This is a genomic window from Trinickia sp. (assembly GCF_057351765.1).
The window spans coordinates 1-55,600 of record NZ_JBMRBK010000037.1; the positions used below are offsets into that span (position 1 = coordinate 1).

Consider the following 55,600-nt stretch of genomic DNA (forward strand, 5'->3'; position numbering starts at 1 on the left):
GGCAGCGCGAGCTGGCTGGCCACCACACGCTTGTTGCCCGTCGCGAGGTCGATCCTCGCAAGGTCGCCCGCGGCAGATTCGGTGACGTAGAGTGCGCCGTCGCGGCCGAGCGTCATTTGCGCCGGTCCCGCCAGCCCCGTGGCCACGATCTTGCGCGTGGCGAACCCCGCACCGCTCGCCTGCGTGATATTGCCGGTGGCGAACTCGGCGACGAGCACGCTGCCGTCCGCGAGCGGCAGCGCAGCGTAGGGCGTCTGCCAGCCGGTCGTCGTGGCGAGCGTCGTGTTGCTCGCGCGATCGAGCACCTGCACGGTGCCGGTGATCCACGAGGCCAAAACGACCAGCTTATCGGAGAGGCCGAGGGCGAACGGGTATTGCAACGTAGAGCCGGCGGCCCACATGCGCATCACGTCTGTCACGGCGCCGCTGGCCAAATCGACCTTGCGGTAGCTGAAAATATCGGCAAGCCACATGTTGCCGCCCGACACCTTGATGCCGGCGGGCACCGCAACCACCCCGCCGGTCAGCAGCCTCGACGAACCGCTCGCCATATCGACAGCCGTGATCGAGTTGTCAGCGAAGTTGGAGACGTAGATCGTGCCGTCAGACGCAAGCACGAGGTTATCCAGCGAGGGCTTCAGCGTCTTGAACACCGTCTTGCGGCCGGTTACCGGATCGACCTTGCTGAGTTCCCCGGTTGCCGCGTCGACGACCCAGAGGTTGCCCGAGGCATCGAGTTTGACGGCGCTGGGCGCGTTGAATTCGGCGTTGATCACGCTGAGCGCGCCGTTCGCCGGGTCGATTCTCACGACGCTGTGCTTGAACCACAGCGGGCCGTAGATCATGCCGTCGGCACCGACCTGAAAGCCGTCCAAGCCGCCGAGGTCCTTCGCGATGAGCCGAGGCGGATGGGCGCCCGTCACGTCGATTTCCCAGAGAGCGTCACCGGCGAAGACCTGGCTGACATAGAGCTTGCCCGTCTTTGGGTCGAAAGCGACGGCATTGATGCCCGGCAAATCGCTGGCCACCACCTGTATCGGCGCACGTGCACCCGCGCGATAGTGCACGACGCCCACCAGATAGCTGGTCCAGGCCATCTGGCCTTGCGGGCCGATGGCCATGTCGTCGGCCTGCCCATCGGGACTACCGATGAACACCTTTGCGTCGCCGGTGGTGCGGTCGACTTGCCAGATCGAATTGCCGATGATCGTGCACGCGAGCAGGCGGCCATGCTCGTCGATTGCCAAGCCATGCACACCCGAGAAATGCGACGGCGCGACAATTGCCTCTGGGACGCGCCAACCATTGGGTTGGGAAGGTTGCGCAGAGGCGCATAAGCTCGCCAGCAGGGAGCAAGCGGTCAAGAAGCGGGCAACGGCACGGTTCATGGTGGGTCTTTCGCGAAGGACGCTGCGTCGAGTGGGGCGGGACGCGTTCCATGATCCGGACAACGCGCCTGGCGGGCTTGAATCGGCGTGCCGTGTTTGACTCTGCGTGCTCTTATTTTTTATTTAATGGCTGTAAACTGGCTTGCACTATGCAATTCGCATTGCCGTGTCCAGGGGCACCGCACGATGGTGCTGCCGGCTCGTTGTTACGAAGGCGCAACTTTCGCAAACTACTGTCATCGACGAAATGGACCCGCGCGAAAGATTACATACCTCTTACATCGGTGTGCGAGACACGCCGACGCTGTTCGTGACGACGTTGCAGAAGTCGACGATGTTCCTCAACAGGGAACGATGCGACGTAGCCAACCACGGTCTCACTCCGGACTATCCGCTGGAGGACGCATTCGCCGTTTATCTGATGCTGGAAGCGATGCCCAGTTGGGACCTGTGGTGCGACGGCAAGCCTCGACCGGTGGTGGATCATCGAGCCGGGGAAGTCGCGATATACAACCTCGATCAGTTGTGGCGGGCCAACATGCGGGCGACATTCGATTGCCTGCATATTCATATCGCACGCGCAGCGTTCGACGAAATCGCATGGGAAGCGGGCACTCAGCGGATCAACGATCTTGTTTGCCCTCCTCACGAGAACACCTTCGATCCGGTGATTTTTTCCTTGGGGACGAGCTTGCTTCCGGCGCTCGAGCACCAGGAACGCGCGAGCCAATTGTTTGTCGAGCACGTCTCATATGCGCTGAATCTGCATATTGCCGTCACGTACGGGAAAATGCAGCTTCGGTTCGCCAGAGTGAACGGTGGTCTCGCTCCTTGGCAGATGCGGCGCGCCACCGACTACCTGATCGAGCGCCTCGATGGACAGGTCTCATTGCTTGAACTTGCCAATTATTGCGGTCTTTCGCGTAGCCATTTTTCGCGTTCATTCAAGCGGTCGACGGGATATGCTCCGCATCAATGGTTGGCGCGCAAACGAGTCGACCGGGCGAAGGATTTGCTGGCCAACACCACGCTGGCTCTTTCCGAGATCGCGATCCGGTGCGGTTACGCTGATCAGAGCCATTTCAGCCGTGCGTTCAGCGCGCAGACCTCAGTCACGCCGACCCAGTTCCGACGGGCCCGTTCATCGAAGCGCATCGATGCCGGCTTCGAGATGTCGGCGTCATCCGAAGGCTGATTGCGGACCGGCTCGACGTAGACGGGACCGCCGGCTGGCGTCGGCGTCAGCGCTGACCGTGCGCAAGCCCTGCGCGAGCGGACGAACCCGCTTACTGGCTATAATCGGCCGGGCCTTGCGTGGGCCTCGTGGGCCGATGCCGCGGCGGCCGCCGCCTGGCGCCGCTTCATTTTTTGGAAATCATGGATTCCTTTTTCAAGTACCACGTATTTTTCTGCGTCAACCGGCGCGAGCCCGGCGCCGATCGCCCAAGCTGCGCGAACTGCAACTCCGAGGCGATGCAGGCCTATGCGAAAAAGCGCGTGAAAGAACTGGGGCTCGCCGGCCCCGGCAACGTCCGGATCAACAAAGCCGGATGCCTCGATCGCTGCGAACTGGGGCCGACCGTCGTCGTGTATCCCGAGGGCACCTGGTACACGTATGTCGACGAATCGGATATCGATGAGATCGTCGAGTCGCACCTCCAACACGGCACGATTGTCGAGCGGCTCAAGATCGATTGACGGAACCACGCGCGCCATGAATGCCCAAACGAAAAAATTTCTGATCGACGGGCCCGTCGGCAAGATCGAAGTTGCCGTCGATATGCCCGCCGATGCGCCGCGCGGCATGGCGCTCGTTGCCCATCCGCATCCGCTGTTCGGCGGCACGATGGACAACAAGGTCGCCGTGACGCTCGCGCGCACCCTGGTGCAACTGGGCTATGTCGTCTACCGGTCGAACTTTCGCGGCGTGGGCGCCACGCAGGGGGAGCACGACAACGGCGTCGGCGAGCGCGACGATTTGATGGCGGTCCTCGAGCATATGCGCGCCGACCCCACGCACGGCACGCTGCCGCTCGTGCTGGCCGGATTCTCGTTCGGCACGGTCGTGCTCTCGCATGTGGCGGCGCGGCTGCGCGATGCCGGCGTCGCCATCGAGCGGATCGTGTTCGTCGGCACGGCCGCGAGCCGCTGGGACGTTGCGCCCGTGCCGGAAAACACGCTCGTCATTCATAGCGAGTTGGACGAAACCGTACCGATCGGCTCCGTTTTCGAGTGGGCACGGCCGCAGGAGCTGCCCGTGGTGGTCGTTCCGGGCGGCGAACATTTCCTGCATCGCAAGCTGCATATCCTCAAGCGGATCGTGACCGACGCGTGGCGGTAGCCGGTGCGGGCGCCGGTGCAGTACCGCTCATCGGCGTTTCGGGGCCACAGGTACGCGGAAAATGCAAATCGACGCGATTGCGCCGCGTATAATGGGCGCAATTTTTTTGCACGAGCGTCGCCGCGCGACGGGCGTTCCACCGCTCGGCGATCCGGCGCTCGAGCGCCGAACCGAACGCGCCACCGCCTGTCCAACGCTCGCTTTGCGCCGGGCGGCGCGGCCGCCACGCTGACTTCTCTCGCACGAACTGAATCCTATGCGCTCTTCCTTCTTCGGCATGCCGTCCATTGCCTCGTCTTTCGTTTGCCCTTCGATCGTCCGCACGCTGCCTGCGACACTGGCATCCGCCGCCGCGTTGGCGGCTGCATGCTATGCGCCGGGCGCCGCGGCGCAAGTGCCGCCGCCGGCCGTGACGGCGCGTTCGTGGGTGCTCATCGACGCCACGAGCAACCAGGTTCTTGCCTCGGGCAATGCGAACGAACGCGTCGAGCCGGCTTCGCTCACGAAGCTGATGACGGCTTATCTCGTCTTCGAGGCCCTGCACACGAAGAAGATTTCGATGGATCAGGTCGTGACGCCGAGCCTTGCCGTGCGGCGCGTGCGCAACGACGAATCGCGCATGTTCATCGAAGCCGAAAAGCCGGTGACCGTGCACGATCTCGTCTACGGAATGATCGTGCAATCGGGTAACGATGCCGCGATCGCGCTGGCGGAACTCGTCGGCGGGACGGAAGGGCATTTCGTCGAAATGATGAATGCCGAAGCGAAGAAGCTCGGCATGACCGGCACGCACTATGCCGACGTCAACGGCATGCCCGACCCGCAGCACTACACGACGGCGGCCGATCTGGCGACGCTTTCCGCGCATCTGATTCGTGACTATCCCGAGTACTACTCGATCTTCGCGGTCAAGGAATTCACCTATAACAAGATCAAGCAGCCGAACCGCAATCGTCTGCTGTGGCTCGATCCGAGCGTCGACGGTCTGAAGACGGGTCACACGCAGGCGGCGGGCTACTGCCTGATCGCGTCGGCGAAGCGCTCGTTGCCTGGCGTGCCCGATGCATCGCGCCGTCTCGTCAGCGTCATGATGGGCGAGCAAAAGGAACACGAGCGCGTACAGGACAGCATGAAAATGCTGAACTATGGCTATAGCGCTTATGACGTGGTCCGGCTCGTGAAGGCGAATCAGGTGGTGCAGACGCCGCGCGTGTACAAGGGCGCGGCCAACAGCGTGCCCGTCGGCGTGAAGAGCGACCAGTACATCACCGTGCCGCGCGGCATGGGCGACAAGGTCAAGCAGCAGGTGACGCTGAATGCGCCGCTCGTCGCGCCGATCGCCGAGGGGCAGCCGCTCGGAACGGTGCAGATCGTCGGAGATGGCAAGACGCTGACCCAGTTCCCCATCGTGGCGCTTCAGCCGGTGCCGGCTGCCGGCATCGGTGGGCGTATCTGGGACTCGTTGATGCTGATGTTCAGCAAGAAGTGACGTGGAGCCACGCGAAATGAGCCCGGTCAATGAATCGTTGTTCGAGTTTCCATGCGACTTTCCGATCAAGGTGATGGGGAAGTCCCACCCCGATTTCGCGGAAACGATCGTGACCGTCGTGCGCGATTTCGATCCGACCTTCGAGGCGTCCCGCATCGAAATGCGGGCGTCGAGCGGCGGCAACTACATCGGCTTGACGGTGACCGTGCGCGCCACGAGCCGCGAGCAGCTCGACGACATCTATCGCGCGCTCACCGGGCACCCTATGGTGTCGGTCGTGCTCTGAGCCTTGCGCACTTTCGCGATACCGCCGACATCCATAGAATCTAGCCGGTCGCAGGCGAAATCAGCGCACTGTCCGCCGCCTGCGCGCCAGCCGCGCCCCTGCAAGCCTTCACGTATAACGCCCGGAAGCGCTCCACCTCCTCGAATATCCATGTGTGGAAGGCCTGCACCCGCGCGGTTGCGATGAGAGACGGCGGGCATACGAAGTAATAGCTAGCGGTGCTCGGCGCATCGATGTCGAAAAGGCGCACGAGCCGTCCAGCCGCGAGCTCGTGCGTGGCGATCGACCGGCGCACGAGTCCAACGCCCTGGCCGTCGATGACCGCCTGCAGCAAATTCGACGAATCCTGATAGAGCACGCCCCGCCGCGGTTCGCTGATATTGCCGAGCCCCGCGACATCGAACCAAGGGCGCCAAAGCTCGTCGTCCGACCGCAAGAGCCGCGCGTCCACCAGATCGGCCGGCGTCTTCGGCAGCGCCCCACCGTTGTAAGACGGCGCGCACACGGGAAAGAACACTTCATCCAGCAGCGGCTCGACATATAGATCCGGATAGTGTCCGCTGCCGTAGCGGATCGCGAGATCGACGTCGTCGCGCGTGAAATCGGTGAGGGCATTGGTCGATAGCAGCTCGACGTCGATTTGCGGGTTGCGTTCGATGAAGCTGCCGATGCGCGGGGTGATCCATCGTGCGGAGAACGACGAAGCCGATGAGACGATGAGGCGCCGCTCGCGGTCGGACGAGCGCACGTCATATGTCGCATCGGCGAGCGCCATCAGCGCGGCGCGTACGGCCTTGGCATAGCGGCCGCCGGTCTCGGTGAGCCGGACGCGTCTGCCGTCGCGAGCGAAAAGGGCGGTGCCGAGCTGCTCTTCCAATGCACGAATCTGGTGGCTGACCGCGCCATGCGTGACGAACAACTCATTGGCGGCGCGCGAAAAGCTCTCGTGCCGCGCAGCGGCCTCGAACACGCGCAGCGCGTTGAGCGGGGGGAGGTGTCGGAGGTTCATTGTGAATTTATTTCACATACCGGTGAGAATTGATCGTTTTACGCTGAGGTCCGCCACGCCTAGGATTCTAGTCATCGAAGGCCCCTTTTTGGAAACGATCATGAGAAAAATATCCTCAAGCATCACGTTCGAAATCGAACCTGGCGAAACGGCTTCCATGTTGATCGGCGACAGCACCCGGCTGACAGCCGAGGGCGGGCCGCTCTGGGTGACGCGTAGCAATGACGTCGAAGATTACTGGCTCCAGCCCGGCACTGCGCTGCATCTGCGCCGCGGCGAGCGCTTGTGGCTCAGCGTCGAAGGCAGCGAGAAGGCCGAGGCACGATTCGTCGCGCCGCTGACGAGCCGTGCGCTCGTTCAGGATTGGCTCGGTGCACTCACGGAGCGTCTCGCCGCGCGCTGGCGCGGTGAGTGGCACGCGATCTGATGCAGACTCGCGGCCCCGGGGCGGCGGCGCCTTGCTGCCGCCCCGCTTGCATAGGCGCGGTGGCGGCCCGGCGGCGTCGGTCCGATTCCGGTAAACTGCGCAAATCATGTGTCCCGCGTCGAACCCCGAAACCGCCGTCTCTCCGGAAATCATTCCGCAAAGCCCGAGGGCGACGGCTGACGCCGGTCTGACCGTCCGCTGGCGCGGGCTCGAACCTTACGAGGCCAGCTTTACCGCGATGCGCGAGTTCACCGAATCGCGTACCGACGCCACGGCCGATGAACTCTGGCTGGTCGAACATCCCCCTGTTTTCACGCTGGGCCAGGCCGGCAATCCGGCGCATTTGCTGGCGGCGGACCCTGCCATTGCGCTGGTCAAAGTCGACCGCGGGGGGCAGATCACTTACCACGGGCCCGGTCAGGTCGTCGCCTATTTGCTGCTGAATCTGAGGCGGCGCGGCATTCTCGTGCGTCAACTCGTCACGCTGATCGAGGAGGCCGTGATCGAGACGCTCGCGGCGTATAATCTCGCCGGCGAGCGCCGTGCCGGTGCCCCCGGCATCTATGTGGCGCCCGGGTCACGCGCGGGGACGCACGCCGGCGCGAAGATCGCGGCGCTTGGCCTGAAGATTCGCAACGGATGCAGCTATCACGGTGTCAGCCTCAACGTGAACATGGATCTGCGCCCGTTTCTCGCGATCAATCCGTGCGGCTATGCGGGGCTCGAAACGGTGGATATGGCCACCTTCGGCGTCACCGCCGGCTGGCGCGATGTCGCCGGCACGCTGGCCGCGCGCCTTGCCGCCAACCTCGACATCGCTCTCGCGCATCGCTCATCGACTGGATCTACCGAATGACAGACCTTCATGCCCAACCGGCCGACGCCGCCACGACAGGCGCCGCCGACGTCCGCGAGCCCGCCACCGCCGCGTATGACGCCAGCGCGAAGCAAAAGGCCCAAGCCAAGACGGCACGGATTCCGATCAAGATCGTGCCGATCGAAAAGCTGAAAAAGCCGGAGTGGATTCGCGTGAAGGCGGCGACGGGCAGTTCGCGCTTCAGCGAGATCAAGCAGATCCTGCGCGAGCACAACCTGCATACCGTCTGCGAGGAAGCGAGCTGTCCGAACATCGGCGAGTGCTTCGGCAAGGGCACGGCCACGTTCATGATCATGGGCGACAAATGCACGCGGCGCTGCCCGTTTTGCGACGTGGGTCATGGCCGCCCGGACCCGCTCGATACCGAAGAGCCGCTCAATCTGGCCCGAACGATAGCGGCGCTCAAGCTCAAGTACGTGGTCATTACGAGCGTCGATCGCGACGATCTTCGGGACGGGGGCGCCGCGCACTTCGTCGAATGCATTCAGAAGGTTCGCGAGCTTTCGCCGCAAACCCGCATCGAAATTCTCACGCCTGACTTTCGCGGCCGGCTCGACCGTGCGCTCTCGATTCTGACGAGCGCGCCGCCCGATGTCATGAATCACAATCTCGAAACGGTGCCGCGGCTTTACAAGGAAGCCCGACCGGGCTCCGATTACGCGCATTCGCTGAAGCTGCTGAAGGACTTCAAGGCGCTGCATCCGGAAGTCGCGACGAAGTCCGGCCTGATGGTGGGACTCGGCGAGACGGAGGAAGAGATCCTTCAGGTCATGCGCGATCTGCGCGCGCACGATGTCGATATGCTGACGATCGGCCAGTATCTGCAGCCGTCGGAACATCACCTGCCGGTGCGTGCGTACGTTCATCCGGACGTTTTCAAGATGTATGAGGCCGAGGCTTACAAGATGGGCTTCACGCATGCCGCGGTCGGCGCGATGGTGCGCTCGAGCTACCACGCGGATCTGCAGGCGCACGGCGCCGGTGTCGTGGCGGAAATATAAAAAAGCGTTTTTCCGGCTTTTGAGGGACGGACGGAACCGTCCAGCTATCTGGACGGCCTCCTTTCGCGATTCCGGAACTCCGGAATCGAAGGCGCCGCGCCGGAAAAATACTCGATAAAAATCAATCGGTTAGATAGTGCTTAACGTTGGCATCGACCTTGCAGATAGATGGCCTGCGGCCCCCGGGCCCTACCCATTAATCAAGCAAGGAGACAGCCGATGCGCCCGCTCAAGAAACCCTTCTATCGAATCCTATATGTCCAGGTGATCGCGGCGATCGTCGCGGGCATCGTGCTCGGTCATTTCGCGAGCAAGCTCGCGATCGACATGAAGCCGCTCGGCGACGCATTCATCAGCCTCGTGAAGATGGTGATCGGGCCGATCATCTTTTGTACGGTCGTGACCGGCATCGCGGGCATGGAGGACATGAAGAAGGTCGGCCGCGTCGGCGGCAAGGCGCTCCTGTACTTCGAAGTCGTTTCGACGTTCGCGCTCGTACTGGGCCTGATCGCCACTCATGTGCTCAAGCCCGGTGCCGGCTTCAATGTCGATATCGCAACGCTCGACGGCAAGGCCGTCGCCACGTACGCCGAGAAGGCGGCGCATGGCGACAGTGCCGTCGACTTCTTCCTGCACATCATTCCGAAGACGTTCACCGACTCATTCGCGCACGGCGACATTCTGCAGATCTTGCTGATCGCGCTGCTCTTCGGCACGGTACTCGCCACGATCGGCGAGCGCGGCAAGCCCGTCACGAACTTCATCGAAAGCTTGTCGCACGTCCTGTTCGGCATCGTGCGCATCGTGACCAAGCTCGCGCCGATCGGCGCCTTCGGCGCCATGGCCTTCACCATCGGCAAGTACGGCCTCGGTTCGTTGCTGCCGCTCATGAAGCTGATCGGCACGTTCTATCTGACGGCTATCGTGTTCGTGCTCGTCGTGCTCGGGACGATCGCTCGCCTCGTGGGCTTCAACATCATCCGGTTCATCGCCTACATCAAGGAAGAAATGCTGATCGTGCTCGGCACGAGTTCGTCCGAAGCCGCGCTGCCGCAACTGATGGAAAAGCTCGAAAAGCTCGGTTGCTCGCGCTCGGTCGTCGGCCTCGTCGTGCCCACGGGCTATTCGTTCAACCTCGATGGAACGAACATCTACATGACGATGGCCGTGCTCTTCATCGCACAAGCCACGAACACGGACCTCACGCTGGCTCAGCAGCTCACGCTGATCGCGGTCGCCATGCTGACCTCGAAGGGGGCCAGCGGCGTCACGGGCGCGGGCTTCATTACGCTCGCCGCGACGCTTGCCGTCGTGCCTACGATCCCTGTCGCGGGCATGGTGCTGATTCTCGGTATCGATCGCTTCATGAGCGAGTGCCGCGCGCTGACGAACATCGTCGGTAACGGCGTCGCCACGGTCGTGGTATCGGCATGGGAAAAGGAGCTCGACCGTGCGAAGCTCAAGCGCACCCTGAGCGGCGGCGACGTCGAAGTAGGCGAGGCGGTCAAAGCTTGAACCTCGATGCGCCGGCGCTCCGGCCGGCGCCGGCGGATTTCGCGCGCTGTGCCACAATGGCCCTTTATCCCCGCCCGGAATCCGCTGCTGTGAAACGTCGTGCTGTCGTCGTTTTCGCGCTCGCCGCCGTGCTCATCGCGGCATGCGTCGTCACGTGGCGCATCACCTGGCTGCGCGGTGTCGACGACATCCAGCAACAAGCCGCCGTGCGAGCCGACCGCACGGCGAATGCATTGAGCAGCACGCTCGATCGCTACGAATCGCTTTCCTACCTCCTCGCAAGTCACCCGCTCGTCCAGGAAGCACTGGAACACCCGACGGCTGACGCCATCGCGCGTGCCAACCGCTATCTCGAAGATGCCAACCGGCATGCGCATGCGACGGTGACTTACATCGTGCGAGCCGACGGGCTCTGTCTCGCGGCCAGCAACTGGAATCTCGCAGATACCTTCGTCGGCTCCAACTACCTGTTCAGGCCGTATTTCATCGATGCCATGAAGGGCCAGGTGGGCCGCTTCTTCGGTATCGGCACCGTCTCGCACGAGCCCGGGTATTTCATCTCCCAGCCGGTGTATCGCGACGGCCGCATCATTGGCGCCGCCGTCGTCAAGCTCAACCTCGAATGGTTTCCCGGCTCGGATGCGGGCGAGCCGTTGCTCGTTGCCGACAATCATGGCGTTATCTTTTTGTCCTCGGTGCCGGCCTGGAAGTACCGTGCCGTGGCGCCGCTGCCCGCGTCGGTCACCGCGGCGATCGAGCGCACACGCCAATATGCCCAACAGACGATCGCCGAGCTGCCGATGGCCACGGTTCGTCCGATCGATGCCAATGCGCAGATCGTGCGCGTCGGCGACGCGCGCTTCGGCCCGCACTTTCTTGCGACCCGGCGGTGGCTGGGCTCGCCGGCCTGGCAACTGATTACGCTCTCCGCGATCGACCCGGTGCGAGCCGATGCGCGCAACGCAGCGGCGGCGGTCGGCTTCGGCTTCGCGTCGATCTGCTTGCTTGCGTTTTACTGGCGAACGCGCCGCGCCCGGCTCGCCGAAATGATCCGAGGCCGTGCGATGCTGCAAGCCGCCTATGCCGAACTGAACGAGCGCGTAGCCGAACGCACGGCAGATCTTTCCGCGGCCAACGCGCGATTGCAGACGGAAGTCGGCGAGCGGACCCGCGCGGAGCGCGAGCTGCGCGCGGCCCACGACGAACTCGTCCAGACGAGCAAGCTGGCGGCACTGGGCCAGATGGCAGCGGGCATCACGCATGAGCTCAATCAGCCGTTGGCGGCGCTGCGAGCCTTTTCGGACAACACGCGTGTGCTGCTCGAGCGCGGCGAGCAGGGCGCCGCGCGCGAAAATCTCGAGGCGATCGCGGCGCTGACCGAGCGCATGGGCAAGATCACGAACCAGCTCAAGCTCTTCGTCGGCAGGGCACAGCCGCGCACTGCGCGCGCGCCGGTCGTGCGAGCGGTTTGCAACTCGCTGAACGTGCTGCAAAAGCGGTTGCAGGGTGTCGTGCTCGATGTCACGCTCCACGATTCCGAAACGATGTCCGGCGGCTGCAGCGAGCCGCTCGACCTCGCGGCCGAGCACCCGGAGCTCGTTGCCTACTGCGACGAGCTGCGGCTGGAGCAGGCGCTGATCAATTTGATCGGCAATGCGCTCGATGCGGTCAGCGGTGTCGACGCCCCGCGCATCGGCATCGAGATCGGCGCGTCGTTCGCGAGCCTTTCGCTGACGGTGCGCGACAATGGTCCGGGCATCCCCGCGGATGTGCTACCGCGACTGTTCGAACCGTTTTTTACGACGAAGGGCATGGGAGAAGGGCTCGGTCTCGGCCTGGCAATCGCCTCGTCGATCGCCAGGGATTGCGGAGGAACGCTGAGCGCGCGCAATATGCCGGAAGGCGGAGCGGCCTTCGTACTGATGTTGCGCCGCGCCCTTGCGTCGAATGCACAGAGCGACGCGTCGGCGCGCTGATCCACTGCGCGTGCAGCGTATTCTCCTTCGGTTTTTACGATATCCGGCATGACAGCGACAGCAGCGATGAGCGACAGTCTTCAAGTGATCTTCATCGAAGACGACGAACTCGTGCGCCGGGCCAGCGTGCAGAGCCTGCAGCTTGCCGGCTTCGATGTGACGGGCTACCCCTCCGTCGAAGCGGCTCAGGTGGCTCTTGCCAGGGCCCAGGCAGGGGGCGCGGGGCCAGGCGTCATCGTGAGCGATATCCGGCTGCCCGGAGCCAGTGGGCTGCAACTGCTCGAACACTGCCGCGAGCACGTGCCGGAGGTGCCCGTCATTCTCGTCACGGGTCATGGCGACATCTCGATGGCTGTGCAAGCGATGCGCGACGGTGCCTATGACTTCGTCGAAAAGCCGTTCGCTTCCGAGCGTCTCATCGAGACGGTGCGCCGGGCATTGGAACGCCGGCGTCTGATGCTCGAAAACGACGCACTGCGACGCGAGCTCAGTCAGCGCGACGCGCTCGTGCCGCGCATCATCGGACGAAGTGCCGCGATCGAACAGGTGCGGCGCCTCATTGCGAAGGTTGCGCCAACGGATGCCGCGGTGCTCGTCAACGGCGACACAGGCGCCGGCAAGGAGCTCATCGCGCGCTGTCTGCACGAGCTCTCGCCCCGCCGCGCCAAATCTTTCGTTGCGGTCAATTGCGGTGCGCTGCCCGAGCCGATGTTCGAATCGGAGATGTTCGGATACGAGCCGGGCGCCTTTACCGGTGCGGCAAAACGCCGCATCGGGAAGCTCGAGTACGCCTCGGGCGGCACGCTTTTTCTCGACGAAATCGAAAGCATGCCGCTCTCGCTGCAGGTCAAACTGCTGCGCGTGCTGCAAGAGGGCGTGCTCGAGCGGCTTGGCTCGAACCAGCCTATTCGCGTGGATTGCCGCATCGTGGCTGCGGCGAAGGGGGACATGGCCGAGCACGTCGCAGCCGGCACATTCCGGCGCGATCTGCTTTATCGGCTCAATGTCGTGACGATCACACTGCCGACGCTGACCGAGCGCCGCGAAGACATCGTGCCGCTTTTCGAGCATTTTCTGCTCGATGCGGCGGTGCGCTACCAGTGTGCGGCGCCCGTACTTTCCGAGCGCCAGCGGTCGCGCCTGATCGAACGCGATTGGCCCGGCAACGTCCGGGAGTTGCGCAACGCCGCTGAGCGTTTCGTGCTCGGCATCGCCGACGGACAAGGCGCATTCGATTCGAGCGAGGAGGGCCCCAACGTGCCCGCGGCTCCCCTCAAAGAACGTGTCGAGCAATTCGAGCGCGCAGCGATTGCCGATGCGCTCGAAGCGGCGGGCGGTTCGGTGGCGGCCGCAGCCGACCGGCTGCAGATCGGCAAGGCGACGCTCTACGAGAAGATCAAACGATACGGCCTCGCCGAACGCGGCGAGGCCGGAAAAGAAACGGGTTGAGCGAGGGGTGCGTTCCGAGCGGAGCCGCGCGACCTTCGCCTAACGCGTTTGGGCAGCGCAGTGGGGCGCAGCCCGCTCAAGCCCCCAGCGCGTTTTGCAGTAACTTGTCGAGCTCTGCAAATTGCGGCTCGCCCACGTAGCGCTTCAGTATCGTGCCGTTCTTGTCGACCACGAAAGTGGTGGGTGTCAGCTGGACGTTACCGAACTGCTTGGCTGCGCTACCGTCATCCATGGCGACTTTGAACGGCAACTGGCGCGTTTGCGCGTAATTCGCGACGTACATCGGTGCGTCGTAGTTCATCGCGACGGCGACGAACTCGAGCCCACGGCCCTTGAAACGATTATAGGTCTCGACCATCTGAGGCATTTCCTTGACGCAGGTGGCGCAGCTCGTTGCCCAGAAATTGACGAGGTACACCTTGCCCTTGAGATCGGCCGTGGAGACTTTCTGCCCCGACAGCAGTGTGAACGTTGCGTCGGGCACGCGTTGCGAGGTGCCGAACGTCAAATAGCCGGCGACGGCAATGGCAGCCGCGGCGAGCGCCAGCACAACATAACGCAGTGGGCTGCGGCGGGCGGAAGCGGGGGTCTGGCTCATGGATGAAACCTCGAAAGCGCGAAGCGCGGTAACGGCGCCGCAATTTTAACGCCATTTGCCTGCGGGCGCGTGCCGCGCACGGCACGCTGACGTGTGCGCCGGACTTCTATCCATCGGCTTCTGGTAAATTGCTGCCACTTCAAGGAGTTCAAGGCGGATCCCGCTTGTTTATGCTTCGAATGACCCGCCGTCCTGCCGCGCTGCTCTTCCTGCTTGCCGCCTTCACCGTGGCCGCCTGCTCGCCGGCCTACGATTGGCGCACCATCACCGACGACACGAACGGCTACACAATCGATTTGCCGGCCAAACCGCTGATCGACGAAAGACCGATCGACATTGCAGGCACTACCATGCGGATGCACGTCCGGGCCGCCCGTGCTCAGAACGCCATGTTCTCTGTGGGCACCGTTGCGATGCCCAGCGACGACCCGAAGCTGCAGCGCGCGGTGCTCGACTCGATGCGCGACGCGTTGGCGCGCAATGTCGGCGCAAAACCGGACGCGCGCCCTATCGACGTCCCGGTGGCCGATGGCGGCCATGTCCCCGCACTCGAACTGGAAGTCAACGGCCCCGTGGGGGCGACGGGCAGGCACAAGACCATCCACGCTTGGCTCGTAGCGCGGGGCACGCACGTTTATCAAGCCGCCGTGATAGCCGACGACGCGCCGCCCGAAGAGCAAACCGACCAGTTTTTTCAGTCGTTCAAGGTCTTCTGACGATGATGGAGCCCACCGAAGGCTACGCTTCGCCCGGTTTTTCCGGGCTATTTGCTCCAGGTTGTGGATAACTTTGTTGAAAACCGGTGTAACACGGGTGCAAACGCTTGCCCGGCTGGCTTGTAGTCAACCTATTCATTCGCTGTTCGCGCGTAAGCTCCCATAAAAATCAATGACTTGAGATAATTTTCTCGGGTGATGCCTTCAAAACAGCGATGATCAATCGCAAATCCAGATATGTGTATAAGTCAAGCCTACCAAAACATGGGGCTAGGGGCGTTGGCATAAAGGGCATGAACGGCCGCGCGCACTGCGGCGCTCATGACAGCGACGCGACGCGCCGATATTGGATCGCTTCGGCCACATGCGCGCTGTTTGGCATGGCATCGCCCGCGAGATCGGCGATGGTTCGCGCGACCTTCAAAACCCGGTAGTAGGCCCGCGCCGACCAGCCGAAGCGTTCGCTCGCTTCCCTCAACAGCAGCTCGCCACCGGCGTCCGGTCGGCACACTTCGTCGACTTCGCGTCCCGCGAGTTCGCGGTTGGTCTTGCCCTGCCGCGCACGCTGGCGATCCCGGGCCGCGACGACGCGCCGAGCGATAGCGGCGGTGGGCTCGCCGGACGCTCCGGCACGGGCGGACAGCTCCGCTGCGCTCAGCGCTGGCAACTCGATCTGAATATCGATGCGATCGACGAGCGGCCCCGACAGCTTGCGCAGGTAGCGGGTGGCCGCATCGGGCGTGCACCGGCAGCGGCCCGCCGGGTCGCCCCGCCACCCGCAGGGACAGGGATTCATGGCCGCGACGAGCTGGCAGGCTGCGGGGAAATCGGCTTGCTGGGCCGCGCGCGAGACAGTGATACGGCCCGCCTCGAGCGGCTCGCGCAGCGTCTCGAGTACATGGCGATCGAATTCGGGCAGTTCGTCGAGGAACAGCACGCCCAGGTGGGCGAGTGTGATTTCCCCGGGTTGCGGCGGATTGCGCCCGCCGACCAGTGCGGCGGCGCTCGACGAATGGTGCGGCGCGCGAAATGGACGGCGGCGCCATTGCACTGGGGAAAAACCGAGCATGCTCGCCGAGAGCAGCGCGGCCGAGGCGAGCGCTTCCTCGTCGGACATGGGCGGCAGCAAGCCTGGCAGCCTGGCCGCGAGCATCGACTTGCCGGCTCCGGGCGGGCCGACCATCAGCATGTGATGTCCTCCGGCGGCTGCGACTTCGAGCGCCCGGCGCGCACCGGGCTGCCCGATCACGTCGGCCATGTCGGGTACGGCGGCGGAAGCGTGGGCCCCGAGCGAGGGCGCCTCGATAGGGCGCAACGTTCCATCCTCGGCTCCAGCGAGATGCGCGCACAACGAGGGCAGATCGGGCGCGCCGTAAACATGCACTCCCGGCACGAGCGCCGCCTCGCCCGCACTGGCGAGCGGCAGATAGAGTTCCGGCAGGCCCAGGCCCAGGCCCAGGCCCAGGCCCAGGGCTGGGCCAGGCTCCGCAGCGGCGGCCTCTTGCACGCCGCCATCGATGCCGGTCCGCTCGCGCCGCGTGTCCCGGCTCGAAGGACTGGCGCCATCGTGCCGCCGGCGCCGCGCCGTCCCGCAGGCCATCGCGAACGCACCGCGCATCGGTCGCAAAGCTCCCGTCAATGAAAGCTCGCCGGCAAACTCGCGCGGTCCGAGCGCCGCAGCGGGAATTTGTCCGCTCGCCGCCAGGATGCCGAGCGCGATCGGAAGATCGAAGCGCCCGGATTCTTTCGGAAGATCGGCCGGTGCGAGATTGACGGTAATCCGGCGGACCGGAAACTCGTAGCCGCAATTCTGCAGCGCAGCGCGCACGCGCTCGCGGCTTTCGCGCACTTCGAGATCAGGCAAACCGACGATGGAAAATGACGGCAGGCCATTGGCGAGATGCACTTCGACGGTCACTTCAGGCGCGCGGCCGGCAGCCGGCGCGCGCGAACGCACCACGGCAAGCGACATGGATTCTCCGGGGAATGAAGCAGGCGGCTGGTGCGCCGCCTGCGGATACGGCAAGGAGCGATACGCCGCGGCAGCGCGTTACGCGCGCGCCGGGCGAAAAGAGGGAGGGTGACTCAGGATTCTTGCGAGGCGGCGAGCTTTTGCTCGAGCTCTGCCACCCGCCGCTCGAGTTCTTCGAGGCGCGTGCGCGTGCGCAGCAACACCTGCGCTTGTGTATCGAACTCCTCCCGCGTGACGAGATCGAGCTTGGAGAAACCCTGGGAGAGCATGGCCTTCACGTTGCGCTCGACGTCTTTCGCCGGCGAGTGCTTGAGCAGGTCGCTCATGCGCGCCTGGAAGTCCTGAAAGATATCGTTCGGTTGCTTCATGATGGTTCCCCTCGGACGCACAAAAAAAGTGCAGCCCATTCGAAAAGTAACGTCTATAACGCACCGATGACCCGAAACGGTGCGCGCGGTGCGCCGAATCAGACAGTCATGAGCGGCGATGGTGCGTCGCTCTAGCGTAGACCGTGCGAACACTCTAGCAACGATCGACGGCCCGCGCCAGCGCGGCCCGCCGACGCTGGCCGTTCGGCCTGCTTTCAGAGGTTTTGTCCGCTTCTCGTCCTGCCCATTCGCGTAGGGAGGTGATGGCACATAAGTTGCTCTACTCGGACCCGCATCGGCCGGCGCCCCATTTCGCGGCGGCGGTGCCGATATGGCCGGCATGCCACGGCGGCCGCACGAAATCGGGTTCTCGCAACGAAAAAGAGGATTTTCATGAAGCTCATTACCGCAATCATCAAGCCGTTCAAGCTCGATGAGGCGCGCGAAGCGTTGTCGGCGATCGGCGTCTCGGGCATCACGGTCACCGAAGTGAAGGGCTTCGGGCGCCAGAAGGGCCATACCGAGCTCTATCGCGGCGCGGAATACGTCGTCGACTTTCTGCCGAAGGTGAAGATCGAGGCCGCCGTATCGGACGACATCGTCGACCAGGCCATCGAAGCCATCGAGCGTGCCGCGCGCACCGGCAAGATCGGCGACGGCAAGATCTTCGTGACGCCGATCGAGCAGGTCATCCGGATCCGTACCGGCGAAACGGGCGCCGACGCCCTGTAAGTCAAAAAGTTAGCGATAAGAGGAAACCGAAAGATGCGCAAATTTCTGATGTCCCTGGCGATGGCCGCCTCGCTGCTGGCGGGCGGTATCGGCGCCGCCCTCGCGGACGACGCGTCGGGCGCCGCCGCCGCTTCAGCACCCGCGGCCGCGGCGTCCGCCCCGGCTGCCGATGCGAGCGCCGCGGCTCCCGCGTCCGCAGCACCGGCATCGGCTGCGGCCCCGGCCGCGGCCTCCGAGGCTGCACCGGCCGCGCCGACCGCGCCGTTCTCCGTCGACTCCTCGAAGATCAGTTCCGGCGATACGGCCTGGATGCTGACCTCGACGGCGCTCGTGCTGTTCATGACGATTCCGGGACTCGCGCTTTTTTACGGCGGCATGGTTCGCAAGAAGAACGTGCTCGCCACGGTGATGCAAAGCTTCGCGATCACCTGTCTCGTGACGGTGCTGTGGACCGTGATCGGCTACACGCTCGCCTTCACGCCGGGTAACGCGTTCATCGGCGGTCTGTCGCGCACGATGCTCGCCGGCATGGCGTTCATCAAGGGCGATAAGGCAACGACGCTGACCGTGAGCCATCTCGCGCCGACGATCCCCGAATCGGTCTATTTCGTCTACCAGATGACGTTCGCGATCATCACGCCGGCGCTCATCACCGGCGCATTCGCCGACCGCATGAAGTTCTCGGCGATGCTCGTGTTCATGGCGCTGTGGTCGCTGATCGTCTACTCGCCGATCGCCCATATGGTCTGGGAACCGACGGGCTGGCTCTCCGCCGCGGGCATCCTCGATTTCGCGGGCGGCACGGTCGTGCACATCAACGCCGGTGTTGCCGGGCTCGTTTGCGCCCTCGTGCTGGGCAAGCGCGTCGGCTACGGTCGCGAAGCGATGGCACCGCACAACCTCGTACTCACGCTGATCGGCGCGGCCATGCTGTGGGTGGGCTGGTTCGGCTTCAACGCGGGCTCCGCCGTGGCGGCCGACGGCCGTGCCGGTTTCGCGATGCTGACGACGCAGATCGCCACTGCCTGCGCCGCGCTCGCGTGGATGTTCGTCGAATGGATCGCCAAGGGCAAGCCGTCGGCGCTCGGCATCGCATCCGGCGCCGTTGCCGGTCTCGTAGCGATCACGCCGGCATCCGGTTTCGTCGGCGTGGGCGGTGCGCTCGCCATTGGCATCGCGGCGGGTGTCGTCTGCTTCTGGTCGGCCACCTGGCTCAAGATGAAGCTCGGCTACGACGACTCGCTCGATTGCTTCGGTGTGCACGGCGTGGGCGGTATTCTCGGCGCGCTCCTGACCGGCGTCTTCGCGGTCAAGGACATCGGCGGCATGGACGGCAGCCTGATTCTGCAGGCGAAAGGGGTGCTCACGACGGTGGCCTATAGCGGTGTCGTCAGCTTCGTGCTGCTCAAGGTCATCGATATGGTCATCGGCCTGCGTGTTGCCGAGGAGGAAGAGCGCGAGGGTCTCGACGTCGTCCTGCACGGCGAGCACGTCGAATAAGGCGCCCGCCTTTCCAGCGACCAGGCAACAGCGATTCAGCCCGCCTTTTCAGGCGGGCTTTTTTTCGTTTTTTCGCGTGTACGGGGGATGGAACGACCCTTTCGACAATCAGGTCAATAGAAAATATGGTGGCCGGCAAGGCTTGCGGAGGGTAAAACTGCCCCCAGATCGGCAGGGCAATTGCTCTACAATCTTTTTTCCCCTGTCTGCGAGTGCTCCATGGTTCCGCATCTAGTTACGGCGTTAAACGGTCCACTGCTCGATCTCGAGCGGAAGATCCTCGATGCCACGCCGGCGATCGAGCGCTGGTTCCGGCTCGAATGGCAGGAGCATACGCCGCCGTTTTATTGTTCGGTCGATCTGCGCAATGCGGGTTTCAAGCTCGCGCCCGTCGATACGAACCTCTTTCCGGGCGCATTCAACAACCTTCCGAACGAAGTGCTGCCGCTCGCTGTCCAGGCGGCAATGGCGGCCATCGAGAAGATTTGCCCCGATGCAAAGAACCTGCTCGTGATCCCCGAGCACGAGACACGCAACGCGTTTTACCTCGAGAACGTGGCGCGTCTCGCGACGATCATGCGCCAAGCCGGCCTGAACGTGCGCTTCGGCACGCTCGACGAAAACATCGCGGGCCCGGTGACGATTTCCCTCAAAGACGGCCAGAAAATCGTCCTCGAACCGCTCGAGCGCACGCCGCGCAGGCTGGGTCTGAAGAATTTCGATCCCTGCTCGATCCTGCTCAATAACGATCTCTCATCGGGATTGCCGCCGGTACTCGAGAATCTGCACGAGCAGTACGTGCTGCCGCCGCTGCACGCGGGCTGGGCCGTGCGCCGCAAGTCGACGCATTTTTCCTGCTACGACGACGTCGCCAAGAAGTTCGCCAAGCTCGTCGAGATCGACCCGTGGATGATCAATCCCTATTTCGCACATGTGGAAGACGTCGATTTCGAGGCGCATACCGGCGAAGAAGCGCTGACCGACGCGATCGACGCCGTCATCAAGAAGATCGCGCGCAAGTATCGCGAGTACGGTATCGGCGAAAAGCCGTATGTCGTCATCAAGTCCGATGCGGGCACGGGCGGGCGCGGCGTGATGACCGTGCATGACGCATCCGAACTCGCCCACCTTTCGAAGGGCGAGCGCACGCGCATGGCGGCGACGAAAGGCGGTCGGCCCATGCATGATCTGATCGTGCAGGAAGGGGTGTATACGTTCGAGCGCATCGGCGAAGAAGTGGCCGAACCGGTCGTCTACATGATCGACCGGTACGTCGTCGGCGGTTTTTACCGCGTGCACGGCTCGCGCGAGCGCGATCAGAACCTCAACGCCCCCGGCATGCATTTCGTGCCGCTCGGCTTCGAGCACACGGCGCTGCCCGATGCGCACGCGAAGCCTGGCGCAGCACCGCCGAACCGCTTCTATATGTATGGCGTCGTGGCACGGCTCGGCCTGCTCGCCGCGTCCGTCGAACTCGAAAAGACCGACCCCGAGGCCATCCAGGTCTGAGCTGCGCGCGCCGTGGCGCGCATCGCCCAGGCCACGAGCGGCCCCTTTGAACAAACGACAACCCCGCAAGGGGGCGCAGGAGCTTCATGGATATCCTCTTCATCGCCGATCCGCTCTCACGCTTCAAGATCTACAAGGACACGACCTACGCGATGATGGCCGAGGCCGCACGCCGCGGCCATGCGATCTTCGCGTGCGAGCCGAAGCACCTTGCGTGGACGGGGGGCAACGTCGAAGCAACGGTGCATCGGGTCACGATCGTCGGCGACACGGCCGATTTGCATCGTAACGTGTGGCACGAGAACGGGCCCAACGAGCACCGCTCGCTGACGTCGTTCGGCGCCGTGCTGATGCGCAAGGACCCGCCGTTCGACATGGAGTACGTGACATCGACCTGGCTGCTCGAGCTCGCGGAACGCGCCGGGGCGCACGTGTTCAACAAGCCGCAGACGATTCGCGATCACTCCGAGAAGCTTGCCATCGGCGAATTCCCGCAGTTCGTCGCGCCGTCCCTCGTGACGCGCGACGCGGCGCGATTGCGCGCCTTTCATGCCGAGTACGGCGACGTCATCTTGAAGCCGCTCGACGGCATGGGGGGCATGGGCGTATTCCGCGTCAAGAGCGACGGCATGAACCTCGGCTCGATCATCGAAATGTTGAGCCATGACGGGGCGAGGTCGGTCATGGCTCAAAAGTTCATTCCCGAGATATCCGCCGGCGACAAGCGCATCCTGCTGATCGGCGGGCAAGTCGTGCCGTTTTCGCTGGCGCGAATACCGCAGGGCAACGAGGTGCGCGGCAACCTTGCGGCGGGCGGCGTCGGGGTGGCGCAGCCGCTGTCGGTGCGAGATATGGAAATAGCCGAAACGCTCGGGCCGGTGCTCGCTTCGCGCGGGCTGCTGCTCGTCGGGCTCGATGTGATCGGGGACTGGCTTACCGAGGTCAACGTCACGAGTCCCACCTGCTTTCGCGAGATCATGGATCAAACCGGCTTCGATGTCGCCGGCATGTTCGTCGATGCGCTGGAGCGGGCGGCGCCGGCATGACGTTGCGTTTCGCGCGAAAATGGACTGCTACAATTGCTGTATTGCAAAACAAACCGGGCCGCACCTGCGTTTCCGGGTAGGCCTGCACCGGTTGTGCGCAGGTCGTCGTTTTTCGTTGCAGGGCTGACATGGCAGGCATTCTGATCATCGCGCATGCGCCGTTTGCCACGGCGCTAAGAGACTGCATCGCGCACATTTATGGCGGGATTCCGGCGCGCATCGGCGTGATCGACGTTACGCCGGATTGCGATCCGGCACAGGTGAGCGCGTTCGCGCAATCCGAAGTCGAGCGCCTGCGCGAGGACAACGGGGTGCTCGTGCTCACCGACATGTACGGCGCGACGCCCGCCAATATCGCCAGCAGGCTTGCGAGCCTCGCCGATGTGCGTGTGCTGGCCGGTGTCAACCTACCGATGCTCGTGCGCGCTGTCTGTTACCGCACGACCCCGCTCGATACGCTTGCCGACAAAGCATTGACCGGTGCGGCGAAGGGGGTACATGCAATCGGACCGCAGACATCGCCGGGCGGGGTTTGCGCGCCTTCGCCCTGTCTGCCGACAACCGGTGCGCCGCTGAGTGCCGCCGAGCCGTTGCCAGCCGCAGCCATGCAAGCGCCGCGCACCGGTACGCGCGGCACCGGCGCCTGATGCGCCTTTTTTCGATTTCACCGACTCTTGCCAACGCCTACCGGGCCGCAGGGAACCGTAGATGCTTCAAAACGAAACGACGATCGTCAACAAACTGGGGCTTCACGCACGTGCGTCGGCCAAACTGACTCAGCTCGCGGGCAACTTTCAGTCGGAAATCTGGATGACACGCAACGGACGGCGCATCAATGCAAAGAGCATCATGGGCGTGATGATGCTCGCAGCCGGCATCGGCAGCACGGTGACGATCGAAACGGAGGGGCCGGATGAAGCCGAGGCGATGCAGGCGCTATTGAAGCTGATCGCCGACAAGTTCGGCGAAGGCCAGTAACGCGGCGCCGGCGCTGGAGACGAGCCGCGGCAGCCCGCGGTTTTTTTATGCTGTCTTCAGCGCTATCCTCGGGCGCGGGCGGGGCTCCGCGCGTCGCCGAGCACGCGGAAAAGTCTGTACATGCTGCAGCGCAAGCAGTCAGGCACGACAATGGAATTTATAATTCCGGATTAGGGTTGCACGCCCATAGCAGCGGTATGGCTCCCGCAGCATTACATAATTCGAGGAGGTGCGCGTGTCGTTCTCGCTGCATGGAATTCCAGTGTCACGCGGCATCGCGATCGGGCGCGCTTATCTCATTGCACCGGCGGCGCTCGACGTCGATCACTATCTGATCGAGCCGCCTCAGATCGAAGGCGAACTCGAGCGCTTCCGCGCGGCACTCAAGGCCGTGCAAGGCGAGTTGGAGCGCTTGAGCGGCGATCTCGCTGCCGACGCCCCGAGCGAGGTCGGGGCCTTCATCAACGTCCATACGATGATCCTCAACGATGCCATGCTCGTTCAGGAGACGATGGACCTCGTCCGCACGCGCCGCTACAACGTCGAATGGGCGCTGACCGAGCAACTCGAGCGCCTCGTGCGTCATTTCGACGATATCGAGGACGAGTATCTGCGCGAGCGCAAGGCGGACATTCAGCAGGTGGTCGAGCGAATCCTGAAGGCGCTCGCAGGTGCACCATCGGCGGTGGTGCTCGTCGACGGCGCGAACGGGGACGCGACCGACGAAATGATCGTCGTTGCGCATGACATCTCGCCCGCCGACATGCTGCAGTTCAAGACGCAAACGTTTCAAGGCTTCGTCACCGATCTCGGCGGGCGCACGTCCCACACCGCGATCGTCGCGCGCAGCCTCGGTATTCCCGCGGCCGTGGGCGTACAGCACGCGAGTGCGCTGATCCGGCAGGACGATCTGATCATCGTCGACGGCGACCATGGCATCGTGATCGTCGATCCCGCGCCGATCGTTCTCGAGGAGTACACCTATCGCCAGAGTGAAAAAGCGCTCGAGCAAAAGAAGCTTCAGCGCCTGAAGTTTGCGCCGACGCAGACGCTTTGCGGCACGAAGATCTCGCTGTGCGCGAACATCGAGCTGCCCGAGGACGCGCGCACGGCCGTGGAGGCGGGCGCGGTCGGCATCGGTCTTTTCCGGACCGAGTTTCTCTTCATGAGCAAGGATCATCTGCCCGAGGAGGAGGAGCAGTTCGAGGCTTACCGCCGGGCGGTCGATCTGATGTCCGGCCTGCCGGTGACGATCCGTACGATCGATGTCGGCGCCGACAAGCCGCTCGAAACGTTCGGAGGAGGCGAGGGCCACGAGGCGGCACCGAACCCAGCGCTCGGGCTTCGGGCGATCCGCTGGAGCCTGTCCGAGCCGCAGATGTTTCTGACGCAGCTGCGCGCGATCCTGCGCGCCTCGGCGTTGGGGAAGGTCAAGATTCTCGTGCCGATGCTCGCCCACGCCCAGGAGATCGATCAGACGCTCGATCTCATACGCGAAGCGAAGCGGCAGCTCGACGATGCTGGCCTCGCATACGATCCGGGCGTACAGGTCGGAGCGATGATCGAGATTCCGGCTGCGGCGATCGCGTTGCCGCTCTTCCTGAAGCGCGTCGACTTTCTTTCGATCGGGACGAACGACCTCATTCAATACACGCTCGCGATCGACCGGGCCGACAATGCCGTCGCGCATTTGTACGACCCGTTGCACCCGGCCGTGCTGCATCTGATTGCGTTCACGCTGCGCGAGGCGAAGCGCGCGGGTGTGCCGGTATCGGTGTGCGGCGAGATGGCGGGCGACCCGCAGCTGACACGGCTGTTGCTCGGCATGGGGTTGACCGAGTTTTCGATGCACCCGAGCCAGTTGCTCGTGGTCAAGCAGGAGATCTTGCGCGCCGATTTGCGGGCGCTCGAAAAACCGGTGGCGGACGTGCTGGCCGCTTTCGAGCCCGAGGAAGTGCAAGCGGCGCTCAAATGCGTCGCTCAGCTATGACGCCTGCAAAAGTCCTGGAACGCGCGCGAAGCCGTGTCGGCTAGTCCGCGCGCTGAGTACCGTCGCCCGGCGTGCGCTACTGGCGCCCGCGGTCTTGGCACACGGGGCAATCGGGCTGTCGTGCGATGTTCATCGTCGTCCATTCCATGCGCAGCGAATCGAGCATCATGAGACGCCCTACGAGCGTTTCGCCGATACCCGCCACGACCCGCAGCGCTTCCGCTGCCTGCATTGCACCGACGATGCCGACGGTGGGTGCGAACACCCCCATCGTTGCGCATGCAACTTCTTCGAATGGCTGGTCTTCGGGAAAGATGCAGGCATAGCACGGCGAGTGTGCGTCGCGGAAATCGAACGTGCTGATCTGGCCGTCGAAGCGCAACGCGGCGCCAGACACGAGCGGTATGCCGTGCTTGACGCAGGCGCGGTTGATCGCGTGGCGCGTCGCGAAGTTGTCCGTGCAATCGAGCACCACGCTTGCGCCCGGCACGTGAACGTCGAGCCAAGCGTCGTCGATACGCTCGTCCACCGCATTCACGATGACATCGGGGTTCAGCCGCGCAATCGCTTCACGACCCGACTCGACCTTTTTCCGGCCGACCGAGGCGGTGACGTGCAGGATTTGCCGTTGCAGATTCGTCAGATCGACGGTATCGGCATCGACGAGCGTCAGCCTGCCGACGCCCGCCGCCGCGAGATAAATAGCGGCCGGCGAGCCGAGGCCGCCGGCGCCGACGACGATCGCGTGCGCATCGAGAAACCGCTGCTGCGCTTCGATGCCCAATTCGTCGACGAGAATATGCCGCGAGTATCGAAGCAGTTGATCGTCGTTCACGGCACGCGCAGCAACGGGGACTACTTGGCGGGAGCCGAGGCCGGCGCGGGCGTGCCCGGCTTGACCGCGACCGGCGCCGAGGCCGATGTCGGGACCTTGCGCTGAGCGAGGTTGCGCTCGGCGATCGACTTCGACTCCTGCACGGGCTTGCCCTGCAGCTTGTTCAGCGCCTGCTGCAGCATGAAATCGTCGGCCGAGCCGAACTCCACGGGCTTGCGCTCGCGATCCTTGGCGCGTTGCTCGGGCGTCTTCTTGTCGTTTTCCTGCTCGAGCTGCTGCAACTGCTGCAGCCGGTCGTTTTCGCGCTGCTCGTGTTCTTTCTTCTCGTTCGGATCCTGCGTATTGGCAAGGTGGTTCGTGTAGTCGACTTCGCGCGTGACGAAGGCGTCGTCAGGATCGCCGTCCGCATATTGATCGACCGGGACGTCAGGACGAATGCCCTTGTTCTGAATCGAGCGGCCGCTCGGCGTGTAGTAGTACGCCGTCGTGAGACGCAGCGCGGTATCCGAGGTCAGCGGACGCACGGTTTGCACGGAGCCTTTGCCGAACGTCGTCTTGCCCACGATCATGGCGCGATGCGCATCTTGCAGCGCGCCGGCCACGATCTCCGACGCGGATGCCGAATAGGCGTTCGTCAACACGATCATCGGCACCGTCTTGAAGATGCCGGGCAGATTCCTGAGCGGATCGGAGTCGAACGACGGCAGCCGGTAGTTCGCGTAGGTATCGCGATAGACCTGCTTCGAATCGGGAATCTGTCCGTTCGTCGAAACGACGACCGAATCGGGCGGCATGAACGCGCCGGCCACGCCCACCGCGCTTTGCAGCAGGCCGCCGCCGTTATTGCGCAGATCGAGGATCAGGCCTTTCAGATTCGGCTGCTCGCGCGCGATGTCGGCGAGCTTGGTCGCGAGATCGGGCACCGTGCGTTCCTGGAAGCTCGTGATGCGCACGTACGCATAGCCCGGGGCGACGACCTTCGCCTTCACGCTCTGTACGCGGATGATCGCGCGCGTGACGGTGACGGGGAATGTGCGGTCCTCGCTCTTGCGGAACAGCGTCAGCGTGACCTTCGTGCCCGGGTCGCCGCGCATTTGCTTGACGGCCTGGTCGAGCGTCATGCCGCGCACGGGTTTGTCGTTGATGCGGGTGATCAGATCGCCCGGGCGGATGCCGGCGCGAAACGCGGGCGTATCCTCGATCGGCGAGATGACCTTGATGAGCCCGTCTTCCTGCGAAATCTCGATACCGAGGCCGGCGAAGCGCCCCTTCGTCTGCTCCTGCAGTTCCTGGTAATCGGTCTTGTCCAGATACGAGGAGTGCGGATCGAGGCTCGAGACCATGCCCTTGATGGCTTCGGTCAGGAGTTTCTTGTCATCGACCGGCACGACATAGTCATGCTTGATCTGGCCGAACACTTCCGCAAAAAGGCGCAACTGCTCGAGCGGCAGCGGGGTGGAGGTGGCCTGCTGCGCCGCGGCAGAAAATTGCAGGGTTGCGAACACGCCGGCGGCGAGGCCCGCTGCGATCAGGCCGATATTCTTGAGTTTCGTGCGCATAGAGTCGGTTGCGTTCGGAAAACGGGTGTGAGCGCCGGTGGCGAAGGACGGTCAAGTATAACTGCTCGATCAGCCGGGTGCGGCGGTACTCATGTGTCGGTGTTCGACAGCCGGGGGCAAAAAACGCTCCCGGCCCTGCCTGTGCCGTGCCGCGTTTGCCGTGCCGCCCCCGGGGGTATCGACGGTGCCTCAGCCTGCCTTGCCTTGCTTGGCAACGGCGGCTTGTGCCTTGGCGATGGCTTCGGCGTCGCCGAGATAGTAATGGCGTATCGGCTTGAGGTCATCGTCGAGCTCGTACACGAGCGGCACCCCGTTCGGGATGTTCAGGCCGACGATGTCGGAGTCGGAAATACCGTCGAGATACTTGATGAGCGCGCGCAGCGAGTTGCCGTGCGCCGCGATCAGTACCTTCTTGCCCGCCTTGATGGCCGGGGCGATCGATTCGTTCCAGACCGGTAGCACGCGCGCGACCGTGTCTTTCAGGCACTCCGTGAGCGGCAGCGCTTCGCGCGGCACCTTGGCATAGCGCGGATCGTCGTACGAGGCGCGCGGATCGGTCGGCTCGAGCGCGGGCGGCGGCGTGTCGTAGCTGCGACGCCAGACGAGCACCTGATCGTCTCCGTACTGAGCGGCCGTTTCCGCCTTGTTCAGCCCGGCCAGCGCGCCGTAGTGACGCTCGTTCAGGCGCCACGAGTGGACGACGGGCAGGTACATGAGATCCATCTGGTCCTGCACGTGCCAGAGCGTACGGATCGCGCGCTTGAGCACCGAGGTGTAGGCGATGTCGAAGCGGTAGCCGGCTTCCCGAAGCAGCCGTCCCGCCTCGTTGGCTTCGCGAATGCCTTGTTCGGTCAGGTCGACGTCGACCCAGCCGGTGAATCGGTTTTCCTTGTTCCACGTCGATTCGCCGTGGCGGATGAGGACGAGCTTGTGCATGAGCGTAAGAGGTCGGTAGTGAGGAAGCGCCCGATGCGAGGCCGGTGCACCGTCCGAGGAGCACCCGCCATCGCGTCAAGCGGATATTTTATAATGGTCGGATTGCCTGTTTCCTTTTCTTCCCTTTTTGGCGGATATTTCGTGACGTTTCTAACCGATTACACGAACCTCGTGCTCATCGCGGCCCTTGTCGTCTCGGGCGGCTTGCTGCTTTGGCCGATGCTTTCGGGGCGTGGCCGCGGCGGCCTGTCCGCGGCGGAGGCGACGCAGCTGATCAACCGGCGCAACGCCGTGATCGTCGATCTGCGGCCGGCCGCCGACTACGCGGGCGGACATCTGCCGTCCGCCCGCCACCTCGAGTTCGCGGAGCTTCAAGCAAAAATTGGCCAGATCGCCAAGAATAAGGGGAATCCGGTGTTGCTCGTCTGCCAGAACGGTTTGCAGTCGAACAAGGCCTCGCGCGTCGTGCGCGAGCCCGGCTACGCCGAAGTCCATGTGCTGCAAGGCGGTTTGAACGCCTGGCAGCAGGCCGGCATGCCGGTCGTCAAGTAAAGGAGTGGCAAGCGTGAATTCGGTCGTGATGTACAGCACCCAGGTCTGTCCCTATTGCCAGATGGCCGAGCGGCTCTTGAAATCGCGCGGCGTCGAGCACATCGAAAAAGTCCTCGTCGACCGCGATCCCGCGCGCCGTGAGGAGATGATGGAGCGCACGGGACGGCGCACGGTACCGCAGGTGTTCATTGGCGATAAGCATATCGGCGGTTACGACGATCTTTCCGCGCTCGATCGCGCGGGCGGCCTCGTGCCGCTGCTCGAACCTGCGTGAACGCCGCCTCCGCGTGACGGGCGCCCGCCGCTCGGCGCGCCATCGGCGCTGAGCGCGCGCTGCGCATACTCGCGGGCGTGCCTCGGGCTTCGGCTCGATGTCGCGCTCAGCGCCTCATACATTCCCTGCTTGGCCGGCGCGCCGCCGGCCAAGATGAATTCATCCATCGGAGCCACCATGTCGGACCAGAACAACCAGCCGTTCTTCAACATCCAGCGCGTCTACCTGAAGGACCTGTCGCTCGAACAGCCTAATTCGCCGGCCATCTTCCTCGAGCAGGACATGCCGTCGGTGGAGGTCGAGGTCGACGTGAAGGCCGACCGTCTTGCGGAGAGCATCTTCGAAGTCGCGGTGACGGGCACGGTCACCGCGAAGGTGGCCGAGAAGGTCGCTTTCCTGATCGAGGCCAAGCAGGCCGGCATCTTCGATATCCGCAATATTCCGGCCGATCAGGTCGATCCGCTCGTCGGCATTGCGTGCCCGACGATCATCTTCCCGTATCTGCGCTCCAATATCGCCGATGCGATCACGCGTGCTGGATTTCCCCCGATCCACCTCGCCGAGATCAACTTCCAGGCGCTCTACGAGCAGCGTCTTGCGCAGATGGGTGCGCAAAACGAAGCATCGAACGGCGCCACGCACTGAGCGGCGAGGGCAGTGCCCGCCATGAAAGTCGCCGTTCTCGGCGCGGGCGCATGGGGTACGGCGCTCGCTGCGCATCTGGCCGCGCGCCACGATACGCTCTTGTGGGCCCGCGAGCCCGCGCTCGCGGCCGAACTCGCCGCGCGCCGCGAAAATACGCACTATCTGCAAGGCGTCGCCCTGCCGGCGCAGTTGCGCTACGAAGCGGGGCTCGCGACGGCGCTCGAGCATTGCGGCGCCGAGGATGCGCTGTGCGTAATCGCCACGCCGGTGGCCGGGCTGCGCGCGCTTAGTCGTGCGTTGCGCGAGCTTGGCCGCGTTCCCGCGCACTTCGTCTGGGTCTGCAAAGGGTTCGAAGCCGATACGCAGATGCTGCCGCATCAAGTAGTCGCCTCCGAGCTCGCCGGCCATGTCAGTCATGGCGTGCTCTCGGGGCCGAGCTTCGCGCGCGAAGTCGCGCTCGGGTTGCCTGTTGCATTGACCGTCGCCAGTGCAAGTGCGGCTTGCCGCGATCTCGCCGTATCCGCGTTCCATCACGGCGCGATGCGCATCTATACCGGCGACGATTTGATCGGTGTCGAAGTCGGTGGTGCGGTCAAGAACGTGCTGGCGATCGCAACCGGCATCTCGGACGGTCTCGCGCTCGGCTTGAACGCGCGCGCCGCGCTGATCACGCGTGGGCTCGCCGAAATGTCGCGCCTCGGCGTCGCGCTGGGCGGCCGGCCGGATACGTTCACGGGGCTCACAGGGCTGGGCGATCTGATTCTCACGGCCACGGGCGATCTTTCACGCAATCGCACAGTCGGGTTGCAACTGGCGGGCGGCCGCTCGCTCGACGATATTCTCGGCGCACTCGGCCACGTGGCCGAAGGCGTTCGCTGCGCTCAGGCGGTCCTGGGCATCGCGCGCGCGCAAGGTGTCGATATGCCGATCACGGAAGCGGTCTGCAGCGTGCTGTTCGATGGCGTCGCGCCGCGTGCAGCCGTCAGCGCCCTGTTGCGCCGCGACGCCCGTGCGGAATCGCACCGGGTCGATGGCGCGTAGCGCGGCGCTCGCGCGTCACTGACCGCCTTCGAAGCCGGCCTGGCGCCAAGCCTCGAATACCACCACCGCAACGGTGTTGGAAAGATTGAGACTGCGGTTGTTCGGCCGCATCGGCAGCCGGACCCGCTGTTCGGCGCCGAAACGATCGAGCAGGGCAGGCGCGAGGCCGCGCGTTTCCGCGCCGAATACGAACCAGTCGCCGGGATGAAAGCGGTGCCCGTGAAATGGGCTTGCGCCGCGCGTCGTAAATGCGAACATTCGCTCGGGATCGGGTGAGGCGGTGGCGATGAAGCTCTCCCAGTCACGGTGGACCTGCATCCGTGCGTATTCGTGATAGTCGAGGCCGGCGCGGCGCAGCTTGGCATCGTCGAGCGGAAAACCCAACGGTTCGATCAGATGCAACTGTGCGCCCGTGTTGGCGCACAGGCGGATGATGTTGCCGGTGTTCGGCGGAATTTCGGGTTCGACGAGAACGACGTTGAACATGGTATCGGTTGGAGCGTTGGCTCGTAATCAGTCTTTCGCGGTGCGCAGGGCGACGAAATTCGTCACCTCGCGCGCGCCCGCGGTCTTCAGTGTGCGCGCCGCGGCTTCGAGCGTCGCGCCGGATGTCATCACGTCGTCGACGAGCGCGACATGCATGCCGCGTACCTCGCGCATCGCGCGGAAGGCGGCGCCCACATTGCGCTTGCGCGCGTCGAGATCGAGCCGGGACTGCGCGACCGTGTGGGTCGTGCGCCGCAGCAGCGCCGCATCGGCGGGCACGTGCAGCGCGCGTGCGAGCGGCTTGGCGATCTCCCACGCCTGATTGAAGCCGCGCTCGACGAGCCGCTCGTGCGCGAGCGGCACCGGCGCGACGAGGTCCGGCCACGCGTCGGGCGCCAGGCGATCGATGGCCAGGGCGGCGAGGCCCCGCGCGAATTCCTTCGCGACGAGAAGCCGCCCGCGAAACTTGAGGCCGAGCGCAAGGCGGTCCAGCGGCGGCCGGTAATCCGCGAGCGCGAGCGTTCTGTCGAAGGGCGGCCGACGCGTCGCGCATGGACTGCAGACGTAGCGGCCCGGCCGATGCGGGTGTGTGCCGCCGAGCGTGAGCGGCATGGCGCACCGCAGGCACCGCAGGCGCGGTTCGTTCCAGTATTGCGCGTCGCATCCGCGACACATTGGCTGTTGCGACATATTGACGCATAACGCGCCGCACAACACGCACGATTGGGGAAGCGCGCAATGCGCCACCCGCAGCGCAACGCGCGCCGCGAACGCAAGCGGTGCGCGCTCGCGGCGCGTGCCTGCCGCGGACGCGTAACCGGTGCTCGGCATCGCGCTGCCGGGCTTGCACATGGGCTTTCCCCTCGCTGGACTCGACCGAGCGAGCGAGTATACTTCGGGCTCTCCGCCAGATCGACCGTCATGTCCCCCACTCCCGCTAAATCTGGCCGTCCGGCCTATGATCCGAGGCTTGCACGGCGAATATTCGATCGCCGCGCAGCGGCGTTCGGGGACGTTGCATTCCTGCCGCGCGAGATCGCGCAGCGCATGCGCGAGCGGCTCGACTACATTCGAACGAAGCCGGCGAGCGTGCTCGACGCCGGCTGCGGCACGGGGGAGGATCTGCCGGTGTTGCGCGAGCGCTTTCCCGATGCGCCGGTGTTCGGGGTCGATCTGTCCCACGCGATGCTCTCGCGTGCCGCGCCGCATGCTCTCGGCGATACGAGCTGGCGCCGCCTCTTGCCCGCGCCCCTCGCGCGTGCGCTCGGCAACGCGGGGCCTCGCATCGCTCAGGCCGATTTCTCGGCGTTGCCGTTCGCGGGCGACGTTTTCGACGTCCTGTGGTCGAACCTCGCACTGCACTGGCATCCCCGTCCCGATCTCGTGCTTCCCGAATGGCAGCGCGTGCTCAAAGTCGGCGGCCTGCTGATGTTCAGCACGCTCGGGCCCGACACGCTGCGCGAGTTGCGCAGTGCCTTCGTCGAAGTGGAGGCTGCGCATGGCGTGGGAAGGCGGGCTCACGTACTCGATTTCGTCGACATGCACGATCTCGGCGACATGCTCGTCGAGAGCGGCTTCGAAATTCCCGTGATGGATCAGGAGACGCTGACCATTACCTATCGATCGCCTGAGACGTTGCTGGCCGACGTGCGCCGTTGGGGCGCCTATCCGTTTGCGCGCGATTGCGGCCAGGCGGGCAGTGCGCTGGGCGCGCCGGCATCGAAACGGCTTCATCGCGCGCTTGCCGCGGCGCTCGACGCGCGCCGCGGCAAGGACGGCACGATCGCGCTGACATTCGAAGTGATATACGGCCACGCCTGGAAGGCGGTGCCGCGTACGACCGCCGAAGGGCACGGTATCGTGCGGATAGAGGACATCGGTCGAAGGCGTCCGGGCTGAGTCGCGGTACCCTCGCCGAGCGCATGCGAAAAGCTCGCAAAGGCTTGCCAGGACTGGGTTGCGGGGCGATAGGCGTTTGCTTGTGGATGCCATTGATCGCGCCTATAATGCGTCAGTTTGTCGCCGCGAAGACCCACGATACAAGGCGGCGAGCCCCGGGGCGCGCGGTATGCGAGCGGCATGCGCGGGAGGTGGCGATGGCGGTGCAAGCCCTGCTGATGGATGCGGAGCCGGTCATCGAAGACTGGCTCATGAAGCGAAACTGTTCGGTGTCGCCGAAGCAGTTCGTGTGGTTCTATGTGTCGCTGACATTCTGCTCGTCGGCGATTGCGCTGTTGCTGGTCGTGTGCGGTGCATGGCTGGTCCTGCCGTTCACAGGTATCGAGTTGCTGGCGGTGGGCATCGCGTTCGTGATTTACGCGCGTCATGCAGTCGATTACGAGCGCATCCGGCTTTTCCCGAACCGGCTCGTGATCGAGCAGGTGAGTGCCGAGCGGTTGACGCAGTTCGAATTCAATCCGCGCTGGGTGCGGGTCGAGCAAGGTGCGTCGCCGCGCGATCCGATCAAGCTCGTATCGCGCGGACAAGCTGTCGTGATCGGGCTGCATCTCGCGCATCATCGGCGCGCGCAGTTCGCGAACGAGTTGCGCCTGACGCTTCGGCGGTGCGGCTGAAAGAGGTGGCGAAGGGGCGAGGATTTGAATGGAAATTTTGGCTAAGGAAGCTATGAAAACAATCAAGCGAGCCCTCTGGGGCGTGCTGGCCGCAAGCGGGCTCCTCTTCGCCTCGGCCGCATGGGCGGTCGGCGACAGCCCGGGCGGTCCAGCCGTCGGCGAGATCAACTTTCAACCGCCCGCCACGAAACTCGCCGAGGAGCTTTACCACCTCCACATGTGGATGTTGGTGCTTTGCACGGTGATTTTTCTCGGCGTATTCGGCGTGATGTTCTATTCGATCTTCGTGCATCGCAAGTCGAAAGGACACAAAGCTGCCAATTTCCACGAAAGCACCACCGTCGAAATCATCTGGACGATCGTGCCGTTCATCATCGTCGTGCTGATGGCGCTGCCCGCCACGCGCACGGTCGTTGCGATGAAGGACACGAGCAACGCCGACGTCACCGTCAAGGTCACCGGCTACCAGTGGAAGTGGGGCTACGAGTATGTGAAGGGCCCCGGCGAAGGCATCAGCTACTTCTCGACGCTCACGACGCCGCGCAGCGAGGTCAACGGCCAGGCGCCGATCACCGACACCTATTTGCAGGAAGTGGACAATCCGCTCGTCGTGCCCGTCGGCAAGAAGATCCGGGTGATCACGACCGCCGCCGATGTCGTGCACTCCTGGTACGTGCCGGCATTCGGCGTCAAGCAGGATGCCATTCCCGGCTTCGTGCGCGACACCTGGTTCAAGGCCGACAAGACCGGAACCTTCCGCGGTTTCTGTACGGAGCTGTGCGGCAAGGAACACGCCTACATGCCCGTCGTCGTCGTCGTGAAGTCGGATGACGATTACGCGAAGTGGGTCGACGAGCAGCAAAAGAAGATGGCCGCCAGCAACGACGACCCGAACAAGACCTATACGCTCGCCGAGCTCAAGACTCGCGGCGAAAAAGTCTACACGGCGAACTGCGCGGTCTGCCATCAGCCGACCGGCAAGGGCGCCGGTGTTTTTCCGGCGCTCGACGGCAGCAAGATCGTGAACGGCCCGATCGCGCAGCATGTGAGCATCGTGCTGAACGGCAAGAACGCCATGCCGAACTGGGGCAAGACGCTCAACGACGTGGAGATCGCTTCGGTCATCACGTTCGAGCGTAACGCCTGGGGCAATCATACGGGCGACATCTTGCAGCCGCGCCAGGTTGCCGACGCGCGCAACGGCAAGCTGCCCGAAGGCGGCGGTGCCCAGACGGCCGCGCCCGCAAGCGGCGCGCCGGCCGCAAGCGCGCCGCAGGCAAGCGTCGCCCCTTCGCAGGACAAGCCGGAAGCGGCGGCAGGCAATGCGCGCGCTCGCGTCGCGGCGCGTGCCGCTGCGGCACCGGCGGCTTGACGTGTCGCTGTGTTCGTCACAGTCGGTGCACTATTTGCTCTAGGAGATTCACATGTCTAGCATCGGACACGATGTAGCCGGTCACGGCCACGCGCATGACGACCATGCGCATGCGACGCCGCATGGCTGGCGCCGGTGGCTGTTCGCCACCAATCACAAGGACATCGGGACGATGTACCTGGTGTTCTCGTTCACCATGTTCCTGTCGGGCGGGGTGGCGGCATTGATGATCCGCACCGAGCTGTTCGAGCCGGGCTTGCAGATCATGCGTCCCGAGTTCTTCAATCAGCTCACCACGATGCACGGCCTCATGATGGTGTTCGGCGCGATCATGCCGGCGTTCGTGGGTTTCGCGAACTGGATGATCCCGCTGCAAATCGGCGCAGCCGACATGGCGTTCGCGCGGATGAACAACTTCAGCTTCTGGCTGTTGCCCGCCGCGGCGGCGTTGCTGGTCGGCTCGTTCTTCGCGCCCGGCGGCGCGACGGCGGCCGGCTGGACGCTCTATGCGCCGCTTTCGACGCAGATGGGCCCCGGTATGGATTTCGCGATTTTCGCGCTCCACATCATGGGTGCGTCGTCGATCATGGGCAGCATCAACATCATCGTGACGATCCTCAACATGCGCGCACCTGGCATGACGCTGATGAAGATGCCAATGTTCGTCTGGACGTGGCTCATCACGGCCTATCTGCTGATCGCTGTCATGCCGGTGCTGGCCGGTGCGATCACGATGTTGCTGTTCGATCGTCATTTCGGCACCTCGTTCTTCAACGCGGCCGGCGGCGGCGACCCGGTGATGTATCAGCACATCTTCTGGTTCTTCGGCCACCCCGAGGTCTACATCATGATTCTGCCGGCGTTCGGGATCATCTCCCAGGTGATCCCGGCGTTCTCGCGCAAGCCGCTGTTCGGCTATAGCTCGATGGTCTATGCGACGGCTTCGATCGCGATCCTCTCGTTCATGGTCTGGGCGCACCACATGTTCGTGACGGGCATGCCGGTCACGGGCCAGCTGTTCTTCATGTACGCGACGATGCTGATCGCCGTGCCGACGGGCGTAAAGGTGTTCAACTGGCTGGCCACCATGTGGCGTGGCTCGCTGACGTTCGAAACGCCCATGTTGTTTGCGATCGGCTTTCTCTTCGTGTTCACGATGGGCGGCTTCACCGGTCTCATGCTGGCGATGGCCCCGCTCGACATCCAGTACCACGGCACCTATTTCGTCGTCGCGCACTTCCACTATGTGCTCGTTGCGGGCTCGCTGTTCGCGCTGTTCTCAGGGTGGTACTACTGGGCGCCGAAGTGGACAGGCTGGATGTACAACGAGACGCGCGGCAAGATCCACTTCTGGGCGTCGATGATCTTCTTCAACCTGACGTTCTTCCCGATGCACTTCGTGGGCCTCGCGGGCATGCCGCGCCGCTATGCGGATTACCCGGCGCAGTTCACGGATTGGAACCAGGTTGCAACGATCGGCGCATTCGGCTTCGGTCTCGCGCAAGTCTATTTCCTGTTCGCTGTCGTACTGCCGGCCTATCGCGGCGGTGGCGAGCTCGAGAAAGCATCCGACAAGCCGTGGGACGGCGCGATGGGCCTCGAGTGGACGGTGCCGAGCCCGGCTCCGTTCCATACCTTCGAGAATCCCCCGACGGTAGAGTGAACGGCCGGCCCCCGGCGGGCCGGGTAGCATGCGCGCCGGGCGGTATGTGCCGCCCGGCATGAACGAGCAGTAGACGGATGACTCTGGACCCACAAAAAAGACGATCGCCTGCGCAAATGCGCGCCGGCAACCTGCGGCTGGCCTTGATCCTGATCGGTGTCGTCGCCGTCTTCTTTTTGGGTGCCGTCGTCAAGCAGTGGCTGGTCCGTTGATGGAGGCGGCCATGGAACAGAAGGGCAAGAGCAGTTTCGCTCGGACGATGAAAGCGGTGATGTGGTCGTTTTTCGGCGTGCGCAGGAGCCGCGACCACGCGGCGGATGCGACGCAGTTGAACCCGCTGCACGTGATCGCGGCGGCGGTGATCGCGGCGGCCGTATTCATCGGTGTATTGATCGCAATCGTGCATATGGTGGTCAGTAAGGGCTGAAGCGCTCACTGGCACAACAAACTGGACTGACTGGACTGAAGTGGAGAATCAACAATGAGCGGTCAAAACGATAGCCCGTATTACTTCGTGCCGAATCCGTCCCGGCACCCGGTCACTGCGTCCGTCGGCGTCTTGATCATGCTCGGATCGCTCGGGCTCTGGCTCAACGAAAGCCCGTGGGCGCCCTATACGATGTTCGTCGGGCTGCTTTGGTTGCTGTTCGTGTTGTGGCACTGGTTTGGCGACGCCATTTCCGAATCGGAAGGTGGGATGTACGGCAAGCGTGTCGATAGTTCGTACCGCTGGAGCATGAGCTGGTTCATCTTCTCCGAAGTCATGTTCTTCGGCGCGTTCTTCGGTGCGCTCTTCTACGCGCGCGAGATCGCGATGCATCAGCTCGGCAGCCTCGACTACAAGCTGATCTGGCCGGATTTCAGCGCCGTGTGGCCGAACGAGGGTCCGGCAGCGCTCGCCGGCCATTTCAAGTCGATGACGCCGTGGCCGGTGCCGACGATCAACACGGCCTTGCTGCTGAGCTCGGGCGCGACGCTGACGGTGTCGCACCACGCGCTGCGCGACAACCATCGGACGAAGGCGATCGCGTGGCTCGCCGCGACGGTCCTGCTCGGCATCACGTTCCTCTTCATGCAGGGCTTCGAGTACTTCCATGCGTACAACGAGTTGAACCTGACGCTGGCCTCGGGCGTGTACGGCTCGACGTTCTTCCTGCTGACGGGCTTTCACGGCTTCCACGTGTTTCTCGGTGGAACGATGCTCTCGGTCGTGCTGGTGCGGCTGATCCGCGGTCACTTCACGGCCGATCACCACTTCGCGTTCGAAGGCGCCGCGTGGTACTGGCACTTCGTCGACGTCGTGTGGCTGGGACTTTACGTCGTCGTCTACTGGCTTTGATCCTGGCTGGCGGGCACGTGCCTCGCGCGAGGTGCCTGCTCCGTCGTATGCCCGCGCTTCGAATATCGGACTGCCCAGGCTTTGACGCCGCCTTCGAGACGATCGGGGCGGCGTTTGTCTTTACGGCCCTCGATGGGCCGGCGTGCAACGAGCCGGCGATCAATGTCCGAGCGGAATTCGGTTGTACTGAATCCAGCCGAGCCAGTGCGCGATCAGGATGAACAGGAAAAGCGAGATCGACAGGCCCACGCGCGTGGCGAGCGACCAGACCATGCGCTTCGTGCGGCCCCGGTCATGCATCATGAAGTAGAGCGCCGATGCCATGCTGGCGATGATGAGGACGAAAGCGATAGCGATGATGATGTGCATGGAATCAACGAATATTCGGCATTACGAAGCAGTAGCCACAATTATCTCACCCGTTTGCCGCGCATGGGCGTCCGGTGACCGTATAGCTGACGCCGCATGAAATTCCGCCTGGTTCCCGCGCTGCTGATCCTCTTCGTGATGGCGGTGACGATCCGGCTCGGTTTTTGGCAGCTCGACCGCGCCCATCAGAAGGAAGCGATCGAGGCCCGCATCTCGCGTTATGAAAGCGCGCCGCCGCAGATCGTGACAAAGGCACCGATCGCGGCTCAGTCGATCGAATATCACCGCGTGCGCGCCTACGGACGCTTTGTGCCGCAGCGCGTGGTTTATCTCGACAATCGGCCGTACCGCGATCAGCCGGGCTTTTATGTGGTGATGCCGCTTCAACTGGCCGACGGCGGCTATATTCTGGTCAACCGCGGCTGGTTGCCGCGCAACGCCGATGTGCGCACGGCGATCGCGCCGTACTCGACGCCCGCCGGCGACCTCTGGATCGAAGGCATCGCCCGCGGCAACGCTTCTCGTGCATTCGAGCTTGGCGAGGGCGGCTCGGCGGCACATCAGCCGATCCGGCAGAATCTCGACACGGCCGCCTATGCGGCCGAAACCGGATTGCCGCTTCAACCGTTCGTGATTCAGCAGACGAACGATACCGGCGATCGGCTCGTGCGCGATTGGCCGGCCCCGACCACCGGCGTCGAGCGCAACTACGGTTATATGCTGCAGTGGTGGGGCATGGCCGCGGCGGCATTGGCGTTCGGTTTGTATGCGGCGCGACGTGCCGCGAAGAAAGCGACTTGAAGAGGTTTCCCGTTTTGTCTATGCCGTCCACTCGTTCCCCGAATCCACCAGAGCGCGCCACACGAGGCTCCTGGCGGCGCGGCCGCTGGATGTTGCTGCTGCTCGCCCTCGTGAGTGCCGCGCCGGTCATTGCGTCCTATCTCGCTTACTACGTATTCAAGCCAAAGCTGGGCACGACCAACTACGGCACGCTCGTCGAGCCTCAACGTCCGATCCCCGAAGGGCTCGTCGTGACCGATGAATCGGGCAAGCCGATGAAGCTCGCTTCGCTGCGCGGCGTCTGGCTGATGATCGCCGCCGATACGAGTGCGTGCGACAAGGCTTGTGCAACGAAGCTCTATTTCATGCGCCAGATTCGCGCGACGCAGGCCGGCGAACGGGTGCGCATCGTCACGATATGGCTGCGTACCGATCAGTCGCCGGTGCCCGATGCCATCAAGACGGCTTATGCCGACACGCGCATGCTCGTCGCCGATCCGGCCGCCGTCGCCGCGTGGTTGCCTGCCGAAACGGGCACGCGCGATACCGACCACATCTATCTCGTGGACCCGAACGGCAACCTCATGATGCGTTTTCCGAAGAACCCGAACCCGAGCAAGATCAAGGGCGATGTGACGAAGCTGCTCAAATGGTCGAGCATCGGATGATGCGGGGGCTGCCTTGGCGGGCGCAGTGATGAGAGATCCGAAATGTTTTTAATTCAACTTGCGCTGATCGGCATGTGCATCGCTCTGTTGCCGCTCAGCTATGTCTGGGTCAAAGCCAGCGACGACAAATTTCGCAAGCTCGTCTGGGTGACGACGTTCCTCACGCTCGACCTCGTCATGTTCGGCGGCTTTACGCGGCTGACCGATTCGGGGCTCGGTTGCCCCGATTGGCCGGGCTGCTACGGCACGGCGTCGCCGTTCATCGCGCATGCGCAAATTGCCGCGGCCCACGCGGCGCTGCCGACAGGACCGGTCAGCATGACCAAGGCCTGGATCGAAATGATCCACCGCTATTTCGCCATGGCCATCGGTGTGCTGATCGTCGCGCAGACGCTGATCGCCTGGGTCGCACGTATCAAGCGCCGCCCGCTCGCCGTTTCGCCGTGGTGGCCGACCGCGCTGCTTGCGCTGATCGGCGTGCAGGGCATCTTCGGCGCGTGGACGGTCACGATGAAACTCCAGCCCATCATCGTCACGACGCACCTGCTGCTCGGCCTCGCATTGCTGGGCTCCCTCGGATGGCTTGCGGCGCGCGTCACGCCGATGCCGGTGTACGAGCCGGGCGCCGCACGCTATCGCACCGCGGCACTCGTCGGGCTCTCGCTGCTCGTCGTGCAGATCGCATTGGGCGGCTGGGTCAGTACGAACTATGCGGTACTGGCGTGCACCGATTTCCCGACCTGCAACGGGCAATGGATCCCGTCGATGGACTTCGCGCACGGCTTTCATCTCTGGCGTGCGCTCGGCATGACGAGCGACGGAGACGCCATCACGCAAGACGCACTCGTGGCGATTCACTGGACGCATCGCACGTTCGCCTTCGTGGTGATTGCCTATCTGGTCTGGCTGGCACTCCAATTGCGGCGGTACGCATCGCTTGCGCGTCCGGCGATGGGCGTACTGGTCGTCATCGCGGTGCAATTCGCCACCGGCCTGTCGAATATCGTGCTAGCGTGGCCGTTGCCGATCGCGGTCGCGCATAACGGCGGCGCAGCCGTCCTGCTGCTTTTGCTCGTTGTGCTAAACTTTCGAACCGCTTCCAGCCGTCCCGGCCGCGCGGCGCTTGCAGCGCGCGGCACCGCAACCGCGTGACTCTCATGGACAGCACAACGCTCCCTCATACGCTCGGCTCCCGGCTTTTACAGTACTTCGCGCTGACGAAGCCGCGGGTCACGCAGCTCGCCGTTTTCTGCGCGGTGATCGGCATGTTCCTGTCGACGCCGGGCATGGTGCCGTGGACGGTTCTGATCGGCGGCACTGTCGGTATCTGGCTGCTCGCGGGCGCCGCGTTCGCGATCAACTGCCTCGTCGAGCAGAAGATCGATTCGATGATGCGGCGCACGGCGTGGCGGCCTTCCGCGCGCGGCGAGATCACCACGACGCAGATCCTGCTGTTTTCGGCTGTGCTCGGCGGCCTGGGCATGTGGACGCTTTATACCTTCACGAATGCGCTGACGATGTGGCTCACGCTGGCCACCTTCGTCGGCTATGCCGTGATCTACACGCTGCTGCTCAAACCGGCCACGCCGCAAAACATCGTGATCGGCGGCGCATCGGGTGCGATGCCCCCCGCGCTCGGCTGGGCCGCGGTGACGGGCGCGGTCCCCGGGGATGCCTGGATTCTCGTATTGATCATTTTCGTTTGGACGCCGCCGCACTTCTGGTCGCTTGCACTGTATCGCCGCCAGGACTACGAAAACGCCGGCCTGCCGATGCTACCGAACACGCACGGGGAGCAGTTCACGCGCCTGCATATTCTGCTTTATACGATCGTGCTCTTCGTCGTGACGCTGATGCCGTTCATTTCGGGCATGAGCGGAGCGGTGTATCTGAGTGCGGCCGTCCTGCTCGGCGCCATCTTTCTCGCCTATGCGTGGAAGATCTATCGCGAATACTCCGATGCGCTCGCGCGCAAGACGTTTCGCTATTCGATCGTCTACTTGTCGCTGCTCTTTGCCGCGCTGCTCGTCGATCACTATGCGCGCGCACTGCTCGGCGCGTGACATCCAGGCCATGTTCGTCCATTCCCTCGCGCATCGCACGCGCATCGTGCTCGCTGCATGCGCGGCCGGTATCGCGCTCGCGGTGACCGGTTGCGGCGACAAGGCGCCGGCGTTCGACAATCTCGATATCACGGGTAACTCGCAATTCGGCTCGGCGTTCGCGTTACCCGACACAAATGGCAAGACGCGCACGCTCGGCGATTTCAAAGGCAAGGCGGTCGTTCTTTTTCTCGGCTACACGCATTGCCCCGACGTTTGCCCGACCACGATGGCCGAACTCTCGCAGGCGATGCAGCAACTCGGCCCCGACGCGGCGCGCGTGCAAGTGCTCTTCGTGACACTCGATCCGGCGCGTGACACGCCGGAAGTGTTGTCGCAATACGTGCATGCTTTCAACCCGTCGTTCATCGGTTTGCGGCCGAGCGACGCGCAACTGGCCCGGTTCGCGAAGGACTTCCGCATCTACTACGCGAAAGTGCCCGGCAAGACGTCAGACGGCTACACGATGGACCATACCGCCGCGAGCTACGTGTTCGATCCCTCCGGCAAGCTGCGGCTCTTTGCACGCGACGGGCAAGGCGCTGAGCCCTGGGTGCACGATCTGAAGTTGCTGCTCGACTGATTTCCAACTGCGCTTTTTACAAGCCGATGCCGCAATAAACGCAGCTCGTGTTGCGTCGCGATAGCCGGCGCCCTCTCGCCGCATATCGATATGCCATCATCGTATTTTGCGGTGCAGCATGCGTGTGAGACGATTGACCTCGCTGTGTCAAACGTTCATCCATCAAGAAAGCGAGCTCCCCATGCAGTTCAAAACGCTTCCCCAAACGCTACTGAAACTCCTCCTCGCGGCGACAACGGGTGCGGCCCTGGTCATGAGCACCGGCGCGTGTGCGCAAGACAAGCCGATCAAGGTCGGTGTAATCGCAGGCCCCGATTCGCAGACCTGGCAGGTCGTCAAAAAGGTGGCGAAACAGAAAGAAGGGCTCGATATCAAACTCGTCGAATTCAACGATTACGTGCAGCCGAATGCGGCGCTCGACGCGGGCGATCTCGACGCCAATGCGTTTCAGCATCAACCTTATCTCGACAGCCAGATCAGGCAACGGGGCTACAAGATCGTCAACGTGGGCCTGACCTATATCTCTCCGCTGGGCATCTATTCGAAGAAGCTCAAGTCGCTGAAGGACCTGCCGCAGGGCGCGAAGGTATCGCTGCCCAACGACCCGTCGAACGAAAACCGCGCACTGCTGCTGCTACAAACGCAAGGTGTCGTCAAGCTGAAGGCGGGAGCCGGTGCGAACGGCAGCAACGCGACGCCGCTCGATATCGAATCCAACCCGAAGAAGATCAAGCTCGTGGAATTGGACGCCGCGCAGTTGCCGCGCTCGCTCGACGATGTCGATGCGGCCGCGATCAACACCAACTATGCCCTCTCGGCAGGGCTGCAGCCGGCGAAGGACGCGATCGCGCGGGAGGATGTGCATAGTCCGTACGCGAACCTCATCGCAGTGCGCACGCAGGACAAGAGCAAGCCTTGGGTGAAAAAGCTCGTGGCGGCGTATCAATCGCCGGAAGTGCGCCAGTTCATCAACAGCGAATTCAAGGGTGCGGTCGTGCCGTCGTTCTAAGCCGCGCGCGTCGATCCGACGCTCTGAGCAAGCCAGCCCTCATCCGGGCTGGCTTGTTTCGTTTACGACGGCAATACGTGACCGTCGCTGCGCCGCTCACACGTCAACTGGGCTCCGAGTTCGGGTAAATCCCGATGCCCGTTCATGGCCGCGAACGGACCAGTCGTGGGCCTGAAACCCTTTTCAGGCAAGGCTTTCGACAGTTTGTCGGGGTTCGGCACGCGCGAATTGACTGGTATTATTGTGGTTATATAATGGGCTCCAATTCGCAGCCCAGCCACGCACGTGCCAGTGCAGCTTACTGCTCTCGAACCGCCGATGTTCGCGCTGGCCTGGATCGTGCGCCCACGTCCGCTGTTCCCCGCAATATCGAAATCGAAGATCCCATGCTCAATGGAAACATCCTGACGCCCGACGGTTGGATTCACGGTGCGCTCCAATTCGAAAACGGCCGCATTACAGTGCTCGACGGTGCGCGCGTCGATCCGTCGACGAACGACAGCTGCTATATCCTGCCCGGCTTCATCGATCTGCACGTCCATGGCGGTGGCGGTGCCGACGTCATGGAGGGCGGTCGCGCCATCGAGACGATCGCGCGCACGCATGCCCGTCACGGCACGACCAGCCTGCTGGCCACGACGATGACGGCCCCGCGCGCGGAGCTGATGGCCGTGGTGGCCGGACTCGGCGATATCACGCGCCGCCGCACGCCCGGCGGTTCGCGCGTGCTCGGCGTGCATCTCGAAGGGCCGTACATCAACCCGGGCAAGCTCGGGGCACAGCCCGATGCGGCTGTCTCGGCCGCGCTCGACGAAGTGCTCAAATATCTGTCGATCGCGCCGATTCGCGTGGTCACGCTGGCTCCCGAGATCGCGGGTCACATGGAGATCATCTCGGAGATGGCCGCACGCGGCGTACGTGTGCAACTGGGCCACTCGCTCGCGACTTACGACGACGCGGTCGCGGCGCTCAAGCACGGCGCGTGCGGGTTCACGCATCTGTTCAACGCCATGTCGCCGATGCATCACCGCAACCCGGGGCTCGTCGGCGCGGCATTCGCACATGCCGAGTTCGCCGAGATCATTCCCGATTTGCTGCACGTCCACCCCGGCGCGATCCGGGCGGCGCTGCGTGCCATTCCGCGCCTATATGTGGTGACGGACAGCACGTCGGCCACGGGCATGCCGGACGGCGAATACCGGCTCGGCAGCCAGCAGGTGACGAAGTGCCTCGGCGGCGTACGGTTGTCGGATGGCACGCTGGCTGGCAGCACCCTCACGATGGACGATGCACTGCGCAACCTCGTTTCGCTCGGCTTGCCGCTGGCGGATGTGTCCGATCGCATGTCGCGCCATGCCGCCGATTACCTGGGCCTCGAAGACCGCGGGCGGCTCGTGCGGGGCGCATGGGCGGACGTCGTCGTATTCGAGCGCGATCTCACGCTCGCAGCGACTTATGTCGAAGGAGAGCAGATTGTCGAATATGCTTGACGAGGCGCTTGCCGCCCGCCATGCGGTTGCCGCGCAGTGCGCCGACAGCGGCCGTGTCGAGGCGCTGGCCGCGTCACTGGCCGAAAAGTCGCGCCATGTCGCGCTGACGGTCGCGCGCGGCAGCTCGGACCATGCGGCCAGCTATTTCGCGAGCCTCGCGATGAGCCGCATCGGCGTGCCCGTCGCATCGCTGCCGATGTCGATTGCAACGCTGCAGGCCGCGCCGCTTCGCGTGGCCGGCGAATTCGCCATCGCATTCTCGCAATCGGGCAAAAGCCCCGATCTCGTCGAAACAATGACGACCCTGCGGCGCGCGGGTGCGCTCACCGTCTCATGTGTCAACGCGCCCGATTCGCCGCTCGCGAGCGCATGCGAGTGGCAATTGCCGCTGCTCGCGGGGCCTGAGCGCTCGGTCGCGGCGACGAAGAGCTATATCGCCATGCTCTCGCTTTCGGCGCAGCTCGTCGCCTTCTGGCAACGCCCGGAGCGCGATGAGCCATTGCTCGAGGCGCTGCGCGCGTTGCCCGACGCGCTCGACGAAAGCGCGCATCTCGACTGGACGCGCGCGATCGAAGCATTGGTCGGTGCCGAGCGCATGTTCGTGATCGGCCGCGGCCCCGGACTCGCGATCGCGCAGGAGGCGGCGCTCAAGCTGAAGGAGACATCCGGGATACAGGCCGAGGCCTTTTCGAGCGCTGAGGTGCGTCATGGCCCGATGGAACTCATCGACGAGAACTATCCGCTGCTGATATTCGCGCCGCGCGGACCCGAACAAGCCGGGCTCGTGCGTCTTGCCGCCGATATGCGTGCGCGCGGCGCGCGCGTGTTGCTGGCGGCGCCAGGCGATGTGGCCGAGGCCACGCTGCCGCTCGCGACGACGCGGCATCCGGCGCTCGATCCCATCGCCGCGATTCAGACCTTTTACGTCATGGCTGCGGGACTCGCCGTCGCGCGCGGGCGCGACGCCGATCAGCCCCGCTATCTCAACAAGATCACCGAAACCCACTAGCGAGAAATCCGCATGGAACTTGCGCAAGAGTCCCGATTGAAGAGCGAGACCCAGGACTCGATCGTCCTGCTCGCGCCCATGACCGGCCTGGTCGTGCCGCTTGCCGACGTGCCCGACCCCGTCTTCGCGGATGGCATGCTCGGCGACGGCATTGGTATCGATCCGCTCGAGGGAAAGCTCGTCGCGCCCTGTGAAGGTGTGGTGACGCATCTCGCTCGCACGGGCCATGCGTTGACCCTGCAAACGGCGCAGGGTGCGGAAATCCTGCTCCATATCGGCATCGACACCGTCGATCTGAATGGACAGGGGTTTGCTGCGAAAGTGGCGCAAGGCGCGCGCGTGAAAGCCGGCGACATCCTGATCGAATTCGATCAGGACTTCGTTGCGACCAGAGCGCCCAGTCTCATATCGATCGTCGCCGTGGCGAATACCGATGTCTTCGAGATCGTCGAGCGGCCGGGCGAAACCCGCCGCGGCATGATTCGGACCGGGGAGCCGCTGCTCGTGCTGCGCTCGAAAACCGCGGTGTCGGGCTCGTCGAAGGCTCGCGCGCAGGCGGAGGCCCTGCACGCGGCCGACGTACCGCAAGCATCGCGCGAAATCACGCTGGCGGTCGCGGGCGGGCTCCATGCGCGTCCCGCGGCGCGTGCGCGCGAGGCCGCACGCGGCCTCGATGCCCGGATCGAAGTCTGCCATGGCACGCGGTGCGCGAGCATAGAGAGCGTCGTCGGACTCATGGGGCTGGGCGCCGGCGAGGGCGCGGCCGTCGAAGTGCGCGCCGTCGGCGCCGATGCGGCCGCGGCCGTGGATGCGGTCGTGCGCGAGCTGCTGCGCGAAGTACACGGCGAGCTGGAGGAGACGCCCGCGCGCGTTGCTTCCCCCGCGCCGCGCCCCGCGGCGGTCATAGCCGGCGCGCCGGCCGATCCGAACACGCTCGCCGGCGTGTGCGCCGCGCCGGGCATTGCCGTCGGCACGCTCACGCGCTGGGACGATACGCAATTCGATCTGCCCGAGGCCGGGAGCGGGACGCCCGCGGCCGAAAGCCGCCTGCTCGATCGCGCGTTGGCGGCCGTCGACGCGCAATTGAACTCAACGGTGCGCGACGCCTCGCAACGCGGCGCCGTCGGCGAAGCAGGCATCTTCGCCGTGCATCGCGTGCTGCTCGAGGACCCGACGCTCATCGATACCGCGCGCGATCTCATCAGTCTCGGTAAAAGCGCGGGCTTCGCGTGGCGCGAGGCCATTCGCGCACAGATCGGCGTGCTCGCGAACGTCGAAGACATGCTGCTCGCCGAGCGCGCAGCCGATTTGCGCGATATCGAAAAGCGCGTGCTGCGCGAGCTCGGCTACGGGCAGCAGAATGCACGCGCGTTGCCCGACGATGCCGTGCTCGCTGCCACCGAGTTCACGCCGTCGGATCTGTCGTCGCTCGACAGAAAGCGCGTGGCGGCGCTCGTCATGGCCGGCGGCGGTGCGACCTCGCATGCGGCCATCATCGCTCGGCAGCTTGGCATTCCGGCGCTCGTCGCTGTCGGCGACGCGCTGCATGCGATTCCCGACGGCACACAAGTCGTCGTCGACGCCAGCGCGGGACGCATCGAGTACGCACCGACGGCGCTCGACGTCGAGCGCGCGCGTCTCGAGCGGCAGCGTCTGGCCGGCGTGCGCGAGGCCAACCGTCGCGTATCGCAGGAAGCCGCGTCGACGGCCGACGGTCGGGCGATCGAGGTCGCCGCCAACATCGCCACGATCGACGATGCGCGCACCGCGATCGAAAACGGAGCCGATGCCGTTGGCCTCTTGCGAACCGAGCTGCTTTTCATCCATCGCGAGACGGCGCCGAGCGCTCGCGAGCATTGCGCAAGCTATCAGGCGATCGTCGATGCCTTGCAAGGGCGCCGCGCCATCATCCGCACGCTCGACGTCGGCGCCGACAAGGAAGTGCCTTATCTGACGCTGCCGCCCGAAGCGAATCCGGCGCTCGGGCTGCGCGGCGTACGCCTCGCGCAATTGCGGCCCGATCTCCTGGACGATCAATTACGCGGCCTGATCGAGGTCGAGCCTCATGGCTCGGTGCGGATTCTGTTGCCGATGGTGACCGACGCCAACGAGCTGATGCGCCTGCGTGCCCATATCGACGAGCTCGGCCGTGCCGCGGGACGTACCGATCCGATCGAAGTGGGCGTGATGATCGAGGTGCCGTCCGCGGCGCTGCTCGCCGACCAGCTCGCACGCCACGCCGATTTCCTCTCGATCGGCACGAACGACCTCACGCAATACACGCTGGCGATGGATCGCTGCCAGCCCGATCTCGCCTCGCAGGCGGACGGCCTGCATCCGGCCGTGCTGCGTCTCATCGAGGCGACGACGCGCGGTGCCGCGAAGTACGGCAAGTGGGTCGGCGTCTGCGGGGCGCTCGCGGGCGATCCGCTTGCCGTGCCGCTTCTCGTCGGCCTCGGCGTGACAGAGCTTTCGGTTGATCCGGTTGCCGTACCGGGCATCAAGGCGCGTGTGCGCCGACTCGATTATCAACTGTGCCGCCAACGCGCGCTGGATGCGTTGGAGCTCGACTCGGCGCAGGCGGTAAGAGCAGCAAGCCGCGAAATCTGGCCGCTCGACTAGGCGCACCGCGCTTTTTCGAGCGAGTCGGCATCGCACTCAAACAAGCATCGACGACGAGAAGACATTGGAGGCACTCATGGACGGAAATCCATTTATGAAGGTCCAGCGGCTAGGGCGAGCGCTGATGCTGCCGATTGCGGTGCTGCCGGTCGCGGGCATTTTGCTGCGCCTCGGCCAGGCCGACGTGCTCAACATCAAGATGATTGCCGACGCCGGCGGCACGATCTTCGACAATCTGCCGTTGCTGTTCGCGATCGGCGTGGCGGTGGGCTTCGCGAAGGACAACAATGGCGTTGCCGCATTGGCGGGTGCGATCGGCTATCTGATCGAAATCGCCGTGATGAAGGACATCAACGACAAGCTCAACATGGGCGTGCTGTCGGGGATCATCGCGGGGATCGTGGCGGGGATGCTCTATAACCGCTACAAGGACATCAAGCTGCCCGATTATCTGGCGTTCTTCGGCGGCAAGCGCTTCGTGCCGATCGTGACCGGGCTGGCCTGTGTGGTATTGGGCGTCGTCTTCGGGTACGTCTGGCAACCCGTGCAGGCGGCCATCGACGCGACGGGCCACTGGCTGACGACGGCCGGCGCGATCGGCGTATTCGTCTATGGCACGCTGAACCGATTGCTGCTCGTGACGGGTCTGCATCACATCATCAATTCGCTCGCCTGGTTCGTATTCGGCACGTTCACGCCTCCGGGCGGCGGCGCCGCGGTGACGGGCGATCTGCATCGCTTCTTTGCGGGCGATCCCACCGCGGGCGGCTTCATGACGGGCTTTTTCCCGATCATGATGTTCGGCCTGCCGGCGGCGTGCCTGGCCATGCTGCACGAAGCGCCGAAGGAGCGCCGCGCGATGGTGGGTGGCCTGCTGTTTTCGATGGCGCTGACATCGTTTCTGACCGGCGTGACGGAACCCGTTGAGTTCAGCTTCATGTTCCTCGCACCGGTGCTCTATGTGATCCACGCGTTGCTCACCGGCCTTTCGCTCGCGATCTGTCAGGCGCTAGGCATCCATCTGGGCTTCACGTTCTCCGCCGGCGCGATCGACTACGTACTGAACTACGGGTTGTCGACGAAAGGCTGGCTCGCGATTCCGATCGGACTCGTCTATGCGGCGGTCTACTACGGGCTGTTCCGGTTCTTCATCCGCAAGTTCAACATGGCCACACCGGGCCGCGAACCCGCGACGACCGACGCCCAGATCGAATCGTTCGGGGCTGGCGGTTATGTGGCGCCGACGGCGGGCGCCGCCGCGCCGCGTGCCGTGCGCTACATCGCTGCGCTCGGCGGTGCTTCGAACCTGACGCTCGTCGACGCCTGCACCACGCGCCTGCGTCTTTCAGTGGTCGATGCGGAAAAAATTTCGGAGCCGCAGTTGAAGGCCATCGGCGCACGCGGCGTACTCAAGCGCGACGCGCGCAACGTGCAGGTCGTCATCGGGCCGGAAGCCGACATGATCGCCGACGAAATCCGTGCGGCCATGGCTGGTCCGGCAGGGCAGGCCGCGCCGGCCGCTGCCGGCGCCGAGCAAGGACCGAGCGGACCGCTCGATCCCGATCCGATGCGCTGGCTCGCCGTTTTCGGCGGTGCGACGAACGTCGCGGCACTCGATGCCGTGGCGGCCACGCGGTTGCGCGTAGTCGTACGCGATCCGGGCGCCGTCGATCGCCAGCGGCTCGGCGAGCTCGATGTTGCCTGGGTATCGGCCGATACGTTCCACATCGTCTGCGGCACTGCCGCGCAGCGCTACGCCAGGCAACTGGCCACGCGCCTCCCGCCGACGGCGGGCGTCTCGCCACAGCCCGTCTGAGGCCGATGCGCGCCTGAACTCGGTTCAGGCAATGAAAAAGAGCGGCCAGGGTGACCTGATGCCGCTCTTTCTTTTAGTCCGCCGAACGGGCGGGCCGACGAGACTCAAGCGTACGCGGCCAGCGCGTTGCGCATCTTTTTCATCGCACTCGCTTCGATCTGACGAATCCGCTCGGCCGACACACCGAACTCGGCGGCGAGTTCATGCAGCGTCGAGCCTCCCGATCCGTCATCGTCGACGTTGAGCCACCGCGCTTCGATGATGCGGCGACTGCGTGCGTCGAGCGAATCGAGCGCTTCGGCGATGCCGTCCGTTTGCAGCTTGTCGCGTTGACGGGCGGCCAGCACAGCCGTCGGCTCGCTGTGCGCGTCCGCCAGATAGGCGATCGGCGCGTACGACTCCTCGCCGTCTTCGACGTGTCCTTCGAGCGCGATGTCTCCACCGGAGAGCCGCGTTTCCATCTCGGTGACTTCTTCGCGCTTGACGTTCAGTTCTTTCGCGAGGCCTTCGATCTCGTCGGGCGAGAACGCTTGCAGCCCTTGCTTGTGGCTGCGCAGATTGAAGAACAGCTTGCGTTGAGCCTTCGTCGTCGCGACTTTCACCATGCGCCAGTTGCGCAGGATGTATTCGTGGATCTCCGCTTTGATCCAGTGGATCGCGTACGACACCAGGCGCACGTTTTGCTCGGGATCGAACCGTTTGACCGCCTTCATCAGCCCGATGTTGCCTTCCTGGATGAGATCCGCATGCGGCAGACCGTAGCCGAGATAATTGCGTGCGATCGATACGACGAGACGCAGGTGCGACAGCACGAGCTGACGCGCGGCATCGAGGTTGTTGTGCAGGCGATATTCAGTGGCGAACCGGCGCTCTTGCTCCGCCGTCAGCATCGGAATGCGGTTGACAGCCTGGATGTACGCGTCGATGTTGCCCAGTTGGCCGGGCAGCATCGACGTTGGCGCGAGCGTCAGAGCACCTGCCGAAGCGGCCATGGCGGACGCCGGGGCGAGAGGGCTCGGAAGGGTCATTGCGTTGCTCACGTAGGAAACTCCTTGAAATCGGACTACCGCTCAGTCACAAGTACGACTCCGGGGGATATTAGCACTCCCGGAAGCCGAGTGCTAAGTGTTGGAGTCTCAAATGGCGCCGGAAGTTCCGTGAAGCTATCGATTCCGTTGAATCGATAGGTAATTCTACTCCTATTGGTCGCGGACGGGCCGCGAAGGGGGAAAGCGAGCAGGAATTGGGGCTTGACTCGAACTGAAGCATCCCCTTTTTCCGAGATTGTGTATTGCGCGAGACGATACGACGCGCGGAAAAACCATACCGTAAGATAGACGCGCTTCGGGCCGCATGGCGCGTGGTAGTGGCCCGATCATCAACGAGCCCCTTCGGAGTATGCGAATGAAAAAGAAGAACCGGATCCGGCAACGTCCCTCGAGCGTTTTCGTCATAGCGGCACTGGCGGCGGCCACAATGCTTGCCGCAGCACCGGGTCTCGCGCGGGCCGATACTTTCGGCGTGCAGCTCGGAGGAGGATTTGGCGAACACGATGTCAACAAGCTCGACCTGGGCCTCGTCTGGGACCCGGGCATCAACTGGTGGGAGATGGGCGGCTGGCATTTTTCTCTCGTCGGCGAAGCCCATGTGGACTATTGGCACCCGGGCAACGGAACGTCGCGTCATGACGTCTACACATTCGGTGTACAGCCCATGGTCCGCTTCATCAAAAGCGCCGGCGCCGTCCGCCCCTTCATCGAGGCGGGCGCGGGTGTGCGCGGGCTCTCACGTGTGACGATCAAGGATGGGTACTCGATGGGCACGGCCTTTCAGTTCACCGAGATCGTCGGCGTCGGCGCGCAATTCGGCGGCCACCAGCAGTACCAGGCCGGCTTTCGATTTCAACATGTTTCGAATGCCGGTATCAAAGAGCCGAATCCTGGTATAAATTTCAGCCAGCTATATCTGCAATACAACTTCTGACGCGAATGTCCCGTGCGGCATTCGGGTGCATGGGAGCTGAGCGATGGCGGCAAAGATGATCGAAGCGATTCGCGTACTCGAGCGGGACCGGTTTCGCGCAATGGTCGACGGCGACGTGCCGATGCTCAACGAGTTGCTGTCCGAGAACGTGAGCTTCGTTCATACCAACGGCAAGCGCGAGACGAAGCAGCAATTCATCGACGCCATCTCCGCGGGCCGACGGCGCTACCGGCAAATCGAAGTGCAATCGCAAGACGTGTTGCCCGTCGGCAGCGAGACCTGTGTGGTGACGGGACGCGCGCTGATCGAAATGGAAGCGAACAACGGCGCCTTGCTCTATCCGATCGCCTATACGGCCATTCAGGCGCAAGAAGACGGCCAATGGCGTCTCGTGGCGTGGCACGCGACGCGCTGCGCGCTCGAATGACGCGTCAGCGCGCGCGCGTTCCCTTACCGGCAGCGTATTCGTCTCACGCTGCGGCCTGACGCTCGTCGTCGCTCCACTCGAACCTGTTCACCGCGCTGATGAGCGCGTCCACCGCGGCCGTCGCGGCATCGGCATGCACGCCGACGCCGAAACGCAGCGGCGCGCTGCCCGCACGACAGCCGACGAACGCGGCCCAGCCGCCGTCGGCCGTGCGTGCAGTCTCGTAGGAGCAGACATCGATCGGGCAGGCGGCCTCGGCGCTGAGCGCGCATGCCACCGCTTCGACGAGTGCATCGCCTTGCGCATGCGCCGGGTCCTCGCCTATACGGGCCACTTCGCGACGCTGCCAGCGCACCGTGGCGGCGTCGGTGCGCGTGGCCGGTCCCCGCACGCCGAGATATTCGCGGGCGAACCGTTCGCAGATCGCTTCGCCCGTGACTTCGACGCCGGATTCGTCGGCGATTTGCTGCACGACATGACTGAATTCGATTTGCAGGCGGCGCGGTGGCGCAAAGCCGAGCCCGCGCTCGAGCAGGAATGTCGAGCCGCCTTTGCCCGATTGGCTGTTCACGCGTATGACCGCATCGTAGCTGCGACCGAGGTCCGCCGGATCGATGGGCAGGTAGGGCACTTCCCAAACCGCCTCGGCCGATCGCCGCGCGAAGCCTTTGCGAATCGCATCCTGGTGCGAGCCGGAAAATGCTGTGAAGACGAGATCGCCGGCGTAGGGGTGGCGCGGATGGACGGGTATTGCGTTGCAACGCTCCACGACGCGGCGCACCGCGTCGATATCGGAGAAATCGAGGCCCGGATCGATGCCTTGCGTATAAAGGTTCAGCGCAAGCGTCACGAGATCGACGTTGCCCGTGCGCTCGCCGTTGCCGAACAGGCACCCTTCGATGCGCTCGGCTCCCGCGAGCAACGCCAGCTCGGCCGCTGCGACTGCCGTGCCGCGATCGTTGTGCGGATGCACCGAGAGCACGATGCTGTCGCGCCAGGCAAGGTTGCGATCCATCCATTCGATCTGGTCGGCGAACACATTGGGCGTGGCGGCTTCGACCGTGGCCGGAAGATTCAGGATCATCTTGTGCTCGCGCGTCGGCGCCCAGGTTTGCGCGACAGCGTCACAGACTTCACGCGCGAAGGCGAGCTCGGTCATGCTGAACGTCTCGGGCGAGTATTGAAACGTCCACCGCGTGCCGGGCCGTCGTTGCGCCTCTTCCTTGATGAGCCGTGTGCCCTCGACGGCGAGCGCTTTGACGTCTTCCTTCGAAGCATCGAACACGATGCGCCTGAACGAGGGGCAGATCGCGTTGTACAGATGGACGATGGCGCGTGGGGCGCCTTCGAGCGCTTCGAATGTGCGCGCGATGAGATCGGCGCGTGACTGCACGAGGACTTCGATCGTCACGCCCTCAGGAATCCGCTGCTCGTCGATCAGCCTGCGTACGAAGTCGAAGTCCGTTTGCGATGCCGACGGGAAGCCGACCTCGATCTCCTTGAACCCGATAGCAATGAGCATCTCGAAGAACTCGAGCTTCTGCTCGATCGTCATCGGGTCGATCAGCGACTGATTGCCGTCGCGAAGATCGGTACTCATCCAGATCGGCGCGGACTCGATCGTCCGGCTCGGCCACTTGCGCGTGGCGAGGCGAACAGGCTGAAACGGTCGGTACTTCCCGGCGGGATTGCGGAGCATGGCGAACCTCGTTCGTTGCGTCGTCTGCGAAACGCGAGGCAGGCTCGGCGGCTGGCCAGCCGTGCCGGGGCGCACAACGCGCCGGCGCATTTCGCGATTCGCCCGAACGGTATTCGGCCGAATGCTGACGACTACGGTTTGTAGGGAACTGCGGTTTGGGCGAAACGGAACTGCGGGAACTGCAGGAGGACCGCGCAAACGACACGCGGCGCTACGGCTGGCTTACGCTAGTCGTAGCGATAGAGGCCGCGCTAGTCGGCCGGAGGTAATTCGGAGGGTGTTCGAAATGGAACGCATGAAGCGCACTGTATGTCAGCGACGGCGACGCTGTCAACCGTCGCCGTTCGGCTAATCCTGCCGCGCGACCCTTACGATCGTCTCCACCTGGCGCGCGAGCGTCGGCGGCACGGGCTGCCGGCCGTCCAGCACGGCCTGGGTCCACGCCGCGGTCGTGTCCGCATCGCGCGATTCGGGCAGAGCGGCCGGTTGCGCTTCGGAGGAACTGCGCTCGGCCGCGACGAGCGTTTCGGCCACGCCGTCGTGCAGCCAGTCGATCTGGACTTGGCGGCGCGTGTCAGCTACAGCCTCGCCCTCGGTGCCG

Annotated in this window: 55 protein-coding genes and 1 pseudogene (1 of these 56 cut by a window edge); 42 read left to right on the forward strand and 14 right to left on the reverse strand. The window is 64.1% G+C overall.

The annotated features are described in order from the left end of the window. A partial coding sequence (locus ACO1XS_RS09940; RefSeq protein WP_486390579.1) for a Vgb family protein occupies positions 1 to 1,247 on the reverse strand: 1,247 nt, incomplete at its 3' end. Between the two features lie 562 nt (positions 1,248 to 1,809). Between ACO1XS_RS09940 and ACO1XS_RS09945 the strand changes: the two genes are divergently transcribed. The 5 genes from ACO1XS_RS09945 to ACO1XS_RS09965 all read left to right on the forward strand — a co-directional run bounded on the left by ACO1XS_RS09945 (position 1,810) and on the right by ACO1XS_RS09965 (position 5,504). Continuing rightward, positions 1,810 to 2,583: a helix-turn-helix domain-containing protein gene (locus ACO1XS_RS09945; RefSeq protein WP_486390580.1), complete on the forward strand. Its 774-nt coding sequence runs from the start codon at positions 1,810 to 1,812 to the stop codon at positions 2,581 to 2,583. Positions 2,584 to 2,765: 182 nt separating this feature from the next. Further along, entirely contained in the window at positions 2,766 to 3,086 is a 321-nt protein-coding gene (locus ACO1XS_RS09950) for a (2Fe-2S) ferredoxin domain-containing protein (protein WP_173255013.1), read from the forward strand. Between the two features lie 16 nt (positions 3,087 to 3,102). Then, positions 3,103 to 3,729: an alpha/beta hydrolase gene (locus tag ACO1XS_RS09955; protein WP_331569375.1), complete on the forward strand. Its 627-nt coding sequence runs from the start codon at positions 3,103 to 3,105 to the stop codon at positions 3,727 to 3,729. 256 nt (positions 3,730 to 3,985) lie between these two features. After that, positions 3,986 to 5,218 carry a D-alanyl-D-alanine carboxypeptidase family protein gene (locus tag ACO1XS_RS09960; protein WP_331569373.1) on the forward strand — a complete coding sequence of 411 codons (1,233 nt, stop codon included), beginning with the start codon at positions 3,986 to 3,988 and terminating at the stop codon, positions 5,216 to 5,218. Positions 5,219 to 5,234: 16 nt separating this feature from the next. Beyond that, the gene (locus ACO1XS_RS09965) at positions 5,235 to 5,504 is read left to right on the forward strand and encodes a DUF493 family protein (RefSeq protein WP_173255016.1); all 270 of its coding nucleotides are present in this window, start codon (positions 5,235 to 5,237) and stop codon (positions 5,502 to 5,504) included. Between the two features lie 40 nt (positions 5,505 to 5,544). Here the strand turns inward: ACO1XS_RS09965 and ACO1XS_RS09970 are convergent, their stop codons facing one another. Continuing rightward, complete coding sequence (locus ACO1XS_RS09970) at positions 5,545 to 6,513, reverse strand: transcriptional regulator GcvA (RefSeq protein WP_331569371.1); 969 nt, start codon at positions 6,511 to 6,513, stop codon at positions 5,545 to 5,547. 100 nt (positions 6,514 to 6,613) lie between these two features. Between ACO1XS_RS09970 and ACO1XS_RS09975 the strand changes: the two genes are divergently transcribed. The 6 genes from ACO1XS_RS09975 to ACO1XS_RS10000 all read left to right on the forward strand — a co-directional run bounded on the left by ACO1XS_RS09975 (position 6,614) and on the right by ACO1XS_RS10000 (position 13,758). Continuing rightward, positions 6,614 to 6,940 carry a DUF2917 domain-containing protein gene (locus ACO1XS_RS09975; RefSeq protein ID WP_486390581.1) on the forward strand — a complete coding sequence of 109 codons (327 nt, stop codon included), beginning with the start codon at positions 6,614 to 6,616 and terminating at the stop codon, positions 6,938 to 6,940. Between the two features lie 106 nt (positions 6,941 to 7,046). Next, complete coding sequence (gene lipB / locus ACO1XS_RS09980; RefSeq protein WP_331569367.1) at positions 7,047 to 7,796, forward strand: lipoyl(octanoyl) transferase LipB; 750 nt, start codon at positions 7,047 to 7,049, stop codon at positions 7,794 to 7,796. Further along, positions 7,793 to 8,818 (forward strand): lipoyl synthase, encoded by a 1,026-nt coding sequence (gene lipA, locus ACO1XS_RS09985; protein ID WP_331569365.1) that lies wholly within the window; start codon positions 7,793 to 7,795, stop codon positions 8,816 to 8,818. The genes lipB and lipA overlap by 4 nt, the downstream gene beginning before the upstream one ends. 219 nt (positions 8,819 to 9,037) lie before the next feature. Beyond that, positions 9,038 to 10,333 carry a dicarboxylate/amino acid:cation symporter gene (locus tag ACO1XS_RS09990; RefSeq protein ID WP_486390582.1) on the forward strand — a complete coding sequence of 432 codons (1,296 nt, stop codon included), beginning with the start codon at positions 9,038 to 9,040 and terminating at the stop codon, positions 10,331 to 10,333. 56 nt (positions 10,334 to 10,389) lie between these two features. Further along, positions 10,390 to 12,309, forward strand: a complete 1,920-nt coding sequence (locus ACO1XS_RS09995; RefSeq protein ID WP_486390583.1) for a sensor histidine kinase — start codon at positions 10,390 to 10,392, stop codon at positions 12,307 to 12,309. Positions 12,310 to 12,375: 66 nt separating this feature from the next. Next, positions 12,376 to 13,758, forward strand: coding sequence for a sigma-54-dependent transcriptional regulator (locus tag ACO1XS_RS10000; protein ID WP_486390606.1), 1,383 nt, complete (start codon positions 12,376 to 12,378; stop codon positions 13,756 to 13,758). Positions 13,759 to 13,834: 76 nt separating this feature from the next. On the opposite strand, the gene ACO1XS_RS10005 is transcribed toward ACO1XS_RS10000, so the two are convergent. Further along, positions 13,835 to 14,356, reverse strand: a complete 522-nt coding sequence (locus tag ACO1XS_RS10005; RefSeq protein WP_440560615.1) for a TlpA disulfide reductase family protein — start codon at positions 14,354 to 14,356, stop codon at positions 13,835 to 13,837. 170 nt (positions 14,357 to 14,526) lie between these two features. Between ACO1XS_RS10005 and ACO1XS_RS10010 the strand changes: the two genes are divergently transcribed. Further along, positions 14,527 to 15,072, forward strand: a complete 546-nt coding sequence (locus ACO1XS_RS10010) for a hypothetical protein (RefSeq protein ID WP_486390584.1) — start codon at positions 14,527 to 14,529, stop codon at positions 15,070 to 15,072. A 319-nt stretch (positions 15,073 to 15,391) separates the two neighbouring features. On the opposite strand, the gene ACO1XS_RS10015 is transcribed toward ACO1XS_RS10010, so the two are convergent. Continuing rightward, positions 15,392 to 17,044 carry a YifB family Mg chelatase-like AAA ATPase gene (locus tag ACO1XS_RS10015; RefSeq protein ID WP_486390585.1) on the reverse strand — a complete coding sequence of 551 codons (1,653 nt, stop codon included), beginning with the start codon at positions 17,042 to 17,044 and terminating at the stop codon, positions 15,392 to 15,394. Between the two features lie 113 nt (positions 17,045 to 17,157). Beyond that, entirely contained in the window at positions 17,158 to 17,412 is a 255-nt protein-coding gene (locus tag ACO1XS_RS10020) for an accessory factor UbiK family protein (protein WP_173255026.1), read from the reverse strand. 393 nt (positions 17,413 to 17,805) lie between these two features. Between ACO1XS_RS10020 and ACO1XS_RS10025 the strand changes: the two genes are divergently transcribed. The 7 genes from ACO1XS_RS10025 (at position 17,806) to ptsP (ACO1XS_RS10055) (ending at position 25,167) form a co-directional block, all read left to right on the forward strand. Further along, entirely contained in the window at positions 17,806 to 18,144 is a 339-nt protein-coding gene (locus ACO1XS_RS10025; protein WP_020566534.1) for a P-II family nitrogen regulator, read from the forward strand. A 33-nt stretch (positions 18,145 to 18,177) separates the two neighbouring features. Next, entirely contained in the window at positions 18,178 to 19,644 is a 1,467-nt protein-coding gene (locus ACO1XS_RS10030; protein WP_440558794.1) for an ammonium transporter, read from the forward strand. A 219-nt stretch (positions 19,645 to 19,863) separates the two neighbouring features. Beyond that, positions 19,864 to 21,153 (forward strand): glutamate--cysteine ligase, encoded by a 1,290-nt coding sequence (gene gshA, locus ACO1XS_RS10035; protein WP_331569353.1) that lies wholly within the window; start codon positions 19,864 to 19,866, stop codon positions 21,151 to 21,153. 86 nt (positions 21,154 to 21,239) lie between these two features. Beyond that, on the forward strand, positions 21,240 to 22,199 hold the full coding sequence (gshB, locus tag ACO1XS_RS10040) for a glutathione synthase (RefSeq protein ID WP_331569351.1): 960 nt from the start codon (positions 21,240 to 21,242) through the stop codon (positions 22,197 to 22,199). Positions 22,200 to 22,327: 128 nt separating this feature from the next. Next, positions 22,328 to 22,846 carry a PTS sugar transporter subunit IIA gene (locus ACO1XS_RS10045; protein ID WP_486390586.1) on the forward strand — a complete coding sequence of 173 codons (519 nt, stop codon included), beginning with the start codon at positions 22,328 to 22,330 and terminating at the stop codon, positions 22,844 to 22,846. Positions 22,847 to 22,907: 61 nt separating this feature from the next. After that, positions 22,908 to 23,177 carry an HPr family phosphocarrier protein gene (locus ACO1XS_RS10050; protein ID WP_331569347.1) on the forward strand — a complete coding sequence of 90 codons (270 nt, stop codon included), beginning with the start codon at positions 22,908 to 22,910 and terminating at the stop codon, positions 23,175 to 23,177. A gap of 235 nt (positions 23,178 to 23,412) precedes the next feature. Beyond that, complete coding sequence (gene ptsP / locus ACO1XS_RS10055) at positions 23,413 to 25,167, forward strand: phosphoenolpyruvate--protein phosphotransferase (protein WP_486390587.1); 1,755 nt, start codon at positions 23,413 to 23,415, stop codon at positions 25,165 to 25,167. A gap of 76 nt (positions 25,168 to 25,243) precedes the next feature. Here ptsP (ACO1XS_RS10055) and ACO1XS_RS10060 read toward each other — a convergent pair whose 3' ends face one another. The 3 genes from ACO1XS_RS10060 to gpmA form a co-directional block, all read right to left on the reverse strand. After that, on the reverse strand, positions 25,244 to 26,002 hold the full coding sequence (locus ACO1XS_RS10060) for a HesA/MoeB/ThiF family protein (RefSeq protein WP_486390588.1): 759 nt from the start codon (positions 26,000 to 26,002) through the stop codon (positions 25,244 to 25,246). Positions 26,003 to 26,022: 20 nt separating this feature from the next. After that, complete coding sequence (locus ACO1XS_RS10065) at positions 26,023 to 27,561, reverse strand: S41 family peptidase (protein ID WP_481582343.1); 1,539 nt, start codon at positions 27,559 to 27,561, stop codon at positions 26,023 to 26,025. A 189-nt stretch (positions 27,562 to 27,750) separates the two neighbouring features. Beyond that, the gene (gpmA, locus tag ACO1XS_RS10070; RefSeq protein WP_331569339.1) at positions 27,751 to 28,497 is read right to left on the reverse strand and encodes a 2,3-diphosphoglycerate-dependent phosphoglycerate mutase; all 747 of its coding nucleotides are present in this window, start codon (positions 28,495 to 28,497) and stop codon (positions 27,751 to 27,753) included. 141 nt (positions 28,498 to 28,638) lie between these two features. On the opposite strand from gpmA, the gene ACO1XS_RS10075 reads away from it, so the two are divergent. From ACO1XS_RS10075 to ACO1XS_RS10090, 4 genes are all read left to right on the forward strand, one after another. Then, complete coding sequence (locus ACO1XS_RS10075) at positions 28,639 to 29,049, forward strand: rhodanese-like domain-containing protein (RefSeq protein ID WP_486390589.1); 411 nt, start codon at positions 28,639 to 28,641, stop codon at positions 29,047 to 29,049. 13 nt (positions 29,050 to 29,062) lie between these two features. Continuing rightward, a complete protein-coding gene (gene grxC / locus ACO1XS_RS10080; protein WP_331569335.1) occupies positions 29,063 to 29,323 on the forward strand; it encodes a glutaredoxin 3 in 261 nt (86 codons plus the stop codon). Positions 29,324 to 29,500: 177 nt separating this feature from the next. Beyond that, positions 29,501 to 29,968 (forward strand): protein-export chaperone SecB, encoded by a 468-nt coding sequence (gene secB / locus ACO1XS_RS10085; protein ID WP_173255038.1) that lies wholly within the window; start codon positions 29,501 to 29,503, stop codon positions 29,966 to 29,968. Between the two features lie 21 nt (positions 29,969 to 29,989). Continuing rightward, positions 29,990 to 31,009, forward strand: coding sequence for an NAD(P)H-dependent glycerol-3-phosphate dehydrogenase (locus ACO1XS_RS10090; RefSeq protein WP_440559070.1), 1,020 nt, complete (start codon positions 29,990 to 29,992; stop codon positions 31,007 to 31,009). A 15-nt stretch (positions 31,010 to 31,024) separates the two neighbouring features. Here ACO1XS_RS10090 and trmL read toward each other — a convergent pair whose 3' ends face one another. After that, positions 31,025 to 31,495 carry a tRNA (uridine(34)/cytosine(34)/5-carboxymethylaminomethyluridine(34)-2'-O)-methyltransferase TrmL gene (gene trmL / locus ACO1XS_RS10095; RefSeq protein WP_331569328.1) on the reverse strand — a complete coding sequence of 157 codons (471 nt, stop codon included), beginning with the start codon at positions 31,493 to 31,495 and terminating at the stop codon, positions 31,025 to 31,027. A gap of 27 nt (positions 31,496 to 31,522) precedes the next feature. Continuing rightward, positions 31,523 to 32,347 carry a ComF family protein gene (locus tag ACO1XS_RS10100; protein WP_486390590.1) on the reverse strand — a complete coding sequence of 275 codons (825 nt, stop codon included), beginning with the start codon at positions 32,345 to 32,347 and terminating at the stop codon, positions 31,523 to 31,525. A gap of 69 nt (positions 32,348 to 32,416) precedes the next feature. Here ACO1XS_RS10100 and ACO1XS_RS10105 point away from each other — a divergent pair, with 69 nt between their 5' ends. The 7 genes and pseudogenes from ACO1XS_RS10105 to ACO1XS_RS10135 all read left to right on the forward strand — a co-directional run bounded on the left by ACO1XS_RS10105 (position 32,417) and on the right by ACO1XS_RS10135 (position 38,442). After that, positions 32,417 to 33,394: a methyltransferase domain-containing protein gene (locus tag ACO1XS_RS10105; RefSeq protein ID WP_331569326.1), complete on the forward strand. Its 978-nt coding sequence runs from the start codon at positions 32,417 to 32,419 to the stop codon at positions 33,392 to 33,394. Between the two features lie 197 nt (positions 33,395 to 33,591). Next, positions 33,592 to 34,068 carry a DUF2244 domain-containing protein gene (locus ACO1XS_RS10110; protein ID WP_331569324.1) on the forward strand — a complete coding sequence of 159 codons (477 nt, stop codon included), beginning with the start codon at positions 33,592 to 33,594 and terminating at the stop codon, positions 34,066 to 34,068. A gap of 28 nt (positions 34,069 to 34,096) precedes the next feature. Next, positions 34,097 to 35,437, forward strand: a pseudogene (gene coxB, locus ACO1XS_RS10115) (cytochrome c oxidase subunit II); the annotation flags it as partial. A 55-nt stretch (positions 35,438 to 35,492) separates the two neighbouring features. Continuing rightward, positions 35,493 to 37,103 (forward strand): cytochrome c oxidase subunit I, encoded by a 1,611-nt coding sequence (gene ctaD, locus ACO1XS_RS10120; protein WP_486390591.1) that lies wholly within the window; start codon positions 35,493 to 35,495, stop codon positions 37,101 to 37,103. 77 nt (positions 37,104 to 37,180) lie between these two features. Continuing rightward, complete coding sequence (locus tag ACO1XS_RS10125; protein ID WP_173255045.1) at positions 37,181 to 37,315, forward strand: cytochrome oxidase small assembly protein; 135 nt, start codon at positions 37,181 to 37,183, stop codon at positions 37,313 to 37,315. Positions 37,316 to 37,326: 11 nt separating this feature from the next. After that, positions 37,327 to 37,530, forward strand: coding sequence for a DUF2970 domain-containing protein (locus ACO1XS_RS10130; protein ID WP_173255046.1), 204 nt, complete (start codon positions 37,327 to 37,329; stop codon positions 37,528 to 37,530). A gap of 54 nt (positions 37,531 to 37,584) precedes the next feature. Further along, positions 37,585 to 38,442, forward strand: a complete 858-nt coding sequence (locus tag ACO1XS_RS10135; protein WP_486390592.1) for a cytochrome c oxidase subunit 3 — start codon at positions 37,585 to 37,587, stop codon at positions 38,440 to 38,442. Between the two features lie 159 nt (positions 38,443 to 38,601). Here the strand turns inward: ACO1XS_RS10135 and ACO1XS_RS10140 are convergent, their stop codons facing one another. Then, positions 38,602 to 38,811 carry a twin transmembrane helix small protein gene (locus ACO1XS_RS10140; protein WP_173255048.1) on the reverse strand — a complete coding sequence of 70 codons (210 nt, stop codon included), beginning with the start codon at positions 38,809 to 38,811 and terminating at the stop codon, positions 38,602 to 38,604. A gap of 96 nt (positions 38,812 to 38,907) precedes the next feature. On the opposite strand from ACO1XS_RS10140, the gene ACO1XS_RS10145 reads away from it, so the two are divergent. From ACO1XS_RS10145 to nagE, 10 genes are all read left to right on the forward strand, one after another. Next, entirely contained in the window at positions 38,908 to 39,612 is a 705-nt protein-coding gene (locus ACO1XS_RS10145; RefSeq protein WP_486390593.1) for an SURF1 family protein, read from the forward strand. A gap of 20 nt (positions 39,613 to 39,632) precedes the next feature. Further along, positions 39,633 to 40,259: an SCO family protein gene (locus tag ACO1XS_RS10150; protein ID WP_486390594.1), complete on the forward strand. Its 627-nt coding sequence runs from the start codon at positions 39,633 to 39,635 to the stop codon at positions 40,257 to 40,259. Positions 40,260 to 40,301: 42 nt separating this feature from the next. Then, entirely contained in the window at positions 40,302 to 41,411 is a 1,110-nt protein-coding gene (locus ACO1XS_RS10155; RefSeq protein ID WP_331569312.1) for a COX15/CtaA family protein, read from the forward strand. Positions 41,412 to 41,416: 5 nt separating this feature from the next. Then, entirely contained in the window at positions 41,417 to 42,322 is a 906-nt protein-coding gene (gene cyoE / locus ACO1XS_RS10160) for a heme o synthase (protein WP_331569310.1), read from the forward strand. A 10-nt stretch (positions 42,323 to 42,332) separates the two neighbouring features. Further along, positions 42,333 to 42,944 carry an SCO family protein gene (locus ACO1XS_RS10165; RefSeq protein WP_331569308.1) on the forward strand — a complete coding sequence of 204 codons (612 nt, stop codon included), beginning with the start codon at positions 42,333 to 42,335 and terminating at the stop codon, positions 42,942 to 42,944. A gap of 181 nt (positions 42,945 to 43,125) precedes the next feature. Beyond that, positions 43,126 to 43,953: a MetQ/NlpA family ABC transporter substrate-binding protein gene (locus ACO1XS_RS10170; RefSeq protein WP_486390595.1), complete on the forward strand. Its 828-nt coding sequence runs from the start codon at positions 43,126 to 43,128 to the stop codon at positions 43,951 to 43,953. A gap of 386 nt (positions 43,954 to 44,339) precedes the next feature. After that, positions 44,340 to 45,443, forward strand: a complete 1,104-nt coding sequence (nagA, locus tag ACO1XS_RS10175; protein WP_486390596.1) for an N-acetylglucosamine-6-phosphate deacetylase — start codon at positions 44,340 to 44,342, stop codon at positions 45,441 to 45,443. Further along, positions 45,436 to 46,452 carry an SIS domain-containing protein gene (locus ACO1XS_RS10180; protein WP_486390607.1) on the forward strand — a complete coding sequence of 339 codons (1,017 nt, stop codon included), beginning with the start codon at positions 45,436 to 45,438 and terminating at the stop codon, positions 46,450 to 46,452. Before nagA ends, ACO1XS_RS10180 begins: the two co-directional genes overlap by 8 nt. A gap of 12 nt (positions 46,453 to 46,464) precedes the next feature. Further along, entirely contained in the window at positions 46,465 to 49,074 is a 2,610-nt protein-coding gene (gene ptsP, locus ACO1XS_RS10185) for a phosphoenolpyruvate--protein phosphotransferase (protein WP_331569303.1), read from the forward strand. A 76-nt stretch (positions 49,075 to 49,150) separates the two neighbouring features. Continuing rightward, positions 49,151 to 50,890 (forward strand): N-acetylglucosamine-specific PTS transporter subunit IIBC, encoded by a 1,740-nt coding sequence (gene nagE / locus ACO1XS_RS10190; protein ID WP_486390597.1) that lies wholly within the window; start codon positions 49,151 to 49,153, stop codon positions 50,888 to 50,890. 104 nt (positions 50,891 to 50,994) lie between these two features. Here the strand turns inward: nagE and rpoH are convergent, their stop codons facing one another. Next, positions 50,995 to 51,930, reverse strand: a complete 936-nt coding sequence (gene rpoH, locus ACO1XS_RS10195) for an RNA polymerase sigma factor RpoH (protein WP_331569299.1) — start codon at positions 51,928 to 51,930, stop codon at positions 50,995 to 50,997. 358 nt (positions 51,931 to 52,288) lie between these two features. On the opposite strand from rpoH, the gene ACO1XS_RS10200 reads away from it, so the two are divergent. Both ACO1XS_RS10200 and ACO1XS_RS10205 read left to right on the forward strand, forming a co-directional pair. Further along, positions 52,289 to 52,873 carry an acyloxyacyl hydrolase gene (locus ACO1XS_RS10200; RefSeq protein WP_414720228.1) on the forward strand — a complete coding sequence of 195 codons (585 nt, stop codon included), beginning with the start codon at positions 52,289 to 52,291 and terminating at the stop codon, positions 52,871 to 52,873. Between the two features lie 43 nt (positions 52,874 to 52,916). Beyond that, positions 52,917 to 53,300: a nuclear transport factor 2 family protein gene (locus ACO1XS_RS10205; RefSeq protein WP_331569296.1), complete on the forward strand. Its 384-nt coding sequence runs from the start codon at positions 52,917 to 52,919 to the stop codon at positions 53,298 to 53,300. Between the two features lie 43 nt (positions 53,301 to 53,343). On the opposite strand, the gene leuA is transcribed toward ACO1XS_RS10205, so the two are convergent. Next, entirely contained in the window at positions 53,344 to 54,999 is a 1,656-nt protein-coding gene (gene leuA / locus ACO1XS_RS10210; protein ID WP_486390598.1) for a 2-isopropylmalate synthase, read from the reverse strand. Positions 55,000 to 55,347: 348 nt separating this feature from the next. Further along, a protein-coding gene (ybiB, locus tag ACO1XS_RS10215) for a DNA-binding protein YbiB (protein ID WP_486390599.1) crosses the window boundary here: on the reverse strand, positions 55,348 to 55,600 show its 3' end. The gene runs 716 nt beyond the window's last position; the window shows 253 of its 969 coding nt (coding positions 717-969); the start codon falls outside the window, past its right edge — the gene reads right to left on this strand; it ends in the stop codon at positions 55,348 to 55,350.

Bases quoted from the DNA above. Each gene is read 5' to 3' on its own strand.
- ACO1XS_RS09945 (WP_486390580.1), top strand. From the start codon at position 1,810: ATGCTGGAAGCGATGCCCAGTTGGGACCTGTGGTGCGACGGCAAGCCT.
- ACO1XS_RS09950 (WP_173255013.1), top strand. From the start codon at position 2,766: ATGGATTCCTTTTTCAAGTACCACGTATTTTTCTGCGTCAACCGGCGC.
- ACO1XS_RS09955 (WP_331569375.1), top strand. From the start codon at position 3,103: ATGAATGCCCAAACGAAAAAATTTCTGATCGACGGGCCCGTCGGCAAG.
- ACO1XS_RS09960 (WP_331569373.1), top strand. From the start codon at position 3,986: ATGCGCTCTTCCTTCTTCGGCATGCCGTCCATTGCCTCGTCTTTCGTT.
- ACO1XS_RS09965 (WP_173255016.1), top strand. From the start codon at position 5,235: ATGAGCCCGGTCAATGAATCGTTGTTCGAGTTTCCATGCGACTTTCCG.
- ACO1XS_RS09970 (WP_331569371.1), bottom strand. From the start codon at position 6,513: ATGAACCTCCGACACCTCCCCCCGCTCAACGCGCTGCGCGTGTTCGAG.
- ACO1XS_RS09975 (WP_486390581.1), top strand. From the start codon at position 6,614: ATGAGAAAAATATCCTCAAGCATCACGTTCGAAATCGAACCTGGCGAA.
- lipB (WP_331569367.1), top strand. From the start codon at position 7,047: ATGTGTCCCGCGTCGAACCCCGAAACCGCCGTCTCTCCGGAAATCATT.
- lipA (WP_331569365.1), top strand. From the start codon at position 7,793: ATGACAGACCTTCATGCCCAACCGGCCGACGCCGCCACGACAGGCGCC.
- ACO1XS_RS09990 (WP_486390582.1), top strand. From the start codon at position 9,038: ATGCGCCCGCTCAAGAAACCCTTCTATCGAATCCTATATGTCCAGGTG.
- ACO1XS_RS09995 (WP_486390583.1), top strand. From the start codon at position 10,390: ATGGCCCTTTATCCCCGCCCGGAATCCGCTGCTGTGAAACGTCGTGCT.
- ACO1XS_RS10000 (WP_486390606.1), top strand. From the start codon at position 12,376: ATGAGCGACAGTCTTCAAGTGATCTTCATCGAAGACGACGAACTCGTG.
- ACO1XS_RS10005 (WP_440560615.1), bottom strand. From the start codon at position 14,356: ATGAGCCAGACCCCCGCTTCCGCCCGCCGCAGCCCACTGCGTTATGTT.
- ACO1XS_RS10010 (WP_486390584.1), top strand. From the start codon at position 14,527: ATGCTTCGAATGACCCGCCGTCCTGCCGCGCTGCTCTTCCTGCTTGCC.
- ACO1XS_RS10015 (WP_486390585.1), bottom strand. From the start codon at position 17,044: ATGTCGCTTGCCGTGGTGCGTTCGCGCGCGCCGGCTGCCGGCCGCGCG.
- ACO1XS_RS10020 (WP_173255026.1), bottom strand. From the start codon at position 17,412: ATGAAGCAACCGAACGATATCTTTCAGGACTTCCAGGCGCGCATGAGC.
- ACO1XS_RS10025 (WP_020566534.1), top strand. From the start codon at position 17,806: ATGAAGCTCATTACCGCAATCATCAAGCCGTTCAAGCTCGATGAGGCG.
- ACO1XS_RS10030 (WP_440558794.1), top strand. From the start codon at position 18,178: ATGCGCAAATTTCTGATGTCCCTGGCGATGGCCGCCTCGCTGCTGGCG.
- gshA (WP_331569353.1), top strand. From the start codon at position 19,864: ATGGTTCCGCATCTAGTTACGGCGTTAAACGGTCCACTGCTCGATCTC.
- gshB (WP_331569351.1), top strand. From the start codon at position 21,240: ATGGATATCCTCTTCATCGCCGATCCGCTCTCACGCTTCAAGATCTAC.
- ACO1XS_RS10045 (WP_486390586.1), top strand. From the start codon at position 22,328: ATGGCAGGCATTCTGATCATCGCGCATGCGCCGTTTGCCACGGCGCTA.
- ACO1XS_RS10050 (WP_331569347.1), top strand. From the start codon at position 22,908: ATGCTTCAAAACGAAACGACGATCGTCAACAAACTGGGGCTTCACGCA.
- ACO1XS_RS10065 (WP_481582343.1), bottom strand. From the start codon at position 27,561: ATGCGCACGAAACTCAAGAATATCGGCCTGATCGCAGCGGGCCTCGCC.
- gpmA (WP_331569339.1), bottom strand. From the start codon at position 28,497: ATGCACAAGCTCGTCCTCATCCGCCACGGCGAATCGACGTGGAACAAG.
- secB (WP_173255038.1), top strand. From the start codon at position 29,501: ATGTCGGACCAGAACAACCAGCCGTTCTTCAACATCCAGCGCGTCTAC.
- ACO1XS_RS10090 (WP_440559070.1), top strand. From the start codon at position 29,990: ATGAAAGTCGCCGTTCTCGGCGCGGGCGCATGGGGTACGGCGCTCGCT.
- trmL (WP_331569328.1), bottom strand. From the start codon at position 31,495: ATGTTCAACGTCGTTCTCGTCGAACCCGAAATTCCGCCGAACACCGGC.
- ACO1XS_RS10100 (WP_486390590.1), bottom strand. From the start codon at position 32,347: ATGTGCAAGCCCGGCAGCGCGATGCCGAGCACCGGTTACGCGTCCGCG.
- ACO1XS_RS10105 (WP_331569326.1), top strand. From the start codon at position 32,417: ATGTCCCCCACTCCCGCTAAATCTGGCCGTCCGGCCTATGATCCGAGG.
- ACO1XS_RS10110 (WP_331569324.1), top strand. From the start codon at position 33,592: ATGGCGGTGCAAGCCCTGCTGATGGATGCGGAGCCGGTCATCGAAGAC.
- ctaD (WP_486390591.1), top strand. From the start codon at position 35,493: ATGTCTAGCATCGGACACGATGTAGCCGGTCACGGCCACGCGCATGAC.
- ACO1XS_RS10125 (WP_173255045.1), top strand. From the start codon at position 37,181: ATGACTCTGGACCCACAAAAAAGACGATCGCCTGCGCAAATGCGCGCC.
- ACO1XS_RS10130 (WP_173255046.1), top strand. From the start codon at position 37,327: ATGGAACAGAAGGGCAAGAGCAGTTTCGCTCGGACGATGAAAGCGGTG.
- ACO1XS_RS10135 (WP_486390592.1), top strand. From the start codon at position 37,585: ATGAGCGGTCAAAACGATAGCCCGTATTACTTCGTGCCGAATCCGTCC.
- ACO1XS_RS10140 (WP_173255048.1), bottom strand. From the start codon at position 38,811: ATGCACATCATCATCGCTATCGCTTTCGTCCTCATCATCGCCAGCATG.
- ACO1XS_RS10145 (WP_486390593.1), top strand. From the start codon at position 38,908: ATGAAATTCCGCCTGGTTCCCGCGCTGCTGATCCTCTTCGTGATGGCG.
- ACO1XS_RS10150 (WP_486390594.1), top strand. From the start codon at position 39,633: ATGCCGTCCACTCGTTCCCCGAATCCACCAGAGCGCGCCACACGAGGC.
- ACO1XS_RS10155 (WP_331569312.1), top strand. From the start codon at position 40,302: ATGTTTTTAATTCAACTTGCGCTGATCGGCATGTGCATCGCTCTGTTG.
- cyoE (WP_331569310.1), top strand. From the start codon at position 41,417: ATGGACAGCACAACGCTCCCTCATACGCTCGGCTCCCGGCTTTTACAG.
- ACO1XS_RS10165 (WP_331569308.1), top strand. From the start codon at position 42,333: ATGTTCGTCCATTCCCTCGCGCATCGCACGCGCATCGTGCTCGCTGCA.
- ACO1XS_RS10170 (WP_486390595.1), top strand. From the start codon at position 43,126: ATGCAGTTCAAAACGCTTCCCCAAACGCTACTGAAACTCCTCCTCGCG.
- nagA (WP_486390596.1), top strand. From the start codon at position 44,340: ATGCTCAATGGAAACATCCTGACGCCCGACGGTTGGATTCACGGTGCG.
- ACO1XS_RS10180 (WP_486390607.1), top strand. From the start codon at position 45,436: ATGCTTGACGAGGCGCTTGCCGCCCGCCATGCGGTTGCCGCGCAGTGC.
- ptsP (WP_331569303.1), top strand. From the start codon at position 46,465: ATGGAACTTGCGCAAGAGTCCCGATTGAAGAGCGAGACCCAGGACTCG.
- nagE (WP_486390597.1), top strand. From the start codon at position 49,151: ATGGACGGAAATCCATTTATGAAGGTCCAGCGGCTAGGGCGAGCGCTG.
- ACO1XS_RS10200 (WP_414720228.1), top strand. From the start codon at position 52,289: ATGCGAATGAAAAAGAAGAACCGGATCCGGCAACGTCCCTCGAGCGTT.
- ACO1XS_RS10205 (WP_331569296.1), top strand. From the start codon at position 52,917: ATGGCGGCAAAGATGATCGAAGCGATTCGCGTACTCGAGCGGGACCGG.
- leuA (WP_486390598.1), bottom strand. From the start codon at position 54,999: ATGCTCCGCAATCCCGCCGGGAAGTACCGACCGTTTCAGCCTGTTCGC.